General features: G+C 65.7%; 52 protein-coding genes and 2 tRNA genes (2 of these 54 running past the window's edge). 29 read left to right on the top strand and 25 right to left on the bottom strand.

What is annotated here, in order from left to right; all coding sequences use genetic code 11:
* A protein-coding gene (locus tag KYN89_RS10960; RefSeq protein WP_222825105.1) for a DUF2254 domain-containing protein crosses the window boundary here: on the bottom strand, positions 1-236 show its 5' end (the start). Its footprint begins 1081 nt before the window's first position; only the first 236 of its 1317 coding nucleotides appear in the window; it begins with the start codon at positions 234-236; the stop codon falls past the left edge of the window.
* 172 nt (positions 237-408) lie between these two features.
* Here KYN89_RS10960 and KYN89_RS10955 point away from each other — a divergent pair, with 172 nt between their 5' ends.
* The gene (locus tag KYN89_RS10955) at positions 409-1320 is read left to right on the top strand and encodes a bacteriorhodopsin (RefSeq protein WP_222825104.1); all 912 of its coding nucleotides are present in this window, start codon (positions 409-411) and stop codon (positions 1318-1320) included.
* Between the two features lie 81 nt (positions 1321-1401).
* Here KYN89_RS10955 and nadA read toward each other — a convergent pair whose 3' ends face one another.
* Positions 1402-2391, bottom strand: a complete 990-nt coding sequence (gene nadA, locus KYN89_RS10950) for a quinolinate synthase NadA (protein ID WP_010235303.1) — start codon at positions 2389-2391, stop codon at positions 1402-1404.
* 99 nt (positions 2392-2490) lie between these two features.
* Entirely contained in the window at positions 2491-3267 is a 777-nt protein-coding gene (locus KYN89_RS10945; protein WP_248285185.1) for a hypothetical protein, read from the bottom strand.
* 206 nt (positions 3268-3473) lie between these two features.
* Between KYN89_RS10945 and KYN89_RS10940 the strand changes: the two genes are divergently transcribed.
* Positions 3474-5462, top strand: a complete 1989-nt coding sequence (locus KYN89_RS10940; RefSeq protein ID WP_222825103.1) for a BCCT family transporter — start codon at positions 3474-3476, stop codon at positions 5460-5462.
* Between the two features lie 24 nt (positions 5463-5486).
* Here the strand turns inward: KYN89_RS10940 and KYN89_RS10935 are convergent, their stop codons facing one another.
* Complete coding sequence (locus KYN89_RS10935) at positions 5487-6230, bottom strand: DUF4230 domain-containing protein (protein ID WP_248285184.1); 744 nt, start codon at positions 6228-6230, stop codon at positions 5487-5489.
* 9 nt (positions 6231-6239) lie between these two features.
* Positions 6240-7112 (bottom strand): MBL fold metallo-hydrolase, encoded by an 873-nt coding sequence (locus KYN89_RS10930; RefSeq protein ID WP_222825101.1) that lies wholly within the window; start codon positions 7110-7112, stop codon positions 6240-6242.
* Between the two features lie 64 nt (positions 7113-7176).
* On the opposite strand from KYN89_RS10930, the gene glpK reads away from it, so the two are divergent.
* On the top strand, positions 7177-8643 hold the full coding sequence (gene glpK / locus KYN89_RS10925; protein WP_222825100.1) for a glycerol kinase GlpK: 1467 nt from the start codon (positions 7177-7179) through the stop codon (positions 8641-8643).
* Between the two features lie 10 nt (positions 8644-8653).
* On the opposite strand, the gene KYN89_RS10920 is transcribed toward glpK, so the two are convergent.
* Together KYN89_RS10920 and KYN89_RS10915 are read right to left on the bottom strand one after the other, a co-directional pair.
* Complete coding sequence (locus KYN89_RS10920) at positions 8654-9112, bottom strand: DUF1465 family protein (protein ID WP_010235308.1); 459 nt, start codon at positions 9110-9112, stop codon at positions 8654-8656.
* 147 nt (positions 9113-9259) lie between these two features.
* Positions 9260-9457: a YdcH family protein gene (locus tag KYN89_RS10915; protein ID WP_010235310.1), complete on the bottom strand. Its 198-nt coding sequence runs from the start codon at positions 9455-9457 to the stop codon at positions 9260-9262.
* Positions 9458-9685: 228 nt separating this feature from the next.
* On the opposite strand from KYN89_RS10915, the gene KYN89_RS10910 reads away from it, so the two are divergent.
* The 5 genes from KYN89_RS10910 (at position 9686) to tilS (ending at position 15196) form a co-directional block, all read left to right on the top strand.
* Entirely contained in the window at positions 9686-9841 is a 156-nt protein-coding gene (locus KYN89_RS10910; RefSeq protein WP_064506652.1) for a DUF465 domain-containing protein, read from the top strand.
* Between the two features lie 62 nt (positions 9842-9903).
* On the top strand, positions 9904-12177 hold the full coding sequence (ptsP, locus tag KYN89_RS10905; protein ID WP_222825099.1) for a phosphoenolpyruvate--protein phosphotransferase: 2274 nt from the start codon (positions 9904-9906) through the stop codon (positions 12175-12177).
* Positions 12178-12300: 123 nt separating this feature from the next.
* Positions 12301-13146 (top strand): helix-turn-helix domain-containing protein, encoded by an 846-nt coding sequence (locus tag KYN89_RS10900; protein WP_222825098.1) that lies wholly within the window; start codon positions 12301-12303, stop codon positions 13144-13146.
* Positions 13147-13244: 98 nt separating this feature from the next.
* Positions 13245-14192: a tetratricopeptide repeat protein gene (locus KYN89_RS10895; protein WP_222825097.1), complete on the top strand. Its 948-nt coding sequence runs from the start codon at positions 13245-13247 to the stop codon at positions 14190-14192.
* 92 nt (positions 14193-14284) lie between these two features.
* Complete coding sequence (gene tilS / locus KYN89_RS10890) at positions 14285-15196, top strand: tRNA lysidine(34) synthetase TilS (protein WP_222825529.1); 912 nt, start codon at positions 14285-14287, stop codon at positions 15194-15196.
* A gap of 11 nt (positions 15197-15207) precedes the next feature.
* Here tilS and KYN89_RS10885 read toward each other — a convergent pair whose 3' ends face one another.
* The 3 genes from KYN89_RS10885 to rimO form a co-directional block, all read right to left on the bottom strand.
* Positions 15208-16056, bottom strand: a complete 849-nt coding sequence (locus tag KYN89_RS10885) for a L,D-transpeptidase family protein (RefSeq protein ID WP_222825096.1) — start codon at positions 16054-16056, stop codon at positions 15208-15210.
* Between the two features lie 119 nt (positions 16057-16175).
* Positions 16176-16973, bottom strand: coding sequence for a transglutaminase-like domain-containing protein (locus KYN89_RS10880; protein WP_222825095.1), 798 nt, complete (start codon positions 16971-16973; stop codon positions 16176-16178).
* Positions 16974-17019: 46 nt separating this feature from the next.
* Entirely contained in the window at positions 17020-18423 is a 1404-nt protein-coding gene (gene rimO, locus KYN89_RS10875) for a 30S ribosomal protein S12 methylthiotransferase RimO (protein WP_222825094.1), read from the bottom strand.
* A 72-nt stretch (positions 18424-18495) separates the two neighbouring features.
* Here rimO and KYN89_RS10870 point away from each other — a divergent pair, with 72 nt between their 5' ends.
* Positions 18496-18900, top strand: coding sequence for a DUF1761 domain-containing protein (locus KYN89_RS10870; protein ID WP_222825093.1), 405 nt, complete (start codon positions 18496-18498; stop codon positions 18898-18900).
* Between the two features lie 15 nt (positions 18901-18915).
* Here the strand turns inward: KYN89_RS10870 and KYN89_RS10865 are convergent, their stop codons facing one another.
* The 3 genes from KYN89_RS10865 to serS form a co-directional block, all read right to left on the bottom strand.
* On the bottom strand, positions 18916-19977 hold the full coding sequence (locus KYN89_RS10865) for a potassium channel family protein (RefSeq protein WP_222825528.1): 1062 nt from the start codon (positions 19975-19977) through the stop codon (positions 18916-18918).
* Positions 19978-20114: 137 nt separating this feature from the next.
* Positions 20115-20876, bottom strand: a complete 762-nt coding sequence (gene surE, locus KYN89_RS10860; RefSeq protein ID WP_222825092.1) for a 5'/3'-nucleotidase SurE — start codon at positions 20874-20876, stop codon at positions 20115-20117.
* A gap of 117 nt (positions 20877-20993) precedes the next feature.
* Positions 20994-22277 carry a serine--tRNA ligase gene (gene serS / locus KYN89_RS10855; RefSeq protein ID WP_222825091.1) on the bottom strand — a complete coding sequence of 428 codons (1284 nt, stop codon included), beginning with the start codon at positions 22275-22277 and terminating at the stop codon, positions 20994-20996.
* A gap of 316 nt (positions 22278-22593) precedes the next feature.
* On the opposite strand from serS, the gene KYN89_RS10850 reads away from it, so the two are divergent.
* Positions 22594-24174, top strand: coding sequence for a hypothetical protein (locus KYN89_RS10850; protein WP_222825090.1), 1581 nt, complete (start codon positions 22594-22596; stop codon positions 24172-24174).
* 134 nt (positions 24175-24308) lie between these two features.
* Positions 24309-27098, top strand: a complete 2790-nt coding sequence (locus KYN89_RS10845) for a TonB-dependent receptor domain-containing protein (protein ID WP_222825527.1) — start codon at positions 24309-24311, stop codon at positions 27096-27098.
* A 105-nt stretch (positions 27099-27203) separates the two neighbouring features.
* Here KYN89_RS10845 and KYN89_RS10840 read toward each other — a convergent pair whose 3' ends face one another.
* Entirely contained in the window at positions 27204-27917 is a 714-nt protein-coding gene (locus KYN89_RS10840) for a response regulator transcription factor (protein ID WP_231680642.1), read from the bottom strand.
* Between the two features lie 270 nt (positions 27918-28187).
* Between KYN89_RS10840 and KYN89_RS10835 the strand changes: the two genes are divergently transcribed.
* The 6 genes from KYN89_RS10835 to KYN89_RS10810 are packed head-to-tail and all read left to right on the top strand — an operon-like array spanning position 28188 to position 35406.
* The gene (locus KYN89_RS10835; protein ID WP_248285182.1) at positions 28188-29279 is read left to right on the top strand and encodes an efflux RND transporter periplasmic adaptor subunit; all 1092 of its coding nucleotides are present in this window, start codon (positions 28188-28190) and stop codon (positions 29277-29279) included.
* A complete protein-coding gene (locus KYN89_RS10830; RefSeq protein WP_222825089.1) occupies positions 29269-32400 on the top strand; it encodes an efflux RND transporter permease subunit in 3132 nt (1043 codons plus the stop codon). Before KYN89_RS10835 ends, KYN89_RS10830 begins: the two co-directional genes overlap by 11 nt.
* Positions 32397-33758: an efflux transporter outer membrane subunit gene (locus KYN89_RS10825; protein ID WP_222825088.1), complete on the top strand. Its 1362-nt coding sequence runs from the start codon at positions 32397-32399 to the stop codon at positions 33756-33758. Before KYN89_RS10830 ends, KYN89_RS10825 begins: the two co-directional genes overlap by 4 nt.
* A gap of 45 nt (positions 33759-33803) precedes the next feature.
* Positions 33804-34418, top strand: a complete 615-nt coding sequence (locus KYN89_RS10820; RefSeq protein WP_222825087.1) for a hypothetical protein — start codon at positions 33804-33806, stop codon at positions 34416-34418.
* Positions 34419-34470: 52 nt separating this feature from the next.
* Positions 34471-34851: a hypothetical protein gene (locus KYN89_RS10815; RefSeq protein ID WP_222825086.1), complete on the top strand. Its 381-nt coding sequence runs from the start codon at positions 34471-34473 to the stop codon at positions 34849-34851.
* Between the two features lie 3 nt (positions 34852-34854).
* A complete protein-coding gene (locus KYN89_RS10810; protein ID WP_222825085.1) occupies positions 34855-35406 on the top strand; it encodes an OmpA family protein in 552 nt (183 codons plus the stop codon).
* Between the two features lie 264 nt (positions 35407-35670).
* Here KYN89_RS10810 and KYN89_RS10805 read toward each other — a convergent pair.
* A tRNA-Val gene (locus tag KYN89_RS10805) sits at positions 35671-35745 on the bottom strand.
* A 65-nt stretch (positions 35746-35810) separates the two neighbouring features.
* Entirely contained in the window at positions 35811-37697 is a 1887-nt protein-coding gene (gene sppA, locus KYN89_RS10800; protein WP_222825084.1) for a signal peptide peptidase SppA, read from the bottom strand.
* Between the two features lie 112 nt (positions 37698-37809).
* On the opposite strand from sppA, the gene KYN89_RS10795 reads away from it, so the two are divergent.
* Both KYN89_RS10795 and KYN89_RS10790 read left to right on the top strand, forming a co-directional pair.
* Positions 37810-38853, top strand: a complete 1044-nt coding sequence (locus tag KYN89_RS10795) for an aspartate carbamoyltransferase catalytic subunit (protein ID WP_222825083.1) — start codon at positions 37810-37812, stop codon at positions 38851-38853.
* Complete coding sequence (locus tag KYN89_RS10790) at positions 38850-40079, top strand: dihydroorotase (RefSeq protein WP_222825082.1); 1230 nt, start codon at positions 38850-38852, stop codon at positions 40077-40079. Before KYN89_RS10795 ends, KYN89_RS10790 begins: the two co-directional genes overlap by 4 nt.
* A gap of 37 nt (positions 40080-40116) precedes the next feature.
* On the opposite strand, the gene KYN89_RS10785 is transcribed toward KYN89_RS10790, so the two are convergent.
* The 3 genes from KYN89_RS10785 to KYN89_RS10775 are packed head-to-tail and all read right to left on the bottom strand — an operon-like array spanning position 40117 to position 42879.
* Positions 40117-41487 carry a tetratricopeptide repeat protein gene (locus KYN89_RS10785; protein ID WP_222825081.1) on the bottom strand — a complete coding sequence of 457 codons (1371 nt, stop codon included), beginning with the start codon at positions 41485-41487 and terminating at the stop codon, positions 40117-40119.
* Positions 41488-41491: 4 nt separating this feature from the next.
* Positions 41492-42154: a hypothetical protein gene (locus tag KYN89_RS10780; protein WP_222825080.1), complete on the bottom strand. Its 663-nt coding sequence runs from the start codon at positions 42152-42154 to the stop codon at positions 41492-41494.
* An 11-nt stretch (positions 42155-42165) separates the two neighbouring features.
* Complete coding sequence (locus tag KYN89_RS10775; RefSeq protein WP_197636885.1) at positions 42166-42879, bottom strand: AAA family ATPase; 714 nt, start codon at positions 42877-42879, stop codon at positions 42166-42168.
* 291 nt (positions 42880-43170) lie between these two features.
* On the opposite strand from KYN89_RS10775, the gene KYN89_RS10770 reads away from it, so the two are divergent.
* The 5 genes from KYN89_RS10770 to bfr all read left to right on the top strand — a co-directional run bounded on the left by KYN89_RS10770 (position 43171) and on the right by bfr (position 47141).
* On the top strand, positions 43171-44394 hold the full coding sequence (locus KYN89_RS10770) for an SPOR domain-containing protein (protein WP_248285181.1): 1224 nt from the start codon (positions 43171-43173) through the stop codon (positions 44392-44394).
* Positions 44395-44487: 93 nt separating this feature from the next.
* Entirely contained in the window at positions 44488-45843 is a 1356-nt protein-coding gene (locus tag KYN89_RS10765) for a DUF418 domain-containing protein (protein WP_222825079.1), read from the top strand.
* On the top strand, positions 45840-46220 hold the full coding sequence (locus tag KYN89_RS10760) for a hypothetical protein (protein ID WP_222825078.1): 381 nt from the start codon (positions 45840-45842) through the stop codon (positions 46218-46220). Before KYN89_RS10765 ends, KYN89_RS10760 begins: the two co-directional genes overlap by 4 nt.
* Before the next feature lie 87 nt (positions 46221-46307).
* Positions 46308-46496, top strand: coding sequence for a (2Fe-2S)-binding protein (locus KYN89_RS10755; protein ID WP_222825077.1), 189 nt, complete (start codon positions 46308-46310; stop codon positions 46494-46496).
* 141 nt (positions 46497-46637) lie between these two features.
* Complete coding sequence (bfr, locus tag KYN89_RS10750; RefSeq protein ID WP_010235383.1) at positions 46638-47141, top strand: bacterioferritin; 504 nt, start codon at positions 46638-46640, stop codon at positions 47139-47141.
* An 18-nt stretch (positions 47142-47159) separates the two neighbouring features.
* Here the strand turns inward: bfr and KYN89_RS10745 are convergent, their stop codons facing one another.
* Positions 47160-47708, bottom strand: coding sequence for a DUF2721 domain-containing protein (locus KYN89_RS10745; protein ID WP_222825076.1), 549 nt, complete (start codon positions 47706-47708; stop codon positions 47160-47162).
* Positions 47705-49099 (bottom strand): ribosome biogenesis GTPase Der, encoded by a 1395-nt coding sequence (gene der / locus KYN89_RS10740; protein ID WP_222825075.1) that lies wholly within the window; start codon positions 49097-49099, stop codon positions 47705-47707. The genes KYN89_RS10745 and der overlap by 4 nt, the downstream gene beginning before the upstream one ends.
* A 152-nt stretch (positions 49100-49251) precedes the next feature.
* Between der and KYN89_RS10735 the strand changes: the two genes are divergently transcribed.
* Positions 49252-50079: a CHAP domain-containing protein gene (locus KYN89_RS10735; protein ID WP_248285180.1), complete on the top strand. Its 828-nt coding sequence runs from the start codon at positions 49252-49254 to the stop codon at positions 50077-50079.
* A 21-nt stretch (positions 50080-50100) separates the two neighbouring features.
* Here the strand turns inward: KYN89_RS10735 and KYN89_RS10730 are convergent, their stop codons facing one another.
* Positions 50101-50424: a DUF3297 family protein gene (locus KYN89_RS10730; protein WP_222825074.1), complete on the bottom strand. Its 324-nt coding sequence runs from the start codon at positions 50422-50424 to the stop codon at positions 50101-50103.
* 61 nt (positions 50425-50485) lie between these two features.
* A complete protein-coding gene (locus KYN89_RS10725; RefSeq protein WP_248285179.1) occupies positions 50486-50713 on the bottom strand; it encodes a hypothetical protein in 228 nt (75 codons plus the stop codon).
* A 200-nt stretch (positions 50714-50913) separates the two neighbouring features.
* Here KYN89_RS10725 and KYN89_RS10720 point away from each other — a divergent pair.
* Both KYN89_RS10720 and tig read left to right on the top strand, forming a co-directional pair.
* Positions 50914-50998: transfer RNA gene (locus KYN89_RS10720), tRNA-Leu, on the top strand.
* Between the two features lie 55 nt (positions 50999-51053).
* Positions 51054-52670 (top strand): trigger factor, encoded by a 1617-nt coding sequence (gene tig, locus KYN89_RS10715; RefSeq protein WP_222825072.1) that lies wholly within the window; start codon positions 51054-51056, stop codon positions 52668-52670.
* A gap of 46 nt (positions 52671-52716) precedes the next feature.
* On the opposite strand, the gene KYN89_RS10710 is transcribed toward tig, so the two are convergent.
* Both KYN89_RS10710 and KYN89_RS10705 read right to left on the bottom strand, forming a co-directional pair.
* Positions 52717-54303, bottom strand: a complete 1587-nt coding sequence (locus tag KYN89_RS10710; protein ID WP_222825071.1) for an amidase — start codon at positions 54301-54303, stop codon at positions 52717-52719.
* Between the two features lie 50 nt (positions 54304-54353).
* Positions 54354-54977 (bottom strand): ATP-dependent Clp protease proteolytic subunit, encoded by a 624-nt coding sequence (locus KYN89_RS10705; protein WP_222825070.1) that lies wholly within the window; start codon positions 54975-54977, stop codon positions 54354-54356.
* 149 nt (positions 54978-55126) lie between these two features.
* On the opposite strand from KYN89_RS10705, the gene KYN89_RS10700 reads away from it, so the two are divergent.
* Positions 55127-55813, top strand: a complete 687-nt coding sequence (locus KYN89_RS10700) for an ATP-dependent Clp protease proteolytic subunit (protein ID WP_010239071.1) — start codon at positions 55127-55129, stop codon at positions 55811-55813.
* Between the two features lie 198 nt (positions 55814-56011).
* Positions 56012-56478, top strand: partial view of an ATP-dependent Clp protease ATP-binding subunit ClpX gene (gene clpX / locus KYN89_RS10695; RefSeq protein ID WP_054524909.1) — the start only. 808 nt of this gene lie beyond the right edge of the window; the window shows 467 of its 1275 coding nt (coding positions 1-467); the start codon lies at positions 56012-56014; its stop codon lies off the right edge, out of view.

The raw sequence follows: 56478 nt of genomic DNA, 5'->3' as shown, positions 1-56478 counted from the left end.
AAGACGGTGGACGCCACGCCGATCATCGAACTGGCGATCACGGTCAGCATGTTGCTGGCCCCTTGGGGCCGGGCGGGGGGCAACCAGTTGAGATGATCGACCCACTCGGTCAGGCCACGCCGGTCAAGCTCCACCGTCAGCATCGCCAGGAGCAGGGTCGAGGTCGCGAACAGCCCCGGGAAGAACCAGTAGCTGGCGTTGATATCGCTCCATAATTTTTGCAGTCTGGCGATCATCTGGGGTATTTTGCTCCGGTTCCGTGGCAAAGTTAGGGACTTTGCCCGCGTGTGTCTCGCCGCGAAACGGGAGCGCGCAGATTATCCTTACCAGAATTGCGCTGCGGCAGGCTTCCTGCGATTGGACGCGGGCATGGCGGGGCCGGATTTCCCGCCCTCTGAAAGGACACACATGGCTGCCCCGATCGCCGATCCCACTGTTGCAGAGCCGCAGATTGCTCAGGCCGACGCAGCGATCTCGGCCATAGAGAACCTCGTCACCCTGACCAGCCAGCAGTACCATCTGGGTTCGTTAATCCTTATGGTTAGTTACGCGGCGTTCTTCGCGTTCATCCTGTTCTTCCTTATGAGCGTGCAGAACCTCGCACCGCGTTACAGGCTGGTGCCGATTCTCTCGGCGGTGGTGATGGCGAGCGCGGGGCTGACCCTGCTGCAGGAATTCGGCCTGTGGAAGGAAAGCTACGCCTACGTCGACGGCCTGTATCGCCCGCTGGCGCAGAACGACAGCTTCTCCAACGCCTATCGCTACGGCAACTGGACGATTACCGTGCCGATCCTGCTGGCCCAGCTGGCGATCGCGATGGGGCTTCGCCAGGCGGAGGTGCATCGGCGCGCGCTGCGCATGGCGGTGCCCGGCGTACTGATGATCTGGACCGGGCTGTACGGCCAGTTCGGCGCGGTTGGCGATTTCTCGCATCTCAACCTGTGGGGTGTGATTTCGTCGATCTTCTTCCTGTGGCTGATCCTGGAAGTACGCCAGACGCTGATCGCGGGGCTGGCGACCACGCCCGATATCCTGAAATCCTGGCCCAACAACCTGTGGTGGTTCTTCCTCGCCACCTGGGGCCTCTATCCGCTTGCCTATGCCCTGCCGCAGCTGGGTGCGACGGGTGATCTGGTGGTTGCGCGTCAGGCGATCTATTCGCTCGCCGATATTGCCTCCAAGCTGATCTACGGAATCATTCTCGCCCGCTTCGTCCTGCGGCGCAGCGCTTTCGAGGGCTACATGCCCGCCGCCGAAGCGCTCTCCTCCGCGCCGGACAAGCCCAATACTGGCGGGCCCGGATTACGACGCGCTCCCTGACAGCAGCACGTCACATAAGAAGGGCCGGGGAAGTGGATCTCCCCGGCCCTTTTTCGTGTCTCCGATGTTCGGCTGGCGGCGTCAGTCGATCGTGTCGAGATCGCCCTTGCCGATCGTGCCGCTGGCCATTTCCAGCATCTTGTCGAGGCTCTGCTTGGCCTGAAGGCGCAGTCCTTCCTCGATCTCGATCCGCGGCTCGAGGTCGCGCAGCGCGGTGTAGAGCTTTTCCAGCGTGTTGAGCGCCATGTAGGGGCAGATATTGCAGTTGCAGTTGCCGTCTGCACCCGGCGCACCGATGAAGGTTTTCTCCGGCAGCGCCTTTTCCATCTGGTGGATGATGTGCGGCTCGGTCGCGACGATCAGCTTGTCGCCCTCGAATGTCTCGGCGAATTGCAGGATGCCGCTGGTCGAGCCGACATAATCCGCATGCTCGACGATCGCCGCCGGGCACTCGGGATGCGCTGCGATCGGTGCGCCGGGGTGCTGGGCTTTCAGCTTGAGCAGTTCGGTCTCGCTGAAGGCCTCGTGCACGATGCACACGCCCGGCCACAGCAGCATGTCGCGATTGAACTTGCGGTTGAGATAGCCGCCAAGGTGCCGGTCCGGCCCGAAGATGATCGGCTGGTCTTCGGGGATCTGCTGGAGGATCGTTTCGGCCGAAGAGCTGGTCACGATCACGTCCGACAGGGCTTTCACCTCGGTCGAGCAGTTGATGTAGGTCAGCGCGATATGATCGGGATGCGCCTCGCGGAAGGCCTTGAACTTTTCCGGCGGGCAGCTGTCTTCAAGGCTGCAGCCCGCGTCCATGTCGGGCAGGACGACGATCTTTTCGGGGCTGAGGATCTTGGCCGTGTCGGCCATGAACTTGACCCCGCAAAAGGCGATCACGTCCGCATCGGTCTCCGCTGCCATCTGGCTGAGCTGGAGCGAATCGCCGACGAAATCGGCCAGATCCTGAATTTCGGGCCGCTGATAGTAATGCGCCAGGATCACCGCGTTGCGTTCCTTGCGCAGGCGCTCGATCTCGGCAAGCAGGTCGTCGCCGGTCGGCGGGCGGGTCTGGTCGTTCATGGTCTAGTGGGCCCCGGTCGTTCGTGTTGGGTGACGCATATAGGACGAACGGGCCCGCGCGCGAGTGTGTTCCTCGCAAAAGCGCATCCCGGGGCGAGGCTACATCGCGAAGCCGGGCGGAATATAGGCCTCCATCGGGCGCTCTGCCCCCGGCGTACCTGCAACCACCATATCGGTGAGCGCGTAGCCGAGCGGCGAGTAGGCGAGCAGCAACGAGAGGATGAAGACGCTCGCATAGATCCCCGTGCCCCAAAGATAGGCTGGATGAATGCGTCCATCGCGCCGCCAGTCTGCGAACATTCCGATCACCGGGAAAAGGAAGGTGAGCGCGATCGTGATGGTCCACGCGTTGGGGATCATCAGCGGCATGGGCAGCAGTCGCCCGAGCCCGGGCCCGGTCAGCACTGCCATTGCCACGAGCATCAACCTTCGGTGCCAGCCCTTGTAACGCTGCTGCCACAGCGCCCAGTAGGCGAGGCCGCCGAAGCACAGCAGCATCGCGATATTGCTGATCAGGAATTCGTTCAACGCGAAGAAGAACGGTCCGCCATTTCGCCGGGCGACAAGGATCATGACCGTGGAGCCCGCCGCGATCATCGCTGGAATCCAGAAATAGGCCAGCTTGCCGAGCGAGCGGTGCAGCGGCCAGTTCCTGCTCGCGGCGGTCACGTGCTGTGCGAGATAGAGCGCGAGCCAGCCCATGAATATGCCTGCATGTACATGGACTGCCAAAGGAGCGGCGAAGGTCGAACGACCCATCGCGAGGTTGAGGGAGAAGCCCGCGATGATCACGGTCGCCATGACCAGCGCCATGACCATGAAAAAGCGAGAATTGTTCCAGCGCTCTTGGGCCGGAGGTGCAGCCAGAGTTGTCATAAGGAAATGATCCCGAATAACAGGGGCGACCGTCGGGGAGAAATACTTCCGCTTGTACGAAGAGGTCAATGCCGCTCGTCGGGTGGTTCAGGCGGTTGATGGAAGGCCTCGGTACCGCAGATCCGGTGGTCCCGGCCTCGGGCGAAGCCGTATTCTTCGCCCCTCCGCCTTGCCCCGGGGGCGTGGGGATGCGAGAGCGCACCGTCATGACCGATCCCGTATTGCAAGAAGCCGCCGACGATCCTTCCAAGCTGCGCCTGGTCGCCAATCGCCCGGTGTTCTTCGGGTCGGCGATCCTGATCGTCGCCTTTGCGCTGTTCGGGGCGCTTTTTTCGGAGACGGCAGGGCAGGTATTCGATCGCCTGCAGGCGCTGATCGTGGCCGATTTCGGCTGGTTCTACATCCTCACCGTGGCCGGTTTCCTGATCTTCATCGTGTTCCTCACGGTCAGCAAATACGGCGACATCAAGCTGGGCCCGGACTGGAGCGAGCCGGAATACAGCCACCTGTCGTGGTTCGCGATGCTGTTCAGCGCCGGCATGGGGATTGGCCTCGTGTTCTTCGGCGTGGCCGAGCCCATGCTGCATTATGCAGAGCCGCCGCGCGGCGACCCGCTCAGCGTCGATTCCGCGCGGCAGGCGATGGTGCTGACCTTCTTCCACTGGGGCGTGCACGCCTGGGCGATCTATGCGGTGGTCGGGCTGGCGCTGGCCTATTTCGCGTTCCGACGCGGCCTGCCGCTGACCCCGCGCTCCGCGCTCTATCCGCTGCTTGGTTCGCGCATTCACGGCCCGATCGGCCACGCGATCGACATCTTCGCGGTGCTGGGCACCATGTTCGGCGTTGCGACTTCGCTGGGGCTGGGCGTGCTGCAGGTCAATGCCGGGCTCGCCTATATTGCCGGCGTCCCGCAATCGGCTGGCATCCAGATCGCGCTGATTGCCGGGATCACCCTGCTGGCGACGCTGTCGGTCTATCTCGGGCTCGACAAGGGCGTGAAGCGCCTGTCCGAATTCAACATCCTGCTTGCGGTGATCCTGCTCGGCTTCGTGCTGGTGACCGGCTCGACGATCTTCCTGCTGCAGGCCTTCGTCCAGAATACCGGTGCGTACCTTGGCCAGGTGGTGGAGCGGACTTTCCGCCTCTACGCCTACGAGCCGAACGACTGGCTGGCCAACTGGACGCTGTTCTACTGGGGCTGGTGGATCGCGTGGTCGCCCTTCGTCGGCATGTTCATCGCGCGCATTTCGCGCGGGCGCACGATCCGCCAGTTCGTGCTCGGTGTGCTGGTGGTGCCGGTGCTGTTCACCTTCCTCTGGATGACCGCGTTCGGCAACACCGCGATTGCGCTGGACATGGCAGGCGTCGCGCCGCTCGCCCAGGTGGTTCAGGACAACCTGCCCACCGCGCTGTTCGCCACGCTGGCCGAGCTGCCGCTGTCGTCGATCACGTCCGTGGCCGCGACGCTGCTGATCGTGACCTTCTTCGTCACTTCGGCGGATTCGGGCGCGCTGGTGATCGATACGATCACCAATGGCGCGGCAGAGGCGCCGCCGGTCTGGCAGCGCGTGTTCTGGGCGATTTGCGCGGGTGCGGTCGCGGCGGTTCTGCTGGTCGCGGGCGGGCTGCAGGCGTTGCAGACGGCGGCCATCGCGAGCGCGCTGCCCTTTGCGGTGGTGATGATCTTCATCTGTTACGGCCTGCTCAAGGCGCTGGCGATGGAGCAGGCAGGCGGCGTGCCCGATTACGGGATGCTGCCCAGTCAGCCGCTCGACCCCGACATCAGCTGGAAGAAGCGCCTGTCGACCATCACCGGTTCATTCCGCAAGGAGCAGGTTGCCGAATTCCTCGAACAGAAGGCCTTGCCTGCGCTGGAAGACGTGGCGGCGGAAATGCGCCGCCGTAGTCTGGCGCCCGAACTCACCCGCGATGGCGGCGACGTGCTGCTATCGGTCCCGCATGGCGAACACGGCACGTTCAGCTACGAAGTGCGTGCGCGCTCCTTCCGCCCGCCGAGCTTCGCCTGGGCCGAAGCGCATCGCCCGGGTGACGAGAACAAGCACCATTTCCGGGCCATGGCGCGCAGTTCGGAAGGCGGCCATCCGCTCGATGTGACGGGGTACACCACCGAACAGCTGATCGGCGACCTGCTCAACCGCTACGAGCATTTCCGCCACGCGCGGCGGCTGGCCTGATCGCCGCGCGCTGGCAGTTAGCGGTCAGCGGGTGGAGGTCTTTTCGGCAGCCTTGGTCGCCGCCTTGGCGGGCGAACCCGGCTTTCTGGGCGTATCGCCGTCGAAGCTGACCTCCACCGTGATCCCGCGATAACCTGCTGCGGCGAGCGGCACGGCGATGTTCTGCTGCACCGCTGCCCGCGCAGACGCGCGCGCCAGTTCCATCAGCGCGGGACTGCGCGCGCTGTCGAGCGCCTCGCGCTCCGCGATCTGGGTGTTGTTGCGGCTCAGGTCGTCTTCCGCATCGCGGGTGATCCATAGCCCCTCGCGCATGTACTTCGCGCGCGCTTCATCCAGATTGGGCTTGCTCAGCTCGAGCGCGGGCAGCCGCACGTCCATGGTCTGCGTCTCGGCGTTCCATGACAGGCGCGAGCGATCCATCTTGGACAGGTCGACCGAATAGTCGACCCGCGCGGGAATCACCGCGATCTGGCGGCTTTGCAGCGCCCCGAAAAAGCGGCTGTCCTTGCTCGCGACAACCGGCGCGAATTCGGCGGTGAACACCACCAGCCGGTTCTGCTTCTCGAACGAGACCAGCGTGGTGCCGATCGGGTCGCCCATCCGGTTGGGGCCGTAGGTACGCCAGCCGATCCATGCGATCGCGGCGAGCAGCAGGATCACCAGAAACCATGGCAGAAACGGCGGGCGCGCTTTCTTGACCGGTTTTGCGTCCTTCACGGGCGCTTCATGCTCGACGGCGGTCTCGGTCTGATCGTCACTCACAGGCATTCGTCTCCACTAAAGCGCGGTCCATCGCTCTCCAGAACGGTTAACCATGGCGCGGCGTTCCAGATGGATGAGGTGGGCGTGAACCGACATCTGCGCCGCTTTCTCCAGCCGCGGGTCGAGCCCTTTGTACATGATCGGGATGAACTCAGGCAGACTGCGCGGGCCATCGGCCAGCACCTTGAGGATCTGGCGCTCCCGCTGACGGCGATGCCCGAGCATCGAGCGGACCAGTTGCCGGGGCTTTTCGACCGGCGCACCGTGGGCGGGGTAATAGACCCGATCCTCGCGGCTGTAGAGCTTGTCGAGGCTTTCGAGGTAATCCCCCATGTCGCCATCGGGTGGCACGATCACGCTGGTCGACCAGCCCATCACATGGTCGCCGGTGAACAGCGCGCCGCTTTCCTCCAGCGCGAAACACAGGTGGTTGGAGGTGTGGCCGGGGGTGTGGATCGCGCGCAGCGTCCAGCCTTCGCCCGACACAGCCTCACCGTCGGATAGCACCCGTTCGGGCTCGTAAGTGGTGTCGAACGACTCGTCGAGGCGCGGGCCGTTATCCGCGATCACCAGCTTTGCGCAGCCCATTACCGGAGCGCCTGTGCGCTCGGCCAGCGGGGCAGCGCCGGGAGAATGGTCGCGGTGGGTGTGGGTGCACAGGATTGCGGAAATGCGCGCGTCGCCCGCTGCGGCGAGGATCGCGTCGAGATGCTCTGCCTCGTCAGGGCCGGGGTCGATCACCGCTCGATCCGCACCCTCGCCGACCAGATAGGTCTGGGTCCCGGTGAAGGTGTAGGGCGAGGGATTGGGCGCGAGCACGCGGGTGACCAGCGGCTCGGGCTTTTCGGGCGTGCCGGTGGGCCATGGGCGGGGCGGAATCTGAACCATCGCCATTGCATATGGGCACCGCGCTGGCGCATGTCACGCCGCAGATAATCGAGAGAGGTCAGCCTTGAGCGAACATATCCTGGTGATCGACGCCGGAACCACCTCGACCCGCGCGATCCTGTTCGGGCGCGACGGCGCGGTCGCAGGCACTGCGCAGGCTGAGATCACGCAGCACTTTCCGCAGCCCGGCCGGGTCGAGCACGATGCGCAGGAAATCTGGCAGGCGAGCCTCAATTGCGCGCGCCGCGTGCTCGGCAACCGCCCGCCCGAAAGCATCGCCGCGATCGGGATTACCAACCAGCGCGAGACGGTGGTGGCGTGGGACCGCGAGACTCTGAAGCCGCTCGCCCGCGCGATCGTGTGGCAGGACCGGCGCACTGCGGATGTTTGCCGGCGGCTTCGCGACGAGGGCCGCGAAGAGGCGGTCCACAAGGAGACGGGCCTGCTGCTCGACCCCTATTTCTCCGCCACCAAGATGCGCTGGATGCTCGATAACGTGGATGCGGTCGCGCAGGCGCAGGAGGCCGGGCGGCTTGCCTTCGGCACGGTCGAGAGCTGGCTGGTCGCGAAGCTATCGGGCGGGGCACATGTCAGCGATGCGAGCAATGCCAGCCGCACGCTGCTGCTGCCGCTGGGTGAGGCGGGCTTCTCGTCCGATCTGTGCGACCTGTTCGGCGTGCCGCACGAGGCGCTGCCGCAGGTGGTCGACACGCATGGCGAGATCGCCCGCACCGATCCCGAACTGTTCGGCCGCGCGATCCCGATCTGCGGGCTGGTCGGCGATCAGCAGGCGGCGACGATCGGCCAAGGCTGCCTGTCCGAAGGCCAGACCAAGGCGACCTACGGCACGGGCGCTTTCATCCTCGCCAATCACGGGACCCAGATTCCGCATTCCGAGCATCGCCTGCTCTCGACCGTGCTCACGCAGAACGACGGCCAGCGCACCTATGCGATCGAGGGATCGGTATTCGTCGCGGGCAGCCTGATCCAGTGGCTGCGCGATTCACTCGGGCTTATCGACAGTGCGCAGGAAACCGAGGTGCTGGCCCGATCGGTGGAGAATTCGGGCGAGGTGGTGATCGTGCCCGCGCTTGCGGGGCTGGGCGCGCCGCACTGGCGGGCCGAGGCGCGCGGGCTGATCGCGGGCCTCAGCTTCTCCACCGGCAAGGCGCATATCGTGCGCGCCGCGCTCGAATCCATGTCGTGCCAGACTTACGATCTGGCGACCGCCTTCGCTGCCGACGGCGCGCGCTGGGAAAGCCTGCGGATCGACGGGGGGATGAGCGCGAACGACTGGCTGGCGCAGGATATTGCGGACATCCTGAACATCGCGGTCGAGCGGCCGCGGTTCGTCGAGACCACGGCACTGGGCGCGGCGGTGGCGGCAGCGACCGGGGCCGGCTGGTTCGCCGATCTTCAGGGTGCGGTCGAGGCGATGCGCGGCCCGATCGACCGGTTCGAGCCGGAGATGGGCGAGGGGGTGCGCAAAGAACGGCTGGAACGCTGGGCGCAGGCGCTCGCGAACGCCTGAGGGTGCGCGGCTAGCCTTGCGCGAACTGACGCTCCAGCCGCTCGTGCAACTGGCCGCAGGAGGGCTGGCTATTGCTGCGCGCCATGCGATATTCCGCATCGATCCGCGCGACCCGGGCATGCAGACGCTGCGTCTGGGCGACCAGCGCTCTGGTCGACAGGTCGAGCATGTCCATCAGTTCCGCGCTCGGCGCACGGTCGGGCGGCAGCTGGGTGTGCCGTTCCCATTGCAGGTCGCTCATCTGCCCGGCGAGGAAGGCGCGGTGATTGAGCAGCCAGGCAAGCACATGCATGATCCGGGTGGTTGCCTTGAGCCCCTCGCATTCGAGTGCGCGCCGCAGCGGCAGGTCGATCGGCATCAGCTCGGTCGCGGCGGGAACGAAGGCCGTACGCACCTCATCGGCGAGCACATTGGCCTCGCAGTAGAGTTCCTCGATGATCAGAGCGGTGATATCGACCGTGTGCTGCATGAGGGCGTCGCCTAAGCCGTTCGGGCTGCTGCGATAAGTGGCCCGCACCGGCCTGTCCCGCGAAGGGGCGGGTGCGACGTAGATGTGCATATCTCCCGCAGGAATCTTGCGCGCCCGTGCGAACAGGCGTGCGCCGCGAGCAAGCGCTCAGGCGATGATGTCGGGGATAAGCTCGTCCTCGATCGCCGCCATCCGGTCGCGCAGTTGCAGTTTGCGCTTCTTGAGCCGGGCGATCTGCAACTGATCGGGCGATTCCATTGCCGACAGCGCAGCAATCGCCGCGTCGAGGTCGCGATGCTCGATCCGCAGCTGTTCGAGCCGTTTGCGCAATTCCGCTTCGGTCACGCGAGACGTTCCTCATGGTCGACAGGTGGTTGCCAAACGGCGATCCGACGCACGCAACGCCGGTTTAATCGCATTGCCTCATAACACCCCTTCGCAGGAATGCGATTGTGTGGTTTTATCCGATGGCGATGGCGGGCAGGCCCAAGCGATCGCAAGGGCCTTTTTCCCCGCCATTCGCGGATGCTCGTCCCCCGGCGAGCAGCTTCGATGACCAAGGAGAAGAGGCATATGAACGCTTCGCACATCACCGCCCTCAAGACCAAGCATGCCACGCTCGACGAGGCGATTGCCGAGGAAATGCGCAAGGCCGCGCCCGATGATGCGACGATCCGAACCCTCAAGAAACAGAAGCTGCAACTCAAACAGGAGATGGGTGGCAGCTGACCGCGATCTAAAAAACGGTCAACCATTTCCCCTGCGCGCCGCAATAGGCTAGTCGCTTGCATATGAAAGCGACAGCCGCGGCGCGACAGATCCTCACCGGCCTCCATGCGTTGATGGCGACGCGCCTGTCTGCGCAGGAAAAACTCGACCGCACGGTGGAACTGGTGGGCGAGGCGCTCGATAGCGAGGTCTGCTCGATCTACCTCCTGCGCTCGGGCATGCTCGAACTGTTTGCCACCCGCGGGCTCAACCAGTCGGCGGTCCACGTCACCCGGATGACGGTGGGCGAGGGGCTGACCGGCACGCTGGTCGCCAATGGCGAGACGCTCAACCTCGCGCAGGCCAAGGCGCATCCCGACTTCCAGTACCGCCCCGAAACGGGCGAGGAGAAATTCTCCAGCTTTGCAGGCGTGCCGATCGTCTATCGCGAGCGGGCGGTGGGTGCGCTCAACGTCCAGCACGTCGATCCGCGCCGGTACGAGGATGTCGAGATCGAGGCGCTGCAGACCACCGCGATGGTGCTGAGCGAGCTGATCGTGAATGCCGAGCTGATCGACGAACGCTCGGTAGATGAGGCCGCGCCCGAACGCAGCGGCCCGGCGCAGCTTTCCGGGCTGGCGCTCGTCAAGGGACTGGCGAGCGGCACCGCCGTCTATCACCAGCCGCGCATCACGATCGACAAGGTCGTTGCCGAGGATACCGAGTTCGAGCGCCAGCGGGTCTATCGCGCGTTCGAGCGGATGCGCGAACAGATCGACCAGATGGGCCAGCAGGCCGAATTCGGCGCAGGCGGAGAGACCGACGAGGTGCTCGCTGCCTACAAGGCCTTTGCCTATGACGAAGGGTGGAGCCGCCGGATCAACGAAGCGATCGACGCAGGCCTTACCGCCGAGGCCGCGATCGAGCGCGTGCAGCAACGCACCCGGATGCGGATGCGCGAGATCGACGATCCGCTGCTCGCGGACCGGATGCACGATCTGGAGGATCTGTCGAACCGCCTGCTGCGCATCGTCGCGGGCCAGATGGGCACGGCTGCGACCACCGGCCTCAAGAACGATACCATCCTGATCGCCCGCAACCTGGGGCCTGCCGAACTGCTCGAATACGACCGGCGACGGCTCAAGGGCGTGATCCTGGAAGAGGGTTCGCTGACCTCGCATGTGGTGATCGTCGCCCGGGCGATGGGCATCCCTGTGCTGGGCCGCGTGCGCGGCCTTCGCGGCATGATCGGCGAGGGCGACCACGTGCTGCTGGATGCGGACGCGGGGATTGCCCACGTCCGCGCGCAGCCCTCCATCGTCGAGGCGTTCGAGGCGCGTTTCGCAAAGTCCAAGGAACGCCGCGCCGCCTATGCCGAGCTGCGCGATGTCGAGCCGTTTACCCGCTGTGGCACCCGCATTCAGGTGATGATGAATGCCGGCCTGCGCGATGATCTTACCACGCTGTCGCTGGTCGGCGCGGACGGGATCGGGCTGTTTCGCACCGAGTTCCAGTTCCTCGTCGCGGCCACTCTTCCGGGGCGGGAGAAGCAGGCGCGCTTCTACAAGGATGTGCTCGACGCCGCGGGCGACAAGCCGGTGGTCTTCCGCACCGTCGATATCGGGGGCGACAAGGCGGTCCCCTATGTGTCGAGCGACAGCGGTCTGCAGGACGAGAACCCGGCGATGGGCTGGCGCGCGCTGCGGCTCGCGCTGGAACGTGAAGGCCTGTTCAAGGCGCAGGCGCGTGCGCTGATCGAAGCGTCCGGCGGGCGCACGCTCAGGGTGATGTTCCCGATGGTCTCGGAACCGTGGGAGTTCGATGCGGCGCGCAAGGTGTTCGAGGAACAGCGCGAGTTTCTTCGCAAGCACAAGCGGATCAGGCCGCCCGAGGAGATCCAGTACGGCGCGATGATCGAGGTGCCTTCGCTGGTCGAAGTGCTCGACATGCTGGTGCCCAAGGTCTCGTTCCTCTCCGTCGGGACCAACGACCTGACCCAGTTCCTGTTCGCCGCCGATCGCGCGAACCCCAAGCTTGCAGCGCGCTACGACTGGCTGAGCCCGTCGATCCTGCGCTTTCTCAAGCGGATCGTCGATGCGACCACCGGGCACCAGGTGACACTGGGCCTGTGCGGCGAGATGGGCGGCCGCCGGCTGGAGGCGCTCGCGCTGCTGGGGCTGGGCTATCGCCGCCTGTCGATCACGCCGGTCTCCGTCGGCCCGATCAAGGAACTGATCCGCCAGATCGACCTCGCCGAAATCGGGGCTTTCATGGCCCAGCTGATCGCCCAGCCGCCCGCCGATACCCGCGCGGCAATCACGCAGTGGGCGCAGGAGCGCGGGATCGAAACCGACTGACCGTGTCTCGCTTGCGAGAAAAGGCCCGGAAATCATGCCATCCGGGCGTTGGCTTCGCGCACGAAGGCCGCTAGACCGGGCGCGTGGCAACCGGGGGCAGCTGGGGCGCGCCAAGGATGGGATATGGCAGAAGACGAAGCCACTTTTGAAATAGACAATTCGGAGCCGACCGCTCCGGGTGAGCGGCTGCGTGCCGCGCGCGAGGCCAAGGGAATGAGCGTGCAGGACGTCGCGTCCGCCACCCGTATTCCCAAACGGCATCTGGAAACGATCGAGGATGGCGATTTCGCCGTCCTTCCGGGACGGACCTACGCGATCGGTTTTTCGCGCAGCTACGCCAAGGCGGTCGGGCTGAACGACGAGGAAATCGTCAACGACGTGCGCGAGCAGCTGGGGATCGAAGACCCGGCGGAGCGGCTGCGCGACGGCACGATGCAGACGGAGGACCCCACGCGGCTTCCTTCGCGCGGGCTGGTGATCGCATCGATCATCGCCGGGATCGTGCTGCTGATCGGCGTTTTCGCCTTTTCGCGCAGTTTCTTCGCCCCGGAATCCGAGGCGGATTCACTGCTCGCCGCAGAAGAACAACGCACTCTGACCGAGGAGGACGCGCGCGCCGCTGCGACCGAGCGCGCTAGCCAGCGCGCAATTGCAAGTGGACCGGTGGTATTCACCGCCACGCAGGATGTGTGGGTGCGCTTCTACGACGGCGTTGAATCGAATGTCCTGCTGGAAAAGGTGATGAGTGAAGGGGAGCGCTACACGATCCCCGAGACTGCGGAGGATCCGCAGATCCGCACTGGCGCGCCCTATGCGCTTGCGATCACCGTCGGCGGTCAGAGCGTGCCCGTGCTTGGCGAAGGCGACGTAGTTATCAGCGACGTGCCTGTGAGTGCGCAAGCGCTGCTCGCGCGAGGCGAGACCGAGGGCGATGCCGCTTCGAATGGCGGCGGGGACGCGCAGCGCTGAGCGTTGGCGCAACCGGTGGGAAAAATGGGGGGCGGTGGTTCAGGCCCGGTTCGTGCCGTGCCGCGCACCATCGCCCGATGGACACAGAGAGGGATTCGATGATTTTGGCCAAAGCACCCGCAAGGAAACGGCTCGCGATCTACGGCGCGCTGGCAGGGCTGTTGTTGACGAGCGGCGTGCCCGCCATGGCGCAGGACAACGATTCCTCGCGCATCCGCAAACTCGAGGCGGAGATCCGCGCGCTCCAGCGGCGGGTCTTCCCAGGCGGTGATGGCCGCTATTTCGAACCCGAGATTTCCGGCCCGGCGAACAGCGGCCCCAATGCCAGCACCCAGACCACCGCGGTGACCGACATCCTCGCGCGGCTCGACGCGCTCGAGGCGTCGATCCAGTCGCTCACCCGTCAGGTGGAGGTCACGACCAACACGCAAACGGGGATCGAACAGCGGCTCGCCGTGCTCGAAAACGCGACCGCCACCGGTGGCGCGCCCGCCGCGCTGCTGCCTTCCGGGAATGCTGGCGCGTCGAACACGGGCACCGCGGCCACGACCACCAGGCCGGCTGCAACCACGCCGACGCCGACGTCTGCTGCGGCCACCGGGCCGAGCGCCGAGCGACTGGCAGCGGTCCGCGCGATCGCGAAGCCGCAGACCGACGATGCGGGCGACGACGACTATTCCTACGGCTTCCGCCTGTGGGAAGCGGGCTTCTATCCCGAGGCGCAGCAGGCGCTCGCCGCCTTCGTCGAGAAATATCCGGACCACTGGCGGACCACCTATGGTCGCAACCTGCTGGGCCGCGCATTCCTCGACAATGGGCAGGCGCGCGAGGCGGCTCCGTGGTTCCTGAAGAACTACCAGGCCGATAACGACGCGGCACGTGCGCCCGACAGCCTGCTCTATCTCGCCGAGTCGATGATCGAACTGGGCGATACCAACCGCGCCTGCATCGCACTGGCCGAGTTCAGCGAAACCTACCCCGCGCTCGCGACCGGGCGGTTGAGCGATCAGTACCAGGCCAGCCGTCGCAAGGTGAGCTGCTCCTGACAGGCAGGCCGCCCGACCCTGCGCTGATCGAGCGGTTCCGGGCCGACCTCGCGCAGGTCTGGCCCGACGATCCCGAGCTTGCCGATGTCCCGCTGGGGATCGCCGTGTCCGGCGGACCGGACAGTCTTGCGCTGCTGTTGCTCGCCCACGCGGCGATGCCGGGGCGGGTGAGGGCGGCGACGGTCGATCACGGCCTGCGCCCCGAAAGCGCGGACGAAGCGGCGTTCGTCGCCCGCGTCTGCGAGAGGTTGGGAATTCCGCATGCTACGCTGCGGGTGGATGTCGCCCCCGGCAATCTGCAGGCCAACGCGCGCGCCGCGCGCTACGAGGCGCTCGGTTGCCATTTCGAGCAGGTCGGCGCGTCGGTCTTCGCCACCGCGCATCATGCCGACGACCAGGCTGAAACCCTGCTGATGCGCCTCAACCGGGGGAGCGGGCTGGCGGGGCTTGCAGGGGTGCGGCCCTGGTCGGTCTTCTTTCCCGAGGGTATCATCGCGGAAATGGTGCTGGTGCGGCCGCTGCTCGGCTGGCGGCGCGAGGAGCTAGCGGCGGTGGTGCGCGCGGCGGGGATCGAGGCGGTCGACGACCCTTCCAATTCCGACGATGCGTTCGACCGTGCCCGCATGCGCAAGGCGATCGCCGAAGCCGACTGGCTCGATCCGCTGGCGATGGCGCGGTCCGCGCGTCATCTCGCCGAGGCAGAGAACGCGGTCGAGGACTATGTGTCGAGTATCGCGAACCGGCTGATCTGGCGCGATGGCGCCTGCTATTTCTGTATGGGGTATCCCCGACTGGTGGAAATCGGGGTGGTCGAGCGGATTCTCGAGCGGCTTGGCGGGACCGAGGTGCGCAGGTCCGAGATCGCCCGCATGGTGGACCGGCTGCGCACCCGGGAAAATGCGTCTCTCGGCGGTGTGCTCGCCAAGCGGGAATGGGTGAAAACCAGCCCCAACACGACCAGCGACAGCGTCAAATTCGAAAAAGAGCCCCCGCGCAGGGCGTAAGCCGCTGCGTATTAAAGGATCGGCTCGCCCATCTTGAGTGTCTCGCCCCGGGTGATGACGACCTTGTCGCCCTTCTTGGCCACCGCGAACACCTTGGCCGCGAATTCATTGGGCAGGCCGATGCAGCCGTGGCTGGCATAGCCGTTTTCGACCTGCGACCCGTGCAGCGCAACGCCGTCATTGGTCAGGAACATCGAATAGGGCATCGGCGCGTTGTTGTACTTCTCGGACACATTATCGCGCATCTTGTAGCGGATCGGGAAGACGCCGAGCGGCGTGGGGTGCTCCTGCGTGCCGACCAGCACTGCCGCCGCGCCGATCTCGTAACCGCCGCGGAAGACCGAGATGACCCGGGCGTCCAGATCGACCGTGATCACGATCGGGCCTGCGGGCACGCCCTTGGTATCCCAATGCCATTCGCCGTACTTGATCGGGCCCTTGATCGGCAGCACGCGCTTGACCACCATAGGTTCGGAGCGCGAGGCCCGCGACGGGGCTGAGCGGGCGACGCTGCGGCTTGCACCGCTCGCACCGCTGCGCGCGTCGTAGATCACCTCTCCATCATGGTCCTCGGCGTCGAGCCCGGCGTCATCATCCGTTCCGTCGCCTGCGACGGCTTCGTCGCTCAGGCTCGCATCGGTTACGCTTTCGGGATCGAACGGCTCGCTGTCACTAAGCGCGTTCCCGTCCTCGTCGAACTTGGAGGGATCGACGGGAATCGCGTCCTCGATATTCGGCGCGATAGCCGCGGTGTTCGCGGCTGTATCGGCATACATCATGCGCGTGCCGATCGCCGCGCCGCCGAACAGCAGCACGGTTGCGAGCGTTGCTCCGCCGATCCAGAGAAGTGCCTTGGTCATAGTGGTCTTTCCTGCATCGCGCGCGCGGCAAATCCCAGCGGGTTGCGCCACCGCGTATCGGCGAGGGACTCTATAGCGGACAAAAGTTAACGCGCTGCGGAAAATCTCGCCGCCGCCCGCTAGCTGCGGCTTACCTCGACTGTCTTTTCGCACAGTTCGACCATCCCGAAGGTGGTCAGGAAGCTGACATCGGCGGCATCGCGGCCGACGCCGATCTTCACGATGTCTTCCGCCGTCCCCATGCCCGTCGCATCGACCAGCTGCCAGGTCCCGCCTGCATCGCTGCCCGGGTCTTTCAGGAACACCTCGGCCACCGCGTGGAAATCGGGCGGCGTCACGTCGGGCGCGTAACAGGCGACGAACCGCGCGGGGATCACGCTCGCACGGGCCAGCGTGACGACCATGTGCGCATAGTCGCGGCAGATTCCGCGCCGTTCGACGAAGCTGTCGAGCGCGGTGGTCGACGCATCCGAACTGCCCGGAGTATAGGTGAATTTGTCCGCCACCCAGCTGCGGATCGCCTCGACCCGCGCTCCGCCCGAAGTCCTCCCGAACTGGTCTTCGACAAAGCTCTGGAACTTGTCGGCGGGGCAATAGCGGGAATCGAACAGGTATTTGACCGGGGCGGCGGGCATCTCGCTCGGGCGCAGCTGTTCGAGCTGGTCGAGCGCGGCGATCTGGCGGCGGATCTCCACCTCAGCTTCGTGGCGAACCTCGAACCGGCCATCGGCGCGGGCCCACACCCGCTCGCCGATATCCTCCTGTGCCGGGATCCGGGTGCAGCTGTCCGCGTCGGTCAGATCGGTCCGGCAGCTCAGCAGATGCTGCTCCGGAATATCGGCGACCGCGAACTGCATCAGCGCGTCGGTGGGGGCCTGCGTGGTGAAGGCGAAGCTCGATCGGATGGAAATGGCCATACCCGATCAACGCCCCGCCCGCGTAAAGTGCCGGACGGGATCGTCCTTATTCGTTCGGGACGCCGAACAGATCGTGCTCGTCCGCGTCCTCGACCTGCACTTCCACGATATCGCCGGGGGCGAGGCTGGCGGAGACATTGCGCAGGAACACGTTACCGTCGATCTCGGGCGCGTCGGCCTGAGAGCGGCCGGTTGCGCCGATATCGCCGTCTTCGTCAGGCTCGCCGACCTCGTCGATGATCACGGGCAGCGTGCGGCCGATCTTGGCCTGCAGCTTGGCCGCGCTGATCCGCGCGGTCGCTTCCATGATCCGGGCGTAGCGTTCTTCCTTGACCGCTTCGGGCACCGGATCGGGCAGGGCATTGGCCGCCGCGCCTTCCACCGGCTCAAACCGGAACGCGCCAACGCGATCCAGCTGTGCCTCTTCCAGCCATTCGAGCAGGTACTCGAAGTCTTCTTCCGTCTCGCCGGGGAAGCCGACCACGAAGCTGGAGCGCACGGCGATGTCGGGGCAGATTTCGCGCCAGCCCTTCAGGCGTTCGAGCACCTTCGCCTCGTTCGCGGGGCGCTTCATGCGCTTGAGGACAGACGGCGCGGCATGCTGGAACGGGATGTCGAGATAGGGCGTCAGCAGCCCTTCGGCCATCAGCGGGATGACCTGATCGACGTGGGGGTAGGGGTACACATAGTGCAGCCGCACCCACGGCGGGGCGCCCTGATCGGTCCGCAACTGGCCGAGTTCGCGCGCCAGATCGGTCATGTGCGCGCGGACGAGTCTTTTTTCGGAGTCTTCGTGCCCCTTCCACTCGCGCGCCTCGTGCCGGGTATCGACGCCATAGGCCGAGGTGTCCTGGCTGATGACCAGCAGTTCCTTGGTGCCCGCCGCGACCAGCTTTTCCGCCTCGCGCAGCACCGCATCGATCCGCCGGCTGGCGAGTTTTCCGCGCAGGTCGGGGATGATGCAGAAGGCGCAGGAGTGATTGCAGCCCTCGGAAATCTTGAGGTAGCTGTAGTGGCGCGGGGTCAGCTTGATATCCGCCAGATCGGGCTGGGGGATCAGGTCGACATAGGGCCCCTGGCTCGGCGGCGCGTGTTCGTGCACGGCCTCGACCACCTGTTCATACTGATGCGCGCCCGTCACCGCCAAGACCTGCGGATGCGCGGCGCGGATTGCCTCGGCTTCCTCGCCCATGCAGCCGGTCACGATCACGCGGCCATTCTCGGCAATCGCCTCGCCGATCGCCTGCAGGCTCTCTTCCTTGGCGGAATCGAGGAAGCCGCAGGTGTTGACCAGCACGATGTCCGCGCCCGCATAATCGGCGCTCATCGCGTAGCCATCGGCCCGCAGACGGGTGAGAATACGCTCGCTATCCACGAGCGCCTTGGGGCAGCCGAGGCTGACCATGCCGACCTTCTTGGGGTCGGGGATCGAGGTGGTGGTTGTTGCCATGATTGCGCGCGCCTCTACACCCAAGTGACGCTTTGCGCTAGGTGGCGCGTCGAACACCAATGGAGGCTGCAAATGGGCCAGATGGACCTGCTGACTATCGTCCTTGGCGCAGCCGCGTTCTTCTTCGTAGGAATGGTCTGGTACGGCGTGCTGTTCGGGAAGATCTGGAAGCGCGCGATCGGGCGCGGCGAGGACGAGGGTTTCAGCGGTGACCGGCCGCTGTGGCTGGTGTTCGGGCTGACCTTCGCCTTTGCGTTGTTGATTTCGCTGACGCTGGCGCACCAGTTCGCAATGTCGAGCCCGTCGGTGCGCGCGATGATGATGATCTCGGTCGGGTACGGCCTGATGCTGATGGTGCCCGCGGTGGGTATTCGTTACCTCTACCTAAATGCCCCGTGGCGGGTGTTCGCGATCGACGCGGGATTCTTCGTCACCGCGATGGCGGCGATGGGCGCGGTGTTCGTGGTGCTGCGCTGACCACGCTGCGTCACGCTATTGCGGGCGGGCTTCGCCGTTGTGCCCGTCGCCGCGTTTCTCACCCTCGATAGTCGGCACGATCTCGACCACGATGTCGCCCGCCTGCAGGTTCTGGCACTCGTCTTCCCAGAAGCCCAGCGCCTCGCCATTGCGATAGATCCTGAGGCCCCGGCCGCCGGTTTTCAGCGCGGATATCGCGCAGCCGCATTCCTCTGCGGTGACCGGTCGTTCGACCAGCTGGACCCGCCCTGCGACGGAGGCCAGATCGGCGAGATAATCCGCGATATGCGCGCCCTTGACGCTGCCTGCCAGCAGCAGCCCGGTGAAGTGGACCGGGTTGATGACGTTGTTGGCCCCGGCCTGTCGCGCGAGGCTCTCGTTGTCCGACGCGCGCACAACCACGCTGATCGGCACAGCAGGCGCTAGCGCGCGCACGGTCAGCACGATCAGGATCGAGGTGTCGTCGCGCCCGGCAGAGACGAGCACGCTCTGCGCGCGGTCGATCTTGACCGCCTTGAGCGTTTCGTCCCGGGTCGCGTCGGCGGCCATGATGTTGCAGCCCAGCGCTTCGGCATCGGCGAGGCGTTCCTCGCTCGGGTCGATCACGACGATACAGTGGGGCTCGACCCCGCGATCGATCAGCTCGGCGACCGATTCCGACCCGGAGACGCCGTAGCCCAGCACCACGATGTGGTCCGCGAGTTGTTCCTGGATGCGGTTCATGCGGAATTTCTCCCAGCTGCGCTGAATGAGGAAGTTGTAGGCGGTGCCCACGAAAATGAAGAGCACGGCGAAGCGGACCGGGGTCACGATCACCGCCTCCACCAGCCGCGCGCGATCGGTGATCGGCGCGATGTCGCCGAAGCCGGTCGTAGTGATCGAGATCATCGTGAAATAGACGACGTCGAGGAAGCTGACCTCGCCATCGAGGTTGTCGACCAGCCCCTCGCGATCCCACCAGTGGATCATCACCACCAGGAAAATGAGACCAAGCGCCAGCCCCAGCCGGATTGACAGGTCGCCCCATACGGGCACCTTCACCGCGCGTCGCAGCGGCTGGAAACGCGGCCCGCGCACGTCGCGGCTGCCCGGGCCGGTGCCGACCTTTTCGACTTGCTGTCGGCCCCGTTTTTCTGGCTTCCTGCTCAAGGTCGGTCCTCTCCCATCCGCACTGCCGGACTAGACACGTCGGGCACGCGCGGCAACCGATCCTGTCAGCCGTAACGCTCGCCCAGCTCGCCGAGCGAGGCGTGGTGCGTCAGATCGAGTTGCAGCGGGGTGACCGAGACGAAGCCTTCGTTGATCGCTTCCAGATCGGTGCCGTGGTCCAGCGTGTGCTCGATCGCCTGCAGGCCGAACCAGTAATATTTGAACCCGCGCGGGTCGCGCCCTTCGACCACGGTGCCGCGCGAATAGTCGTGGAAGCCCTGACGCACCGCGCGGATGCCCCGGATTCGATCGGCGGGCAGGGCGGGGAAATTGACGTTGACCAGCGTGCGCTTGGGCAGCGGCGTGTCGAGCAGCGGACCCATCACCTTCTCGCCCCAGGCGCGCGCGGCTTCGAACGTGTCGTCGGTCGCCGCGCCTTCCTTGTTGGTCACCTGACTCAGCGCGATCGAACGGATGCCTGCCAGCGCACCCTCGATCGCGGCGGACACGGTCCCCGAATAGGTGATGTCGTCGGCCAGGTTCGCCCCGCGATTGACGCCGGAGAGGATCACATCGGGCGGGCCGTCCATCACCTGCCGCAGACCCATGGTGACCGCGTCGGTCGGCGTGCCGGTGACGGAGAAGCGCCGTTCGCCGTGCTTTCGCAGGCGGACGGGGCGGGTCAGCGTGAGCGCGTGGCCCATCCCCGACTGCTCTTCATCCGGGGCGCAGATCCAGATGTCGTCGGAGAAGGCGCGGGCGATCTCCTCCAGCACTTCGAGGCCGGGGGCGTGGATGCCATCGTCGTTGGTGAGGAGGATTTTCATTCTCGTCCACTTTCTCCCCTCCCATGGGGGAGGGGCTGGGGGTGGGGGTGGAACGGGCAGCGGCGGGTGCACCACCCCCACCCGACCTCCCCCTTTAAAGGGGGAGGAGAAGTTTAGTTACTCCGGGCTGATCCGCGTCAGACCGCCCATGTAGGGATGCAGCGCTTCGGGCACGTCGACGCTGCCGTCTTCGTTCTGGTAGTTCTCCAGCACCGCCACCAGCGTGCGGCCCACGGCGAGGCCCGATCCGTTGAGCGTGTGGACGAACTCGGTCTTCTTGTCGCCGCTTTCCGGGCGGTAGCGCGCGCTCATCCGGCGGGCCTGGAAATCGCCCACGTTGGAGCAGCTGGAAATCTCGCGATAGGCACCCTGGCCGGGCAGCCAGACTTCCAGATCGTAGGTCTTGCGCGCGCCGAAGCCCATGTCGCCGGTGCACAGCAGCATCTTGCGATAGGGCAGGCCGAGCGCCTGCAGCACGCCTTCGGCACACTGCGTCATCCGCTCATGCTCGGCCTCGCTGTCCTCGGGGCGCACGATGCTGACCAGCTCGACCTTTTCGAACTGGTGCTGGCGGATGAAGCCGCGCGTATCCTTGCCCGCCGCGCCCGCTTCGGAACGGAAGCATGGGGTCAGCGCGGTCATCCGCAGCGGCAGATGCGCTTCCTCGATGATATGCCCGCGCACCGCATTGGTCAGGCTGACCTCGGCGGTGGGGATCAGCCAGCGGCCGTCGGTGGTGTGGAACAGGTCGTCGGCGAACTTGGGCAATTGCCCCGTGCCGAACACCGCTTCGTCGCGCACCAGCAGCGGCGGGTTGCATTCCAGATAGCCGTTCTCGGTCGTCTGCCGGTCGAGCATGAACTGGCCGAGCGCGCGGTGCAGCCGGGCGATGCCGCCGCGCAGGAAGGTGAAGCGTGCGCCGGCGATATTGGCCCCGATTTCGAAATCGAGGCCCAGCATCGGGCCGATATCGGCATGTTCGCGCGGCTCGAAGTCGAATTCGCGCTTTTCGCCCCAGATCGACAGCTCGACATTCTCTTCCTCGCCCGCGCCCTCGGGCACGTCGTCGGCGGGGAGGTTGGGGATCGCAGCGAGCATGTCGTCCATCTCGGCGCCGAGCACGCGCGCGTCTTCCTCCAGCCGGGGCAGGGTGGTCGCCTTGAGCTCGGTCACCTCGGCCTTCAGCCGGTCGGCTTCCTCGGTATTGCCGCTGCCCATCGCCTGGCCGATCGCCTTGGAGGCGGCGTTGCGGCGGTTCTGCGCGTCCTGCAATTCGGTCAGGACGGCGCGGCGGCGGGTGTCGAGGTCGAGCAGGCGCGCGGTGACCGGCTCTGCCCCGCGACGGGCGAGCGCGGCGTCGAAAGCTTCGGGTTCGCAGCGGATGGTGGCGATGTCGTGCATGGCTCGCGCCTATACGAGCCTGACCGCGCTTGGCCAGTATCAAGTTGGTGCGCGATCGCTGCTTGAGGGCAGCGGAGCGATTCGGCAGTCGGGTACTGCATCGGCCGACCGCTGCCGGGCAGATCAGGGCGCTCGGGTGCGCTCAGCCGATCGAAACTGTGACAGAAATGGCCCAGGGTGACGCGTATACGCTCTTGAAACCGAACGGTCACAAATGCTCCCCGAAAGTGTCACGTCGCGTCTCTAGCGCCCCTCTCGCGATCACTATTCGCGTCCGCATTTTCGAATCTTCGGTTTTTTGAGGGGACCGCTCGCTGTGAAAAATCTCCATCGCTCGCTCGTAATCGGTTGTAGCGCGCTGGCTCTTGCCGGCTGTGGTGCCGATGAAATCGTCTCGCCCGGCACGGGCGGCAATGTGACGATCAACAACCCGGCCCCCACGCCGGCCCCGGCACCGGCTCCCACGCCGACCAGCACGCTGGCGACCCCGGCGGCCAGCTGTCCGCAGATCGCCAACCCGACTCAGCTGCTCGACCTCGGCACGATCTCCGGCCCGACCGGCACCTATCGCCGTTGCCGCCTGCCCGAGAGCTTCACGGCATCGTCGACCCTGCCGCGCGTCGCCGGCACGCTCTACGAACTCAACGGCCAGACCGACGTCGGCGTCGACCAGGGCTTCGGCTCGACCAACACCGCCGTGACGCTCGACATCGAACCGGGCGTGATCATCTTCGCGTCGGGTAACGACTTCCTCAACGTCAATCGCGGCAACAAGCTGAACGCGGTCGGCACGGCAGCCAAGCCGATCATCTTCACCAGCCGCCAGAACGTTGAAGGCAGCACCAGCACCGACACCTCGGGCCAGTGGGGCGGGATCATCCTGTCGGGCCGCGCGCCGGTGGTCGACTGCTTCGTCGGTTCGGAAGCGGCGGGTACCTGCGAACGCCGCGTCGAAGGCGCGACCAACCAGATCCTGTACGGCGGTGCGCAGAGCAACGACAGCTCGGGCACGCTCAGCTACATCCAGATCCGGTTCTCCGGCTTCGCGCTGTCGAATGGTGACGAACTCCAGTCGCTGACCACCGGCGGCGTCGGCTCGGGCACGGTCATCAACCACATCCAGAGCTACAACAGCTCGGACGACGGCGCTGAATTCTTCGGCGGCGCCGTGCGCGCATCGCAGCTCGCCATCATCGGTGCGGAAGACGACTCGCTCGACACCGATACCGGCCTCAAGGGCCTGTTCGACCAGGTTCTGATCGTGCAGCGTCCGGCCGCCTCGGACACCGTCATCGAACAGGATTCGGACGGTAACGAAGAAGCTTCGCCGCGCACCAACGTGCGCGTGAACAACGCCACCATGATCGCCCAGAGCAGCATCGGCGACCGCGGCATCCGCATCCGCGGCAGCTCGGACTTCTCGCTGTTCAACTCGCTCGTCTGGGATCGCCTGGGCACCAATAACGGCTGCATCAACGTGCAGGGCGTTTCGGTGGATCGCGCCGCGGGTGCCAACGACGAATCCGGCCCGGTCGTGTTCAACTCGGTGGCGCTGCAGTGCGCGACCAACTTCCGTGGCGGCAGCGGCTCGACCGCGGCGCAGGTCGAAGCGCGCTTCGATGCGGGCGCGGCCAACACCAAGGCGTTCACCAACACGCTTGCCCGCCTGACCGGGATCACCACCGGTGCTCCGTTCATCAACGGCAGCGCGGAAAACACCTACAACCCGATCTTCGATGCGAACGCCGTGTCGAGCTTCTTCCCGACCGGCCGCACCTACATCGGCGCCGTGCCGAGCGAAGCGGCGAACTGGGCCGAAGGCTGGACCTGTAACTCGGCGACGGTGACGCTGGGTCTGAACAACACCGGCAGCTGCGACACGCTTCCGCAGATCTGATCGAGCCGACAGGGGGAGGGGCCGGGCGCGGGTGCGCCGGGCTCCTCCCCTGCTCGATTTTTCGATGACGCCCCGGCCATTGCGGCCCGGGTGCACCAGTTTTTCAAGACCTTAGCATGAGGGGGTCTCATACCATGTCCACCGGCAAGCAGTTGGCAGGGCTGCTATTGCTCTCCACCGCGCTCACCTTCCCGGGTGTCGCATTCGCTCAAGACACGGGTACGGCCCAGACCAGCAACGCGGCGGCACAGCCCGCGGTCGAGACGCCCGCTGAGGAGCCCATCAACCCCGACGAAAACGATGCCGCCCAGCAGGACGAGGGCGACATCGACGTCTCGGTTCCCGGCGGCAATGTCATCACGGTAACCGGCCGTCGAGGCCCGCGCGACATCACGCGCGGCTCCAGCCAGGTCGTCTCGGTGCTGAGCACCGAAGACATCGCGCGTACGGGCGAAGGCGATATCGCCGGCGCGCTGAGCCGCGTCACCGGCCTGTCCAACACCGGCAATGGTCGCGTCTTCGTGCGCGGCCTTGGGGATCGCTATTCGCTCGCGCTGCTCAACGGCCTTCCGCTGCCGTCGCCCGAGCCGCTGAGCCGCGTCGTCCCGCTCGACATCTTTCCGACCGACATCGTCGCCTCCTCGCTGGTCCAGAAGACCTACTCGGCCAACTTCCCCGGCGAATTCGGTGGCGGCGTGATCAACCTGACCACGCAGGCGATCCCAGACGAAAGTTTCCTCAAGGTCAGCCTCGGTGTCAGCGGCGATACCGAAACCACCTTCGAGAATGGGTTGCTGTACTACGGCAGCGACATGGACTGGTACGGGTTCGCGAGTGGTCGCCGCGACCCGCAGCCTGCATTGCAGGCCTATCTCGACGGAACGGTCGAGCTTGAAGAGCTGCCGCTGGAACAGCGCCAGGCGATCGCCAGCACGCTCTCCGTGCCCAACCTGATCGTGCTCCAGAAGGCCGACAAGCTGCGCCCCAACATGTCGGGCGGCCTTACCGGCGGAACCAGCTTCTTCGTCGGCGACGACGCGGAGCTGGGCATCATCGCCACCGCCAACCTGAGCAACTCGCTGCGCAACCGCAACGTCCTCAGCCAGACGCCGGTGCGTCAGGAAACCGTTACCCCGGCCGACGACTTCCGCCGCTTCGTCACCGACAACCGCATCCTGCTGAACGGGCTGCTCGGCTTCGGGCTCGAGTATGGCGATCAGAAGATTCGCTGGACCAATGTGTTCATCCGCGACGTTCTCAAGCAGGCGTCGCTCAGCCAGGGGCGGATCATCGTCGGTTCGGGCGATGACGGGTTCGACAAGCTGATCCAGCAGAACGGCTGGTTCGAACGCCAGCTGTTCGACTCGCAGGTGGTCGGCGAATTCCAGCTCGGCAACGACATCTCGCTCGACCTGCGCGGCGGCTATGCCCAGACTGATCGCGAGAGCCCGTACGAATATCGCTTCGATTACGTGCGGACCAACAATCCGAACGATCCCTACGGCGATTACTTCGTCAACCCGCTCGACAACAACCTGCCCGGCGGACAGGCGGCCGTCGCCTTCTCCGATCTGACCGAGAAGGTCTATTATGGCGGCGGCGATCTGACCGTGCCGGTGATGCCCGACGTGCTGTCGCTGACCGCCGGCGCCGCCTACACCGATACGCAGCGCTATTCGGAACGCCGCGCGTTCCAGTTCACCGCGCCGAGCAACTTCCCCAACGGCATCGCCTTGCTGCGCCCGGACCTGCTGATCGCACCCGCGATCATCGAGGCCTCGAACGTGCCCGGCTTCGCCGCGCCGGGCGTGTCGGCTCCGGTGGACCTGCGTGAGCTGACCGAGGATACGCCTGCGTTCGACGCTCAGCTGAAAGTGATTGCCGGCTACCTGAAGGGCAATCTGACGCCGGTCGACGGGCTGACCATCGATGCGGGCGTGCGCTACGAAGACGGCAAGCAGACCGTCGCCCCGGCGCAGGTCTTCACCAACCAGCCCAATCTGGGCGCGGTGACCGCGATCGAGAACGGCTACTGGCTGCCTTCGGCCACGATCACCTACCAGTTCGACAACGGGCTGCAGCTGCGTGCGAGCGCATCGAAAACGATCGCCCGTCCCCAGTTCCGCGAACTGCTGCTGCAGGAATATACCGATCCGGAAAGCCTGCGCTCCTTCGTGGGTAACCCGGCCTTGCAGGACAGCACGCTGTTCAACGCCGAAGTGCGCGGCGAATACTATTTCGGGCAGGGCAGCCGCGTCTCGCTGGCGGGCTTCTACAAGTCGATCGACAACCCGATCGAGGCGTTCTCACAGTTCACCGACAACTCGCAGTCGACCAGTTTCGCCAACGCTCCCAAGGCAGAGCTCTACGGGGCCGAGGCCGAGCTGGTGTGGAACTACGACCTCTACGATCTGGGTGGCTTCTTCGAGAGCAAGCGCGCGCTGCTGATCGCGAACTACACCTACACCCAGTCGCAGATCCAGGTGCAACCGGGCGACCAGACCTTCATCTTCATCACCGGTGTAGGGGCGAGCCCGCGCGATGCGACCTCGCTGTTCCGCGATGGCGATCCGCTGACAGGCCAGTCCGATCACCTTGCCAATATCCAGGTCGGGTTCGAGGATATCGACCGGCTGAGCCAGGTGACGCTGCTGTTCTCCTACGCCAGCGAGCGCGTGACCAGCCGTCTCGGCCAGAACGCGGGCGGCCTGCCCGACGTGATCGAGAAGCCGGGCGCCAGGCTCGACCTCGTGATCCGGCAGGGCGTCGAGCTGGGCGGCGTGCCGCTGGAACTGAAGTTCGAGGCCCGCAACCTCACGGGGACGGACAATTACGAATACGTCGCCAATGACAGCGGCCGGGTCGATGTGAACAGCTATGAGGTCGGCCAGAGCTTCGCGCTGTCGCTGTCCGCCGAGTTCTGACGCGCCTCCCCCACGCATCAGGACTGGAAAGGCCCGCGGTGATCCCGCGGGCCTTTTCTTTTCAAGTGCTGGAGTGAAAGCGGGCGGCCCTGCGACGATCCGGCCTCAGCCTTCCAGATCGAAGGCGTAGCCCTGCTTGCGCACCGTGCGGATCGCCTCTGGCCCATCCGCTGCCCGGAATGCCCGCCGCAGCCGCCCGATCCACACATCGACCGTGCGTTCGTCGATCGGCGGCTCCAGCTTGCCGAGCCCTTCGATGATCCGTTGGCGCGAGAGTACCTCGTCGCGATGTTCGACGAGGAAGCGCAGCAGGCGGAACTCGTTCGGGCTCAGCTTCAGCGGCGTGCCATCCCACCGCGCCTGCTGCGCGGCGGGAACGACTTCGAGCAGGCCGACCCGCTTGCGCGGCGGCGAGCGCTGGATTCCATGCTGCGACTGAAGCGTCAGGATGCGGTCGAGCACGCCGTTGCGATCGAGCGGGCCGACCACGTAATCATCCGCACCCGCCTTGATCGCGCGACGGCGATCCTCGTCGTCGTCCTGCTCCAGCACGATGGTGATGTGGGCATCGGCCAGCCGATCGTCGGCGCGCAGGCGGCGGACCATTTCCAGCCCGGAGATTTCGGGCATGATCCAGTCGACAAATATCCAGGTCGGCCCGTCGACCAGCGCGGACGGGCCGCCGGGGCCGATCTTCTGGAAATCGAACATCTCCCCCGCCGCGCTCTGCGGGCTGGGGCCGGGCAGTTCCCCGGTCAGCAGGATATTGACCTTGCGCATGGCTGGATCGACCTCTTTGCCGCGCAGCCGTGCCGTCATCGTGTGACCGGTTCGTGACGGTTTCAGACCCGTGCGAAAAGGAGCCGATCGATCTTCGCGAGCGATCGCGACCCGCCACATCTGCAAGCTTGCGGGCAGCGCGGCAAGGGCGCCGGAACGTGCTTACCAACCGGGCGCAAAGAACCACGTTCAATTCGAGCCGTTTCGAATCGGCTCTTTCGCACCCTGTGCCGTGTCCGGCGTTGGAAGCAGGGCAGCGAACCCGAAAAGCCTTTCGCCGACACACCTACTCCCATAGACAGGAAGGCGATGCCCCGGCTTGATCTCAGAATATTCGTGCTCGTCAGCATCGGCCTGCTGCTCGCTGCCTGCGCCGGTGCGGAGGACGAGCGAACGGCCGAGGAAGTGCCGGTCGTTGCGCAGGAGGTGCGCTTTGTTCCCGAGATGTCGCAGGTGGAAGCCATCGGCACGGCCCGCGCGGCAACTTCTGCCGAGCTTTTTCCTGAGACCGCAGGCCGCGTCACCCGCGTGCTGTTCAGCGCCGGCGACTACGTGCGGCAAGGCACGCCGCTGCTGCAGCTGGACGACCGGGCGGAACGGCTGGATGTCGAAGCGGCGCAGGTCTCGGTGCGCGAGGCGAGCCAGCTGCTGGGCCGCTATCGCCGGATCGAGGATACAGGGGCGATTTCCGAGAGCCAGATCGAAGCGGGTGAGACCGCGCTTGCCGCCGCGCGGGTGCAATTGCGGCAGGCACAGACGGCGCTGGCCGACCGCACGGTGCGCGCGCCGTTCTCCGGCCATGTTGGGCTGACCGACGTCGATGCGGGTGACCGCGTCAACGACTCTACGCCGATCACGCAGATCGATCAGCGCGGCACGCTCTATGTCGATTTTTCCGCGCCAGAGGAGGTCTTCGCGAAGCTGAGCCCAGGCGACACGGTGGAGGTGACGCCATTCTCCGAACCCGGACGCACAATCGAGGCAGAGGTGGTCGCGACCGACAACCGCGTTTCGCAGGACAGCCGCGATTTCATCGTGCGCACCGCCATCCCCAACCGCGATGACAGGCTGCGCCCCGGCATGAGCTTCCGCGTCCAGTTCACCCAGCGCGGCACGATGCGCGCCGCCGTGCCCGAAGAGGCGATCGTCTGGGGCGGGGAGGGATCGCACCTGTTCCTCGTTCGTGATGGCAAGGCGGTGCGCGTGCCCGTCACCATCACCTCGCGCCGTGATGGCCGGGTGTTCGTCGACGGGCAGATTACCCGCAACGACCGGGTGATCGTGGAAGGCGTGCAGAAGGTCCGCGACGGGCAGGACATTCGCCTCGTCCGCCAGGCGCGCCAGACCGAACAGGATGTCCGCGTCGAGCAGCGCCCGGTACGCGGCGGCGATGGCGACTAGCTTCGATCTGCCCATGCTGGCGGTCAAGCGACCGCTGCTGATCGGCGTGCTCAACCTGCTGATCGTGATCGCGGGGATCGCCGCGCTGATCGGCGTGGAGGTTCGCGAGCTGCCCAATGTCGACCGGCCGATCGTCTCGGTCACCGCCAGCCTGCCCGGTGCCGCGCCGGAAACGATGGATGCGGAGGTCACCAGTATCCTCGAAGATGCGGTCGCGCGCGTTTCGGGCGTGCGCCAGATCAGCTCGTCGAGCGAGGAGAACAATTCGCGCATCCGGGTCGAGTTCAACCCCGGCGTCGACCTCGACACCGCGGCAACCGACGTGCGCGAGGCGGTCAGCCGGACGCAGCGCGACCTGCCCGAGCGGGTCGAGCAGGTAACGGTGGTGAAGGCCGATCAGGACGCGCAGCCGATCATGACGCTCGCCGTTCTGAGCGATGCCTACGACCAGGCGGAGCTGACCCGGCTGGTCGACAACGACATCATTCCCGAACTTCTGACTGCGGAGGGCGTAGCCAGCATCGATCCGTTCGGCGCGCGCGAACGGCAGATGCGCGTCGCGGTCGATCCGCTGCGCCTCAACCGCTTCGGCCTGACGCTGACAGATGTCGCCGATGCGTTGGAGAATGCCCCGTTCGATGTGCCGGTCGGCTCGTTCCGCTCCGACGCGCAGAGCCTCGTCGTGCGCGCCGATGCGAGCGCGACCGAGCCGGAGCGGATCGAGAATGTGATCGTCAGCGGCAACGTGCGGGTGGGTGATGTCGCGCAAGCGGACTTGGCACCCGCCAATGCCAGCAACTTCGTGCGCCTCGACGGGCGGCCGATCATCGGGCTGGGCGTGGTGCGACAGGCCAGTTCCAACACGATCGAGATTTCGGACTCGATCCGGCAGGCGGTGGAACGGGTCAACCGGCGGTTCGACGACGTTGAGGTCCAGATCGTATCCGACGATGCCGAGTTCATCCGCATCTCGGTGCGCGAGGTGCTGATCACGCTCGGCTTTACGATCCTCGTGGTGGTTGCGACCATGCTGATCTTCTTCCGCGCGTGGCGGCCCACGATGGTCCCCAGCACCACCATTCCCGTCGCGCTGGTCGGCGTGATCGCGGGCATCTGGCTGATGGGCTTCTCGATCAACCTGCTGACCCTGCTGGCACTGGTGCTGGCAACGGGGCTGATCGTCGACGACGCGATCGTGGTGCTGGAGAACTGCCAGCGGTTGCAGAACAAGGGACTGGGCAGGCGCGCGGCGGCGGTCGTCGGTACGCGGCAGGTGTTCTTTGCCGTCGTTGCGACCACCGCCGTGCTCGTCTCGGTCTTCGTGCCGATCAGCTTTCTGCCGTCGGAGACCGGGCGGCTGTTCCGTGAATTCGGCTTCGTGCTGGCAGTTGCGGTGATCCTGTCCAGCTTCGTCGCGCTGTCGCTGGTGCCCGCGCTCGCCGCGAAGTTCGATCTGACCAGTGATGAAGCGGACGGCGATGAAGCGAGCAAGAGCCGCCTGTCGCGCTTCGGCACCGCCGTCACCGGGCGCTATGACCGCCTGTTGAAGTGCGCGCTTGACGCGCCGCGTGCGACGATCATCGGCTCGGTGCTGATCGCGGGGCTCGCGGGGTTCCTCTACACCCAGCTCGATAACGAACTGGTGCCGGACGAGGATCGCGGGGTCGTCACGGTCGACGCGACCGGCCCCGACGGCGTCGGCCTCGCCTTTATGGACCGCGAGCTGGACGAGATCGAACAGGTGCTCCAGCCCTATCTCGACAGTGGCGAGATCGAGAGCACCTTTTCCATTGTCGGCCGCTACGATCCCAACCGGGTACGCGTGACCGCGCAGCTGGCCGATTGGGGCGAGCGGGATCGCAGCCAGACCGAGATCGTGGAAGAATTGAATGGCCCGCTGGCGGAGATCCCCGGATCGCGCACCAGCGCCCGCGGCCGAGGTACGCTCAGCTTCGGCGGCGGGGGCGAAGGGCTGGAGGTTGCGCTGACCGGCGCGGAGTACGACCGGATTTACGCAAGTGCGGATGCGCTGGCGACCGCGATCGACACGCAGTCGGACATCCTCTCGAACGCGGAAATTTCCTACCAGCCGACCCAGCCGCAGCTGTCCGTCCTGATCGACCGTCAGCGCGCGTCGGACCTCGGCGTCGATCTCGACGATCTTTCGCAGACGTTGCGGGCGATGGTGGGCGGTGAAGAACTGGTCGATCTCAACGTAGGCGATCAGGCGGTGCCGATCTTCCTTACCGCGCAGGCGGTCAGCGTGACCAACCCCAACGACCTGCGCAATCTCTATGTCCGCGGATCGGGCGGTGCGGCGGGCGGCAATACTCTGGTGCCGCTTTCGGCGCTTACCACGATCGTCGAAGAGGGGATTGCCGCCGAACTCGACCGGACCGAACAGCGCCGTGCGATCGAGGTCGATGCCGACATCGCGGCGGGCACGCCGCTGCGCGACGCGGTCGACGAGATCGAGCGACTGGCCGAGGAGACAGTGGCCGAGGATGTCGACATGCTGCTGCAGGGCGATGCGGAAAGCCTTGAGGAAAGCTCCAACGCGCTGGCGCTAACCTATGGCTTTGCCCTTGCCATCGTGTTCCTGGTGCTGGTCGCGCAGTTCGAAAGCCTCACGAGCGCGCTGGTGGTGCTGCTCACCGTGCCCTTCGCGCTGGCTGCAGCTGTGTTCGCGCTGTTCCTGTCGGGCGTATCGCTCAACATCTATTCGCAGATCGGGCTGGTGATGCTGATCGGTCTTATGGCCAAGAACGGGGTGCTGATCGTCGAGTTCGCCGACCAGCTGCGCCATCAGGGCCGCGGCGTGCGCGAAGCGGTGGAGGAGGCGGCCGCGATCCGCCTGCGTCCGATCACCATGACGCTGATCTCGACGGTAATCGGCGCACTCCCCCTGATCCTTGCCAGCGGAGCAGGGGCCGAGGCACGCCAGTCGATCGGCTGGGTGATCTTCGGCGGGCTCGGCATTGCCAGCGTCTTCACGCTTTTCCTGACCCCGGTGCTCTATCTCGCCATCGCCCGTTTCGGGCAGCCGCGCAGCGTCGACCTCGCCAAGCTGCGCGAGGAGATCGACTCTCTGGACGAGGACATGACGGTGGCGCCCGCATGATCCGCAGTCTCGCCCTCCTGTCGGCGACCACGGCGCTGTCGGCCTGCGCCTCGCTCGATCCCTATCCGGTCGATCGTCCGGTCATCGCGCCGCAGGCCTATGCGGGCGATCTCCCGCCCAGCGGGGTGGCGGAGACCTGGTGGCAGGGGTTCGGGGATTCTGTGCTCGACGATCTGGTCGAGCAGGGCCTCGCCGCCAATCTCGACATCGCGATCGCGCGCGACCGGCTGCGCGCGGCGGATGCGCTGCTGCAGGCGGAGCGTGCGGATCGCTTGCCGCGCCTCGACGGCGCAGCGGATGCGGCGATCGGCATCGGCACCTCGGACAGCGATTCCGCAAGCATCGGCCTGCTGGGCACGTTCGATCCGGATATTTCGGGGCGTCTCTCGGCGCAGATCCGCGCCGCCGCCGCCGACTATGCGCAGGCGGAGTATATCCTCGCCGATCAGCGCAGGCTGGTCGCCGCTGCGATCGCCGCGCAATATATCGAATATCGTCGCACCGGCGCGCAGCTGGAGCTGCTGGCGCAATCGACCGAGTTGCAGGAACGCACGCTCAGGATTGTGACCCTGCGGTTCGAGGCGGGGCTGGCCGCCAATCTCGATGTGCGCCGCGCGGCAGCCGACCTCGCGCAGACGCGCGCGCGGCGCGGCCTGATCGAGATCGCCCGCGCGGGCGCCGCCAACCGTCTGGCGATCCTGCTGGGGCAGTCACCCGGGCTGTTCACCCCGCCGCCTGCCCCGGGCGAACAGACGATCCCCGATTATGCCGGCGGGCCGCCTGCGGGCACGCCTGCGGACCTGCTCCGTCGGCGGGCCGACGTGCTCGCCGCCGAGGCAGCGCTGCTGCGCGCCTCGGCAATCGTCGGGGCGGAGCAGGCGGACCTGCGCCCCTCGCTGACCATTCCAGCCAGCGTGACACTGGGCGACGGCAGTATTGGCGGCATCCTCGACGAATTCATCGCCAGCATCGGCGCCGCGCTCGATCTGCCGCTGTTCGACGGAGGCCGCAGGCGCGCCGAGGTGGATGCGGCGCGGGCCGAGGCCGACGCGCGCTTCGGCGAATACCGCCTGACCTTCCTCGAAGCGCTCGGCGAGGTCGAGAACGCGCTCGTCGCCCTAGACGCCAACGGCCAGCGGATCGACGCCCTGCGCGAGGCGATCGAGCAGAGCGAAGCCGCGCTGGAACAGTCGGACGCGCTTTACCGCGAAGGGCTTGCGACCCTGTTCGACGTGCTCGATGCCCAGCGCCAGCTGATCGCGAGCCGCCAGTCGCTTATTGACAGCGAGGCTGCGCTGGCAACGTCCTTCATATCGTTCCACGCGGCGATTGGCGCGCCGGATGGTGTGCTGCGTTAGGCACTGAGACCCTATCTGGACACGATCGACAGCTACTTCTGCCACTTGAGGGATGAATGGGCGGCCGATCCGGTAAAACTGCAGAATCTCGAGGACAAGCGAATCGAGCTGGAATTCCTCATCCAGGACTGGTTCGATCCCAATGTCTGGCAGATCGAGAACCGTAGCGAACGACAGCGCGTCAGAAGCGAAATCTTGGCGGCGGAGAGAGGCGCGGCGTTCAACTCGAGCGAGGTGAGCGCGGCGCTGCCCGAGTATAACTTCGATACTGTGGTGTTGACCGAACTCGTCGCGTCGGTCGACATTCCCAACATTGTCGGGATCGATGCCTGCGCGGGCATGCTAAGAGCGTCCGTGAGGGCGGTAGAGCCGGAACTGCTCGTTTCCCTCCAAGGCGTTCGGGGAGCGCTCGTGCAGTATCTCGGAAGAAGCGAGCGGACCGGACAGCTTTATATGTGGCGAGCGATAACAAGCCACATGAGCGATCAGTTGAGCCGCGCGTCCGGACGACGCGAACAGCGCGTATCGCGCGACCAGGTGGTCTGCGTGCAGAAGGCAGCGGCGGATGCTGCCGTTCTGGCAGCGCAATCAACGCAGCAATCAACGCAGACGCAGCCTGCGCTAGATATCGACATTTCCAATGTCGGCGGCAGGGAGTAGCGGCCCGACCGAATTTCGCAGACTCGCTCAATCTGTCAGTTGGAGGACGAGAATGTATCGGCTCTTCACGCTCATTGCCGCCTGCCTGTCTTGCGCGGCTTGCGATACGCCCTCGCTGTACGAGACCAAATTGGCCGCTCTGCCAGAGCTCCAGCAGGAGGAAGGGAAGCTTCGCCTAACGGAGTGCGATCGTCTGGAGGAGACGATCGCCAGTTCGCAGGATTTCTCGGTTGGCGGACGGGGAGCCGGTTTCGGCTTCCAGCTACGCAGCGCGGAATTCAAGAACTCGTCGGCGAAAGATCAGTACCTTCTGTCCCTTCTGAACACCGTCAAGGTGTGTCGCGAGTGGGCGATATTCGAAGCATCTCAAGAAGAGTTCGATAACGCATTCCTCGCAATGGTGGATGTGGCCGCGAACAGTTTCGATGCCTAAGTCGTGTCGATAGACGAAAAGATCAGCGGCCTGATCGCCGCCTACCGATCGAATGAGTCGGTGGGTCGGAATGAGCGAATCCGGGCGGGCGAAGTCGAATCCTTGCGCAAGGTGGCCGCCCAGCAGCGCACGGTCGAGCAGAGACAGGCAACCATCGAAGGTCTTCTGACAAATCCGCGACCGCCGTCGAACGGGATGTCCGTTATCGATACGGGCTCCCTTCTTGGAGGCGAATGGCGAATAATGTTCGATCGAGGGTCAGACCGGGTGAACCCGGATCAGATCGAAAGGGTGCGCGGTGAGGTGGCCGCCATGCGGGAGCGGTGCGAGTTATGGCGCGCAAGCGTGATCGGTTACTCCAGCATAGTTGGGGGAGAAGAGATCAACGATGCCCTTGCCACCCGACGCGCTAGGAACGTTCATCGATCGCTCGCCATAAATCCGGACGACGACTGGACTATCGGTGGGGCAGGGGAGACGCAAATGTTCGGCTCGGAAGAAGCTCTGAATCGAGCGGTTCGAATCCGGGCGTGGTGCAAGGTCCGCGTCGAGTAGAGGCGCAAACCAAGGCCTTTCCCGAGCGCTGCTAGTTCGTATCGGAGCGTCGGCCAATTGGTTGCTGAGTCCGGGCCAGAGAACGAGGAGAGACCGCTCAAACTACCGACTGGCGCAGTCTATGACGGCGCCATCGCGCTTTGGGAAAGGGCGGAAAGCTGAGCGGGTTCGTCAAAAACGCAGAAAGTCGTCAGGGCTTGGCCGGAGATGCCTGCCCGCCTTTTCACGGACCAGCTTCGCGGTCTGCGTAAATCGTCGAAAAGATGGTGGGCGCGGCAAGGATTGAACTTGCGACCCCACCCGTGTGAAGGGTGTGCTCTACCACTGAGCTACGCGCCCGGACGGCCCCTCGGGGCCATGCCGAGGGGCGCATTTGCCAATCCTCTCGCTTCAGCGCAAGCGCTTTAATCGCCGAAAAGACGGACAAGCACGTTCAGCCAATCGCCATTGCGTGCGTTCGGCCGGTTGCGGACCGCGCCCGAAGGCTCCGGACAGGCGAGGCAATAGGCGCGCATTCCGGGCGTTTCGATGATTTTTTGCAGATCCTGCGCGATCCGTGACGGGGTCTGTGCCTCGCGCTGGGCGGTCATCGCGAACAGGTCGCCGCCGCGTGCCTTGGCATCGCCGCCGCCGACCAGCTGACGCAGCAGCGTCTGGTATTCGCTGGATTCGCTGCCGAGGAAGCGCGCGTGATAGGCGTCGTCTTCCAGCCCGGCCTTGCCTGCGACCCATGCCAGCGCATCGTCGAGATCGCCGAACTGGTCGACCAGCCCGTTCTGGCGGGCGGTGCCACCGTCCCAGACGCGGCCCTGGCCGATCGCATCGATCTGCGCGGGCGTCTTGCCGCGCGACTTTGCGACGATACCGAGGAAGCGGTCGTAGCCATTCTCGATCGAGGCCTGCAGGATCTGCTCGGTCTCCGGATTGAAGCCGCCGACGAAATCGGGCTGGCCGGACAGCGGCGTGGTGCTGACACCATCCGCGCTCACACCGACCTTGCTGGCCAGCTTCTCGAAGGTGGGGAGGACCGCGAAGATGCCGATCGAGCCGGTGATCGTCTCGGGTTCGGCAAAGATGCGGTCGGCGGGGGTCGAAACCCAGTAGCCGCCGCTGGCCGCGACATTGGCCATGCTGACCGCGACGGGGATGCCCTGGGCCTTGTGCCGCAGGATCGCCTCGCGGATCGCTTCGGAGGCGAGCACGGAGCCGCCCGGCGAATCGACCCGCACGACCAGACCCTTCAGATTGTCGTTGAGCGCATCGTCGAGCAGGTCGGCGATCCGGTCGCCGCCCGCGGTGCCGGGGCCGGCATCGCCATCGACGATCTCGCCCGCGATGGTGACGACGCCGATGGCATCGCCGCTATCGTCGAACGGATTGTCCGCCAGCCAGGTGGCAAGGTCGGTATGGGCGAAGGAGCCGGGCTTGCTGTCGCCCTTGTCCTTGCCCGCGATTTCCGCAACGCGCTCGCCGAAGGCGGTCCAGCTGCCAAGCTTGTCGACCATGCCTGCGGCCACGGCTGCCTTGGCGATATCGCCATTGGCCGATGCGACCCATTCGGCTGGGGTCTGCGCGACACGTTCGATGTCGATCTTGGGGCGGGCCTTCTTCACGCTCGCCTGCCATTCGCTCCACAGTTCGCCGTACAGCTCGCGTGCGTTTTCGCGCGCCGGTTCGGACATGGAATTGCCCAGATAGGGTTCCACCGCCGACTTGTAGGTGCCGACTTTGAACACGCGCGCATTGACGCCGAGCTTGTCGAGCAGGTCGCCGTAATACAGGCGCTTGCCGCCCGGCCCGGCGATCATCGCGCCGCCGAGCGGATCGAGCCAGACTTCGCTGGCATGCGCGGCAAGGCGCAGGCCGTCGTCCGAATAGGCCATGCCATAGGCGAGCACGGGCTTGTCCGCCGCGCGCACCCGGTCCAGCGCAGCGCCGACTTCGCGCAGGTGCACCGCGCCCGCGCCGAGGAACGTGCGCATGTCGAGCACGACCGCTTTGACCCGGTCATCTTCCGCAGCGGTGTCCAGCGCGTGGACCAGATCCTGCACGTCGTGCTCTCCGGTCGGGGCTTCGCCGGACAGGAGGACGGAGAACGGGTCGATCGGGGCCTTCTCCTCGACGATGTAGCCATCGAGGTCGACCAGCAGGGCACCATCCTTGACGCTGGCCGGGTTGGGCCGCGCGGTCAGGATTGCGAACAGCAGCGCGAAGAACAGCAGGAGGAACAGCAGCGAGAGGCCGTCCTTGATCCCAACCAGCAGTTTCCAGACGTTCTTCGCAAATTCCATGGTATCGAGAGCCCCGTAGCTTTTAGCTTCCCATACCTAAGGGGCGTTAACACGAACCTCCAGCCGAATGTGCTTGAGCGACATACATGCCTCGACTAGTGGCATTGCTTTAATGGCATCCGCAGGTTCCCCCCCGAATTCCGACCGCTTCCCCGCGGGCGGACAAGCATTCCCGCATCCCAGCCTGACTGGCATCGCGCAGCTGGAGCGGCACGAGATCCTCTATCTGCTCGCCGAGGCGGAGCAGTGGGTCGAGTTCAACCGCCAGCCGGACAAGCATTGTGACCTGCTGGCCGGGATGACGATCATCAACGCCTTCTTCGAAAACAGCACGCGCACGCTGCTCAGCTTCGAGATTGCGGGCAAGCGATTGGGTGCGGATGTGGTCAACATGCATGCCGCGCAGTCGAGCGTGAAGAAGGGCGAGACGCTGCTCGACACGGCGATCACGCTCAACGCGATGCGCGCCGACGCGATCGTCATCCGGCACGCGTCGAGCGGCGCAGTCGATCTGATCGATGGCAAGGTCGATTGCCCCGTATTGAACGCCGGCGACGGCAGCCACGAACATCCCACGCAGGCGCTGCTCGATGCGCTGGCGCTGCGCCATGCGCTGGACGAGCGGGGCGAGGGTGCGGACGACTTTACCGGGCTCGTGGTGACGATCTGCGGCGACATCGCGCATAGCCGCGTGGCGCGGTCCAACATCCTGTGCCTGCAGGCACTCGGCGCAAGCGTGCGCGTGTGTGCGCCGCCCGCGCTGATGCCGGCGGGGATCGAGATGATGGGCGCGAAGCCCTTCGTCGATTTCGATGCCGCGCTGGAAGGGGCGGATGTCGTGATGATGCTGCGTCTTCAGGCGGAGCGGATGAGCGGGCAGTTCATCCCCTCGACCCGCGAATACCACCACCTTTACGGATTGACGCAGGAGCGCCTGCGCCGCGCAGCACCCGATGCGCTGGTGATGCATCCCGGCCCGATGAATCGCGGGGTGGAAATCGACAGCGACGTGGCCGACATGCTCGACCGGTCGATCATCACCCGGCAGGTGGAGATGGGCGTGGCGGTGCGGATGGCCTGCCTCGACGTCCTGACCCGCCGCGCGCGAGGGGTTCCCGGATGGGAACGTCCGCTGGGTCAGGGGCAGTGGAAATGAAGCAGACGCGCCCCATCGCCATCGTGAATGGCAAGCTGATCACACCCGAGGGGGTCGTCGACGGCACCCTGCGGATCGCCGAGGGCATGATCGCCTCTGTCGGGCCGGGCGATGCGCAGCCCGACGACGAGGTTGTCGACGCGAAAGGCAAGCTGGTCGTGCCGGGCCTCGTCGACCTTGGCGTGTTCGCGATCGACAAGCCCGCGTTCCATTTCGGCGGGATCAGCCGCGCCGCGCTTATGCCCGACCAGTCGCCGCCGCTCGATCTGCCGAGCCGGGTCAACTACATCGCCAAGAGCGGCAAGCCCGACTTCTGGGTCCACCCGCTGGCCGCCGCGACGCGCGGGCTGGCCGGGGAGGAACTGGGCGAGGTCGCGCTGATGCGCGAGGCGGGCGCTCGCGGGATCGCCACCGGCAGGCGCTGGATCGCCGATAGCGGCGTGATGCTGCGCGTGCTGAGCTATGCCGCGATGCTCGACATGGTCGTGGTCGCGCATGCCGAGGACGGCGGGCTGGCGGTCGATGCCGTGGCGAGCGCGGGCGAAATGGCGACCCGACTGGGCCTGCCGAGCGCGCCGCCGCAGGCCGAAGCACTGGCGGTCGCCCGAGACATCGCGCTGGCCGAAATGGCGGGTGCGCGCATTCATTTCCGGCAGGTCACGACCGCCGCCGCGCTCGATCTGGTGCGCAGCGCCAAGGCGCGCGGCGTTGCGGTCACGGCGGGCGTCACACCGGCGCATTTCATGCTGTCCGACCTAGCGATCGGGGACTTCCGCACCTTCGGCAGGCTCTCGCCGCCCTTGCGTAGCGAGGAAGACCGGCACGCGGTGATCGCCGCGATTGCGGATGGAACGATCGATGTGATTTCCAGCGGGCACGATCCGCGCGGGCCGGAGGACAAGCGGCTGCCCTTTGCCGACGCGGAGCCCGGGATGGCAGGGGCGGAAACGCTGCTGTCGACCACGCTCACGCTGGTGCGCGACGGGGTGATCGACCTGCCGCGAGCGTTCGATCTGCTGGCGGGTGCGCCCGCGCGGCTGCTTGGCGTCGATGCGGGCCTGCTGCGCGAGGGCCACGAAGGCGACATCGCGCTGGTCGACCCGGAGAAGCCGTGGGTCGTGGACCGGCGCAAGATGGCCGCGACTGCCGACAACACGCCGTTCGACGGTCAGCCGATGCAGGGCCGAGTGCTGGGCCTGTGGAAGGGCGGCGTCAGGGTCGACTAGTCAGTCGACCGACGCGCCCGTTCAACCAGAGAACCGCTTAACGGGTCGCGACCCGGCGGCCCGCGTCGAGCGTGCCGGGCAGCGGCCTGCTCTGTTCCCAAGCGATGCAACCGTGTCCTGCGGCCTTGACCGTGCGGCACAGCGACTGCGCGCTCGATGCGGCAAGATTGCCGGCCGACAGGCGGTAATAGATCCGCCCGTTGACCTTGGCGCGGGTGATCACCTGCTCACGGCTTGCGACCTGCGGGTGGCGCTTGACGAAGATCGCCCAGCCACGCTTGGCATCCGCTTCGCTGGCATAGCTGCCCAGCTGCACCAAGTGCGTGCCGCCTGCGAGGTCTTCGCGCGCTGCGGAGGCCGAGGCCTGGGCGGGCTTGGCTGCCGCAACCGGCGCGGGCGCAGGCGCGGCTCGCGCAGGGATCGGCTGGACCACCGGCGCGCTGGCGAAACTTGCGGCGGGCGCAGGTTTGGGCGCGGGCTTCGGCGTGGCGGAGGCCTTCGCATCCGCCTTGGCGAAGGTGCTATCGAATTCGGTCGAGACCGTATCGCGTGCGCCAACCGCAGCGTCGAGCGGGGCGAGCGAGCGAGCCGCTCCGCTGGAGGCGAGCAGGTCGACCGGCGGAAGCTCGCCCGTGACAGGGCCGGCGGCAGCGGTTGCTGCGGCAGCCTGTGCGAGCATCTGATCCGCATTCGGGGCACCGCCCAGCGCCAGTCGCGCGGGCATGCCGGAATCGGCCTGCGGCTGCACGCCGAGCAGGTTGGCGATCCGGGCAGTGTAGTCTTCCGGCCGGGCGACGCGCGCCCATTCGGAAATGCGCGCATCCAGCTCACCCGGGGCAACGTCTTCTGCGGCGATGATCCGCGCGGCGGCCCAGTTGCCGCCCAGCGCGTAGGCATAGGCGAGGTTCTGGCGCATCGTCGGAGTATTCTCCCCGCCACGCAGCGCATTCTGCATGATCTGTGCGCCCAGTTCGGGATTGCCCGCCAGCGCATAGGCGAGGCCCAGATCCGCCGGAGCGATCGCATCGCGCCATTCGCCCAGCGTCTCGATCGCGGCGCGGTTGTCGCCCAGTGCGATCGAGGCGAGTGCATAGCGCAGCGCAGTGCGCGGGCTCACATCGCCGAGCACCAGCGCCTCTTCGAGCGCCTGCTGCGCGGACGCGAAACGGCCCGCCGCGAGGTAGGACGAGCCGAGATCTGCCTTTGCCGCCGGATCATTCGGCGCGGCGAGCACGGCTTGTTCGGCCAGGGTGATCGCCCTGTCGGTATTGCCGTCGGCGCGGGCCGTGGCGGCGTCGCTGGCCGATGCGGTTTTCGAACCGCCGAGGCCGCCTGCGCAGCCGGTCAGGCCGAGCGTGGCCAGCGCGGTGGCGAGCATCAGGGTTTTGGAAAAGTTCTGGCGGATCATCGGTTCATCCCTCCTTATGGGGGCGCGATTGGACGCGGGCGACAAGCTGTTCGAGTTCGGGTGTGGCGGCGAACATGGCGTCCACCGCTTCTGTGACGAGCGCTTGCGCGCTCCGGTTGGCGAGCGTGCAGGCCAGCCGCAGCTTGAGATGACGCTCGTGATCCAGGCGCAGCGTGAAGGCGGTGCGCTTGCCCTTCGTTGCTGCCTTTGCTTCGCCTGTGACTTTAGGCGCGCTGGCGACCGCGAGACTGGGACGCGGGAGGCGCGGGGCCTTGGTGCGAATGGCCGCGACCGGTTGGGCTACGTCCGGCTCGCTGGCGGCTTCATCCGCGCGATCCTGCTCGGATGCGGTCTCGTACATGGGCGCAGCGGTGCTGCGCGCGTGCTTGCCAAGCGGGGCGAACGCGCTATCCGGCGCGTCCTCGGCGGCATCGTGATAGTCGGCTGGCTGAGCGGTCTCTCGCGCGACCGGCTGCGTATCGTCGGGTTCGCCCAGATCGTTCCAGCCCAGATCCTCCAGCGCATTCTCCACCGGTTGCGGGTGGTGCAGGTGTGCCCCCGCGACCGCGCCATCGACCATCGGCGACTGACGGCGCATGGCCGGTTTCGCGCCGCCCTTGCGGGCAAGCAGGCCGGGGGAAAGAGAGGCAAAGCTCATGTCGGTCATGCCCGGTGCACCTACTGCGCGACCCGGCGGCCGAACACGCCCTGACGCGGGGCCTGCGGCAGATGGACCGCCGCGCCGGGTGCGGCAAAGACCGTCCTGCGGAAGTTCTTCTCCAGCCGGTCGGACACGTAGTTCCACAGCGCGGCGATTTCGGTCGCGCTGCGGCAATCGGGATCGATCTCCATGACCGTGCGGCCGTCGATCATCGACGCGGCGAAATCGGTCCGGTGATGGACGGTCACCGGAGCGACGGTGCCGTGCTGGCTCAGCGCGACCGCCGCTTCCGAAGTGATCCGCGCCTTGGGTGTCGCGCCGTTGACCACGAAGACCAGCGGCTTGCCCGCGCGTTCGCACAGGTCGACCGTCGCGCCGACCGCCCGCAGGTCGTGCGGGCTGGGACGGGTCGGCACGACGATCAGTTCTGCAACCGAAATGACCGACTGGATCGCCATCGTGATGGCGGGCGGGGTGTCGATGACGGCAAGCTTGAAGCCCTGTTCGCGCAAGGTGTGAAGGTCGTGCGCGAGCCGGGCGACCGTGGTCTGCGCGAAGGCCGGATAATCCGCCTCGCGCTCGTTCCACCAGTCCGCGAGTGAGCCCTGCGGATCGATATCGATCAGCACCACCGGCCCCGCGCCTGCACGCTGGGCCTGGACCGAAAGATGGCCGGACAAGGTGGTCTTGCCAGATCCGCCCTTCTGTGAAGCCAATGCCAATACCCGCACCGGGACTGTTCCCCCAATTGTTGCACGTCCCGCATCGTTCACCCGCAAACGGGTTCGATGCACGCGTATGGCTTCGCAGGATGTCCTTTATTTAGGGTTAAGGCGGGGAAGGCCGATCGCTCCGCATATCGAGACACACCGACGGTAAAGTCGGGCTGCGAAAGCGTCGCACAACGGGGCGGGGCGTTGCTACGGCGTGGCGAGTGGTTCGCAAGGGTGGTAATGGCGGGTTAACCATCTCCCGCTAGCGCGGAGGGTGAACACGTGCGATCGGCAATGACGGGGAACACCATGACGACGCGAAACGGTCGCAAATTCGGCCTCCGGGCGTGCCTTGCAGGCGCACTGCTGACCCTGCCGGGGCTCGCGCTGGCGGACGTCAACGATGGCGTCGCCGCGTGGGAGCGCGGGGATTACGAGACCGCTGTGGCCGAATGGCGCGGACCTGCCGGGCAGGGCGACGCCGATGCACAATTCAACCTGGGGCAAGCCTATCGCCTCGGTCGCGGGGTCGAACAGAACACTCGCCAGGCCGAAGTCTACTACGCCAAGGCTGCGGCGCAGGGTCACCTGAAGGCGGCGGACAATCTGGGCCTGCTGCTGTTCCAGAACGGTCGCCGCGAAGAGGCGATGCCCTACGTCGTCGATGCCGCCGAGCGCGGCGATCCGCGCGCGCAATATCTGCTGGGCATCGCGCATTTCAACGGCGACCTGGTCGCGCGCGACTGGGTGCGCGCCTACGCGCTGATCACGCTCGCCAATGCGGCGGGCCTGCCGCAGGCTGCCAGCGCGATGCAGCAGATGGATACGCATATCCCGCTCGATCAGCGCCAGCAGGCGCAGGCGCTGGTGCCGCAGCTCAAGCGCAATGCCGACGCGCAGCGTGCGAGCCGTTTTGCCGCCGCCGATCTTGGTACGAGCGATGCCGCACCCTCGCGCTCGGCTCCGGTTCCTGCCGCAGCCCCGCCTGTCGCGACCAGCGCGCCGGGTGTCCCGCCCCCGGGCCGCCCGGACCGTATCCCGCGCCCCATCACTCAGACCCGCGTGGCGCCCTCCGTGGCCGCCGCACAGTCCGCGATTGCCGAGGCGAGCCGCGTGACCGGAACCGAAAGCCCGGCGGATGCGGGTGCGACCTTCGCGCGTCGCAGCACGCCCGCAGCAGCCGATCCGCGCGCGGTCGAGCCGCAGCCGACCACGTCGGTCGTCGCGCGCGCCGCCCCGCAACCTCGACCCGAGCCGCGTGTCTCACCGCGCCCCGAACCGCAGCCCGTGCGGGCGGCTACGGGCAGCGGGCCCTGGAAAATCCAGCTTGGTGCCTTTGCCGTCAATGGCAATGCGGAGCGTCTATGGGCGCGCCTTTCGGGCCGCAGCGAGCTTGCCGGGGCGACCCGCGTGCTCGAACCTGCGGGCCGCGTGACCAAGCTGCTCGCGGGCGGCTATGCCAGCCGCGATGCGGCGCAGAGCGCGTGCAATGCGCTCAAGCGCAGCGGGCAGGACTGTCTCGTCACCCGCTAGGTCTTTCATCGGGCGAGATCGCGCGCCCGTCGAAGGCAATTCCCCTGTGCCCACCCCGCTGTTAGGTGTCGGACCACAGGGGGAATCTTTTCAATGACCGAAGCGACAGCGGCGGCAACGCCGGATCAGGATACGCGGGGCACACCCGCTCCCGAAAAGGCAGCGCCGATTTCGGCCACCGGCGCCTCGCGTCTGCTAAGCCTCGATTTTACCCGCGGGATAGCGGTGATGGGCATTCTGGCGGCCAATATTGTCGCCTTTGGCCAACCGATGATCGCCTATATGTGGCCTGAAGGCTTCCTGACCCCGCATGATGCGACGTCGGACTGGATGTGGGTCGCGCAGTTCGTGCTGATCGACGGCAAGATGCGCGGGCTGTTCACCCTGCTGTTCGGGGCGGGGATGTATCTCTTCCTGGAGAAGGCGTGGGCGCGCAAGCAGGGGCGCTGGCTTCAGGCGCGGCGGCTGTTCTGGCTGCTGGCATTCGGCATGATCCATTTCTTCTTCATCTGGCGCGGCGACATCCTGACGCTGTACGCGACCTGCGGGTTCATCTGCCTGCTGTTCGTGAAGTGGGGCCCAAGGACCCAGCTGGGGGTGGGCGTATTTTTCTATCTGGTCGGTGCAGCGATCTACAGCGCGCTGGCGGGTTTCTTCTACTGGGTGATGGAACTGGGCGGCGCGCAGGTGATGGCAGAGGCCGGTATGCAGAGCGGCGGCCCGTCCACTCCGGCAGAGGTGCGCGAAAGCTTCGGGGTGATGAAGACGCAGGGCCTCGATATCGCTCAGGTCGATACCTCGCTGATCCAGTCGGGCGACTATTCCGGCTGGGTCCACTACAACCTGACCGAACACTGGGCCGAACCGCTGACCGGTTTCCTGTTCTTCGGGCTGGAGACCATCCCGCTGATCCTGATCGGCATGGCGCTTTATCGCCTTGGCCTGTTCGACGGGCGTCTGAATGCGAAGAAGCAGGCGATCTGGGGCACAATCGGCGTAGCCGTCGGCCTCGCCGGATCGCTTGCCATCGGGCTGTGGACGCTGGAGCGGGGGCTGAGCTTCCATTCGACCTTCCTCAGCTTCGTCGGCACCAGCGCCTTCGTCCGCCTGCCCTTCGTGATCGGGCTCGCCGCGCTGCTCGCGCTGTGGGGGCCCAAGGCGACCGGCTGGCTGGGTTCGCGGATCAGCGCGGCGGGGCGGATGGCGTTCTCCAACTATCTGGGCACGTCTATCCTGATGCTGTTCGTGTTCCACGGCTTCGCGCTCGGCCTCTATGGCGAGCTTACGCGGCCGCAGCTCTACATCGTGATGCTGGCTGCGTGGGCGATCATGCTGGCGTGGTCGAAGGCGTGGCTGTCTGTCTATCGCTTCGGCCCGCTGGAATGGCTGTGGCGCTGCCTGACCTATGGCAAGCTGTTCCCGATCCGGCGGACGCGCGAGGCAGGGTGATCAGAGCGGCACTCGCGATTGGCCTTGCAGCCGTGCTGGGCGGGTGTTCCGAGCCGATCGAGACGCGCGATATCCCGGGCGTCTATACCGGCACCCTGGGCGAGGGCGCGACCTATCGCCTCGAGATGGGCGAGGACATGCGCTACCGCTTCTGCCGGGCGGAGGATGCAGACTGCACCCCGCCCGAAGATCGCGGAGCCTATCAGGTGGTGCGCCTCGGCTCGACCTCCATCGTCCGCTTCAGCCTGCTATGTGCGCCGTTCGGAGGCGATTGCAGGAATTACGAGGCAGATGCGAGGCTGCGCCGCCCCGGCTCGGTCGAGATCGCCTTCGTCGATGAGGCGGGGAAGGAGCATGTGTTCGTGAAGCAGCATTAGGGTGTCGGATCAGATTTGCTCTTGTTTGTGAGAACAAGTCGCATTAACAATGTCCTTGCGAGTCGTTTGCAGGAGACTGTTCCGCCAATGTACGTTTGCATCTGCAATGCCATCCGCGAGACGGATCTGCGCCGCGCCGCCGTGCACTGCTCGGGCGATGCAGAGGCGTGCTACGCGATGCTCGGCAAGCGTCCGCAATGCGGCTCGTGCCTGTGCGATGCCGATGCGATCGTGTTCGAGGAACGCGAACTCGGGTGCTGCAAGGCTGCGGCCTAGGCGCATTCGCAATAGCGCGCCTGCCACTGCGAGGCGCTCTCAAAGCCCGGAAATCTGCGATTTTTTGCGCCTTCGCCCTTGCGGAGTTGCCTGACCGACGCCTAAGCGTGGGGCAATTCACATTTACAGGAGCATGCGGCCATGAAGGGCGACGACAAGGTCATCGAATATCTCAACAAGGCGCTCACCAACGAGTTGACCGCGATCAACCAGTACTGGCTGCACTACCGCGTGCTGGCCGACTGGGGCGTCACCAAGCTTGCCGAATACGAACGGCATGAGTCGATCGACGAGATGAAGCACGCCGACTGGCTGGCGGAGCGGATCCTGTTCCTCGAAGCGCTCCCGAACTTCCAGGCGATCCACAAGCTGAAGGTGGGCGAGACGGTCGAGGAAATCCTCAAGGCCGATCTGGCGCTGGAGATGGAAGCGATCCCGCTGCTGCGCGATGCCGCAGAATATGCCAAGAGCGTGAAGGACTACACGTCCGAACAGCTGTTCGAGAACATCCTCGCGAGCGAGGAAGAGCATGTCGACTTCCTCGAAACGCAGTTCGACATGATCGAGCGGATGGGTCTGCAGAACTACGTCCAGCTGCAAAGCCACCCGGCGGGCGAGGGCGAGACTGGCGCGGGCGCGCCCTAGGTTCTCTGGTGGCGCCTGCTAGAGCGACGCGCCGGAGTTATCGTCCTCTGCCACGCGCTCGGCCCTTCGGCGCATGATTTCGCGACTGCGACGGCGGCGATCTTTTGCGCTGCCTGTCGCCAGTCGCGTTTCCAGCAGGAACAGCACCAACCCGGCGACCATCAGCCCCATGGTGGTGATCCACGCGACTGCGGTCAGCGTGCCGATCTGCGGCTCGATGAAGGCGCTGACGAACAGCAGGCCGATGACGATGCAGATCGCCAGCGCGCTGGCCGTGCAGAACATCACCGCGCCCTGCGCATAGACCCTGCGCCGCTCCAGGATCGGCAATTCTTCGGGCCTGCGCCCCGCTTCGCCAAGCTCAGCCGCTTCTTCGATCGCCTCGATGCGGGTGGCGATCCAGATCAACCGCTGAGTCATCGTGTTCATCACCGCGCCGATCGCGGCGAGCAGGAACACCGGCGTCAGGCTGAGTTGCAGCACCTGCTGCACGCGCATCGTATTGCTGGTGCGGTTGACCAGATCGCTTGCAAAATCGGCGCCGGAAGCAGCCAGCAGGTCGATCATTGCTCGCTCGCGTAGGGGTTCTTCGATGTCTTCAGCACCACCCGCACGGGCACTGCGTCGAAGCCCAGTTCGCGACGGATGCCGTTGACCAGATAGCGTTCGTAAGAGGTCGGCAGCATGTCCAGCCGGGTGCCGAACACCACGAAGCGGGGCGGGCGGGTGCCGGCCTGGGTGATATAGCGCAGCTTGATCCGCTTGCCGCCCGGGGCGGGGGGCGGATTGGCCTCCAGCGCGTCGTCGAACCAGCGATTGAGCGCAGAGGTAGACACGCGCTTGCTCCAGGTCTCGCGCAGCTGGAACGCGGCGGCGATCAACTGGTCGAGCCCCTTGCCGGTCTTCGCGCTGACCGCGATCAGCGGCAGTCCGCGCACCTGCGCCAGCCCTTCGTCGAGCGCGAAGCGGATGCCGTTGAACAGCTTGCTCGGCTCGGCCGCCACATCCCACTTGTTGATCGCGATCATCAGCGCGCGGCCTTCCTCGATCGCGAGGCTGGCGATCTTGAGGTCCTGATGTTCCAGACCCTTGGTCGCATCGAGCATCAGCACCACCACCTCCGCGAAATCGACCGCGCGGCGCGCGTCCGCGACCGAGAGCTTTTCCAGCTTTTCGACCACGTTGCGCTTCTTGCGCATCCCGGCGGTGTCGATCAGGCGCACTTCGCGCGTGTCGCCGCTGTCGGGATCGGTCCATTCCCAGTCGATCGCGATTGAATCGCGGGTGATGCCCGCTTCGGGACCGGTGAGCAGGCGATCCTCGCCCAGCAGCCGGTTGATGAGGGTCGATTTGCCCGCATTGGGCCGCCCGACGATCGCCAGTTTCAGCGGGCCGGTGGGGACCCCGTCTTCGTCCTCTTCGCCCTCGTCCATCGCCTCCAGCGCGTCGCCCGCTTCGGACTTCTCGCCGATGATCGGCCACAGCGCCTCGAACAGGTCGGCAGTGCCTTCGCCGTGTTCGGCGGAAATGCCGATCGGTTCGCCAAGGCCGAGCGAGTAGGCTTCGAAAATCCCTGCGTCGCCGCTGCGCCCTTCGGCCTTGTTGGCGACCACGATGACAGGGACGTCCGCGGTGCGCAGCCAGTTGCCGATCTCGTTGTCGAGCGGGGTGAGACCGGCGCGCGCATCGACCACGAACAGCACCGCGTCGGCATCGGCGATGCTGACTTCGGTCTGCATCCGCATCCGGCCCGGCAGCGTGCTGGGGTCTTCGTCTTCCCACCCGGCGGTATCGACGATGGTGAAGCGCATCCCTGCGAGGGTTACGTCACCGAATCGCCGGTCGCGTGTAACGCCGGGCTGATCGTCGACCAGCGCGAGCTTTTTGCCCACCAGCCGGTTGAACAGGGTGGATTTGCCCACATTGGGGCGCCCGATAATGATTACACGAGGCAGCATAGGGACGGCAGTTGGGCCTTGGCCGCGCCATTGGCAAGCACCCTCGCGTCAGGCGGGCAAGAAAGGCCCCGCAACAGGGCTCCAAAGGTAAACGCGCTGTTAACCAATCTTCTGAGGTTCATGGAAAGGCACGACCGGCAAATCTTTGCCGTATGAATTGCCGCCCCCATTTCTTCGTCCTGCCGCTCGCTGCAGTTGCTGCAAGTCTTGCAGTTCCGCCACTTGTCGCCGCTCAGGCACAGGTCACCGCAGGTGCGACAGCAGCGTCGAGCGGCAGCGAATTGCCGCCGTACCTGCAATGCGTGCCTTATGCGCGTGAAGTGAGCGGGATCGATATTTACGGCGACGCGCTCACCTGGTGGGATCAGGCCGAAGGCCGCTTCGAACGCGGCCACACGCCGCGCGAAGGTGCGGTGATGGCATTCATTCCGACCGGAAACATGCAGCTGGGCCATGTCGCGGCGGTCGCCAAGGTGATCGATTCGCGCACCGTGCTGCTCGACCATGCCAACTGGTCGCCTATCAATGGACGGCGCGGGCAGATCGAGCGCAATGTAAAGGCGGTTGACGTCTCGCCGAACAACGACTGGAGCCAGGTGCGGGTGTGGTACTATCCGCTGCAGGCGCTCGGCACCACGCCGTGGCCAGTGCAGGGCTTCATCTATCCCGATGGCAAGGCGAAGCCCCGGACCCAGCAGCGGTTTGCGCAGGCCGCCCCCGCGCCGGTTCGGCCGCAGCCGACCCGCGAAGAGCCTTCGCGCGCCTTCCTCGCCGCCTTTGCCGATGCGCCCCCGGCGCGCGCACCGCAGGCGCGGACAAGCCAGCCGCGCGTGACGCAGGCGGCATACAGGCCCGCACCAGCCGCGTCCCAGGCGAGCTACGCGACCGCGCGACCGCTCACTCCGCGCCGCGTACAGGCGAGCGCAGGACGGTCAGGCGGCGATGCTGTGGTAGAGCGCGCGGTCGCGCTCTACGATTAAAGGCTTGGAGCGGGGAAGGGCTCAGTCGTCCAGCCGGGCGACCGGCGCATCCTCGCCGAGATCTTCGAACCAGGCCTCGACGGGGCCCTTCAGCTTGAGTGTGAGCGGCTGGCCCTTGCGGTCCATCGTCCGACCGGCCTGCACGCGTACCCAGCCTTCGCTAATCGAATATTCCTCGATATCCGTGCGCTGACGGCCTTTGAAGCGGATGCCCACTCCGCGCTGCAGCACCGCCTGGTCGAAATGCGGACTGCGCGGATTGACCGACAAGTGCATCGGCGGGACGTCCGCACCCTGGGTTTCGGGGGGCTGCGCGGGGGTGTTTTCGGGGCTTTCTTCGGTCATGGCGCTGGCCGATAGACAGACCGGCGGGGCCTGACAATACGGCTCGCGTACAGTGCGCGTATCAATCGGGCGTCAGGCTCGACCCGTAGAGCGAGAAACGGCGCACATGCGCGATCCGCAATCCCGCGTCGAGACGCTCGCGATCGATCTCGCTGGTCCACGAACTGCGCTCGAGCAGCGGATTGCCGCCGGGGCCGTCCTTTTCCAGTTCCTTGGACGAGAGGCGACCATTGGCCGGATTGACGGGCGGAACGATCAGCCTCCCGAGCGCCTTCGCGCGCTTTTTCATCTTCGATTTCATTTTTCGACCCATCCAAATTTGACATATTTGTTACAGAACTAAGTATGTACGTAACCTAAATGTCATAATCAACCGGGCGGCATCGCATCGCGTGCGCTGGCGGGGTGCTTGCCCTTTGCGCGCAGACGCTCTAGACGCGCCGGTCTGTCGTGGATGGCTCCCGCCATTCGCGCGTCCTCGTTCGGATTGCGGGCGTGGCGGAACTGGTAGACGCGCTTGGTTTAGGTCCAAGTATCGCAAGATGTGGGGGTTCGAGTCCCTTCGCCCGCACCAGCCTCGCCCCGCGATGCAATCAGCACTCTTTGTCGGAAAGCACGTAAGACCACTCATGCAGATCACCGAGACCGCCAACGAAGGCCTCAAGCGCGCCTATCTCATTACGATCCCCGCGAGCGAGATCGACGACCGGATCAAGGCCGAGGTGAAACGCATCGCGCCTCAGGTGCGCATGCCGGGCTTCCGCCCGGGCAAGGTGCCCGCCAACCTCGTGCGCAAGATGCACGGCGAGCAGCTGCACGCGCAGGTCGTCAATGACACGATCCAGTCCTCGGTCGACGAGTTGATGAAGGACAAGGGCCTTCGCCCGGCGATGCAGCCGACCGTCGCGCTCAAGGACGGCTACGATCAGGGTAAGGATGCCGAGATCGACGTCAGCCTCGAAATCCTGCCTGAAATCGACACGCCCGACGTCGACGGGATCAAGCTGGAACGGCTGGTCGTGCCGGTGGACGAAAGCGCGATCGACGAGACGCTGCAGCGCATCGCCGACCAGAACAAGACCTTCAAGGACGCCGCAAAAACCAAGAAGGCCGCCGAAGGCGACCAGGTCATCATCGATTTCGTCGGCTCGATCGACGGTGTCGAATTCGAAGGCGGCAAGGCCGAAGACGCCCCGCTGGTGCTCGGTTCGGGCACTTTCATTCCGGGCTTCGAAGACCAGCTGACGGGTGTGAAGACGGGCGACGAGAAGGTCGTGAAGGTCACCTTCCCCGAAGACTATCAGGCCGAACACCTCGCCGGTAAGGACGCGGAATTCGCGGTCACCGTGAAGGCGGTGAAGACCGCCGAAGACAGCAAGATCGACGACGAGTTCGCCAAGTCGCTCGGCCTCGAAAGCGCGGACAAGCTGCGCGAGCTCGTCAAGGCGCAGATGGAGCAGGAAACTGCCGGCCTGACCCGCACGCAGATGAAGCGCCAGCTGCTCGACGCGCTGGCCGCCGGTCACGACTTCGCCGTGCCCGAAGGCATGGTCGATGCCGAGTTCGAGCAGATCTGGCAGCAGCTGATGCAGGAAGCCTCGCGCGAGGAAGATTCCGAGGCGGCCGTCAAGGAAATCGAGAGCGAGCGCGACGATTACCGCCGCATCGCCGAGCGCCGCGTGCGTCTGGGCCTGCTCCTGTCCGAAATCGGTCAGGCCAATGGCGTCCAGATCAGCAACCAGGAAATGTCGATGCTGATGCAGCAGGCCGCGCAGCAGTATCGCCCGGAAGACCGCGAGCGGTTCATGCAGTTCATCCAGAACGAGCCGATGGCTGCCGCCCAGCTGCGCGCTCCGCTGTATGAAGACAAGGTCGTCGACTTCCTGTTCGACAAGGCCGAAATCGAAGAACGCGAAGTGACCCGCGAAGAGCTGGAAGCCGCGATCGAAGCGGAAGAAAGCACCGAGGCCGAAGCCGCCAAGGCGAAGAAGGCACCTGCCAAGAAGGCGGCTGCGAAGAAGGCACCTGCCAAGAAGGCTGCTGCCAAGTCCGACGACAAGGCTGACGAGAAGCCGGCTGCAAAGAAGGCCCCGGCCAAGAAGGCCGCTGCTTCGGACGAGAAAAAGCCCGCCGCCAAGAAGGCTCCGGCGAAGAAGGCTGCCGCTTCGGACGAGAAGAAGGCCCCCGCCAAGAAGCCTGCGGCCAAGAAGGCCCCGGCGAAGAAGCCTGCTGCCAAGAAGGACTAAGCGCGCAGACGCTCGGTCTTGAGAGACAAACGCGCGGGGCGGTCGGCTAGTTGCCGGTCGCCCCGCTCGCGTTTTCGGCTGCCGGATTTCCCGCCTCTGGCATCCAGCGGGCGAAATCGGGCGTTGGAATGCTCGCACTGCGCGCCCGCTCGTAGGCAGCGCCTGCCTTCAGCACCTCCCAGTCCTGCCATTTGCCACCGATGATGGAGAGGCCCACCGGCAAGTCCTCGATCGCGCCCATCGGCACGGTCAGGTGCGGATAGCCCGCGATCGCAGCCGGGCTGCCGAAGCCGATGCTGCCGTTGAAATTGTCGCCATTGACCAGATCGCTGACCCAGGCCGGGCCCCGCGTCGGCGCGACCAGGAATTGCACGTCGTACTCGGCCAGCAGCCGGTCGATGGTCTGCTCGCCTGCCAGGTGGACCGCGTTCTCGCGCGCCGCCTCATAAGCTTTGCGGTCGGTCGCGGTCTCCGCCAGTTCGAAGATGCCCTGGCCGAACCAGCGCATCTCGGCGTGCTGGTGCCGCTCGTTGAAGGCGATCAGATCGGCGAGGCTGCGCGGTGTCATCTTCTCGCGTCCACCGATCGGCGGGATCGAGGCGAGGTATTGGCCCATCCCCTCGCGCAGCTCGAACAGCAGCACCTGAAAACTGTCGCGCGACAGTTCCTCGTTCGGCTCGAACTCGATATCGACCAGCGTTGCGCCTGCCGCCTCCAGATCGGCCAGCGCGGTGTCGAACACTGCGCGCAGGTCGGCCCGGTCGCCTGCCTGCTTACGCATCACTCCGATCCGCACGCCATTCAGGGAGGCATCGGGCAGCCCTGCGGCAAAATCGCGCTTGTAGCGGTCCGCCTCCGCAGTCGCAGGATCTGCCGGATCGCTGCCCGCGATTGCGGTCAGCAGCATGGCGGCATCGGTCACGCTGCGCGCCATCGGCCCCGCAGTGTCCTGCGTGCTGGAGATTGGCACCACATAGGTCCGGCTGACCAGCCCTACGGTCGGCTTGAACCCGACTACGCCATTGATGCTGGCAGGGCAGGTGATCGACCCGTTGGTCTCTGTCCCGATTGCGGCCCATGCGAAGCCTGCGGCAACCGCTGCTGCGCTGCCCGAGGATGATCCGCAGGTATTGCGATCGATCGCGTGGGGATTGCGGGTGAGACCGCCCACCGCGCTCCACCCGCTGGTGGAGTTGAAATCGCGGATATTGGCCCATTCGGAAAGGTTGGTCTTGCCCAGCACCACTCCGCCTGCGTCGCGCAGGTTTGCGATCAGCGGCGCGTCGCGGCGGGTCATGTTGCCCGCGAGCGCAAGGCTGCCGGCGGTGGTCGCAAATTCGCGGGTCTCGATATTGTCCTTCACCAGCACGGTGCGGCCTTCGAGAGGGCGTTCGGTCATCGTAACGGCAACTGCGGCAGCGTCGGGATTGAAGGCGATGACGGCGTTGAGCATCGGCCCCGCATCATCCAGCGTCCTGATTCGGGCAATCTGCGCGTTTGTGTCGACAATCGCGCTGGGCGGCATTTCCTGGACGACGATCACGTCGTCGGCGCTCTCTGCCTCATGTGCGAACGACGGCGATGCAGCGACAATGGCGAGCGCGAGTACCGCGAGCGAGGTGTATGTCTTCATGGGGCGCGATGCTGCGTCAGCACCGCGCGCCCGTCAATTGTCTGTGCGGATTACCCGAAGGTCACTTCCTTGGCATTGTTGATCACCGTGCCGAGAATCCCGTAATCCTTCGCCTCTTCGGTGTTCATCCAGAAATCGCGGTCGATATCCTTGAGCACCTTTTCGAAGGGCTGGCCGGTCGCATCCGAGATCTTGTGCGCGATACGCTCGCGCATCTTGACGATTTCCTTGGCCTGGATCGCGATGTCGCTGGCCATGCCGCGCGCACCGCCCGAGGGCTGGTGGATCAGGAAGCGGGTGTTGGGCAGGCAGAAACGGCGCTCTGCCGGAACGCTCAAGAAGATGTGCGTCGCGATGCTGGCGACCCATCCGGTGCCGATCATGGCGACGGGGGAGGCGATGAAGCTGATCAGATCGTGGATCGTGTCGCCCGATTCGACGTGGCCGCCCGGCGAATTGACGATCACGCGGATCGGTTCGTGGCTGACATGGTCGAGATAGAGCAGCTGCATCGAAATGCGCTCCGCCATCTTCTGGTCGACGCCGCCGAAGATCAGCACGGTACGCGCATCGAGGAACTTGTTCATCATCGCCGCGCCGGCGTTGGAGATGTCCTTGTCCGTCTCTTCCTCGTCATCGGCGCGGAAGGGGATGGGGTTGCTGGGCATCGTCATAAATCAGGCTCCTTGGGCGCATCGCCATCAAGAATTGGGCACTGCGCATGTTGTTGCGGCACAACTGGCGCGCGCGGGCTTTCCATTCAAGCCTTGATGATGAAAGGATGAGACCAGATATAGGCGGCCAAGACAGATAAGGACCCTTCATGCAATTCGACGAATCCGGCTATTTCCGCGACCCCGCAACCGGCGCGCTGGTGCCCGTGGTGGTCGAACAGACCAGTCGCGGCGAACGCAGCTTCGATATTTTCAGCCGCCTGCTGCGCGAACGGATCGTGTTCCTCACCGGCCCGGTGGAAGATGGCATGGCCAGCCTCGCAGTGGCGCAGCTGCTGTTTCTCGAGAGTGAGAACCCGTCCAAGCCGATCAGCATGTACATCAACTCGCCCGGCGGGGTGGTGACGGCCGGGATGGCGATCCACGACACCATGCAGTACATCCAGCCGCGCATTTCCACGGTGTGCGTGGGCCAGGCCGCGTCAATGGGCAGCTTCCTGCTGGCCGCTGGGGAGCCCGGCATGCGGATCGCGCTGCCCAATGCGCGGATCATGATTCACCAGCCTTCGGGCGGCGCGCAGGGCATGGCCTCGGACATCGAGATCCAGGCGCGCGAGATCCTGCGCATTCGCAAGAACATGAACGAGCTCTACGCCAAGTACACCGGCCAGCCGCTGGAGAAGATCGAGGAAGCGATGGATCGCGATACCTTCCTCGATGCGCAGGAAGCCATGAAGTTCGGCCTCGTCGACAAGGTCTTCGAAAGCCGTCCGCAGGGCGATTCGGGCGACGACTCGAGCAGCGAACCCGAAGGATCGGGCGGGGCACCGGCCTGACGGTCCACTTGCCATCCCGGCGCTTGCGTGGCCCCAAGGCCACAAGGCTCTGAAAATGAGGGCGTAAATTTACGCGGGGGCTGTCTTCAGCCCTTCGCAAGGCGATTCGTGCGACACATGCCTAGGTTGCATTGGCGTGCGCGAAAGTTACATTCGTAAGGTTCTCCGCAGCTGCGGGGATTCGAGGATACCAGGATTATGAGTAAATTGAGCGGAACGGATAGCAAAAGCACGCTGTACTGCAGCTTCTGCGGCAAATCGCAGCATGAGGTGCGCAAGCTGATCGCCGGGCCGACCGTTTTCATCTGCGATGAGTGTGTCGAGCTGTGCAACGACATCATTCGCGAGGAAACCAAGGCCGGGCTGACCGGGCGCAAGGAAGGCGAAGTGCCGACCCCGTCCGAGATCTGCGCCACGCTCAACGATTACGTGATCGGTCAGGAACGCGCCAAGCGCGTGCTCTCGGTCGCGGTGCACAACCACTACAAGCGGCTGAAGCACGCAGGGAAACAGGGCGACGTCGAACTAGCGAAGTCCAACATCCTGCTGGTCGGGCCGACCGGTTCGGGCAAGACGCTGCTCGCGCAGACGCTGGCGCGCACCTTCGACGTGCCCTTCACCATGGCCGACGCCACCACGCTGACCGAAGCGGGCTACGTGGGCGA

Source organism: Alteriqipengyuania abyssalis (genome assembly GCF_019857185.1).
GTDB lineage: Bacteria > Pseudomonadota > Alphaproteobacteria > Sphingomonadales > Sphingomonadaceae > Alteriqipengyuania > Alteriqipengyuania abyssalis.
The sequence above is the reverse complement of the archived record's forward strand: the minus strand, read 5'-3'. Positions and strand labels throughout refer to the sequence as shown.

Excerpts from the sequence above, each read along its gene's own strand:
- KYN89_RS10955 (WP_222825104.1), top strand. The coding sequence starts at position 409 with ATGGCTGCCCCGATCGCCGATCCCACTGTTGCAGAGCCGCAGATTGCT.
- nadA (WP_010235303.1), bottom strand. The coding sequence starts at position 2,391 with ATGAACGACCAGACCCGCCCGCCGACCGGCGACGACCTGCTTGCCGAG.
- KYN89_RS10945 (WP_248285185.1), bottom strand. The coding sequence starts at position 3,267 with ATGACAACTCTGGCTGCACCTCCGGCCCAAGAGCGCTGGAACAATTCT.
- KYN89_RS10940 (WP_222825103.1), top strand. The coding sequence starts at position 3,474 with ATGACCGATCCCGTATTGCAAGAAGCCGCCGACGATCCTTCCAAGCTG.
- KYN89_RS10935 (WP_248285184.1), bottom strand. The coding sequence starts at position 6,230 with ATGCCTGTGAGTGACGATCAGACCGAGACCGCCGTCGAGCATGAAGCG.
- KYN89_RS10930 (WP_222825101.1), bottom strand. The coding sequence starts at position 7,112 with ATGGTTCAGATTCCGCCCCGCCCATGGCCCACCGGCACGCCCGAAAAG.
- KYN89_RS10920 (WP_010235308.1), bottom strand. The coding sequence starts at position 9,112 with ATGCAGCACACGGTCGATATCACCGCTCTGATCATCGAGGAACTCTAC.
- KYN89_RS10910 (WP_064506652.1), top strand. The coding sequence starts at position 9,686 with ATGAACGCTTCGCACATCACCGCCCTCAAGACCAAGCATGCCACGCTC.
- ptsP (WP_222825099.1), top strand. The coding sequence starts at position 9,904 with ATGAAAGCGACAGCCGCGGCGCGACAGATCCTCACCGGCCTCCATGCG.
- KYN89_RS10900 (WP_222825098.1), top strand. The coding sequence starts at position 12,301 with ATGGCAGAAGACGAAGCCACTTTTGAAATAGACAATTCGGAGCCGACC.
- KYN89_RS10895 (WP_222825097.1), top strand. The coding sequence starts at position 13,245 with ATGATTTTGGCCAAAGCACCCGCAAGGAAACGGCTCGCGATCTACGGC.
- KYN89_RS10885 (WP_222825096.1), bottom strand. The coding sequence starts at position 16,056 with ATGACCAAGGCACTTCTCTGGATCGGCGGAGCAACGCTCGCAACCGTG.
- KYN89_RS10880 (WP_222825095.1), bottom strand. The coding sequence starts at position 16,973 with ATGGCCATTTCCATCCGATCGAGCTTCGCCTTCACCACGCAGGCCCCC.
- rimO (WP_222825094.1), bottom strand. The coding sequence starts at position 18,423 with ATGGCAACAACCACCACCTCGATCCCCGACCCCAAGAAGGTCGGCATG.
- KYN89_RS10870 (WP_222825093.1), top strand. The coding sequence starts at position 18,496 with ATGGGCCAGATGGACCTGCTGACTATCGTCCTTGGCGCAGCCGCGTTC.
- surE (WP_222825092.1), bottom strand. The coding sequence starts at position 20,876 with ATGAAAATCCTCCTCACCAACGACGATGGCATCCACGCCCCCGGCCTC.
- serS (WP_222825091.1), bottom strand. The coding sequence starts at position 22,277 with ATGCACGACATCGCCACCATCCGCTGCGAACCCGAAGCTTTCGACGCC.
- KYN89_RS10845 (WP_222825527.1), top strand. The coding sequence starts at position 24,309 with ATGTCCACCGGCAAGCAGTTGGCAGGGCTGCTATTGCTCTCCACCGCG.
- KYN89_RS10840 (WP_231680642.1), bottom strand. The coding sequence starts at position 27,917 with ATGACGGCACGGCTGCGCGGCAAAGAGGTCGATCCAGCCATGCGCAAG.
- KYN89_RS10835 (WP_248285182.1), top strand. The coding sequence starts at position 28,188 with ATGCCCCGGCTTGATCTCAGAATATTCGTGCTCGTCAGCATCGGCCTG.
- KYN89_RS10830 (WP_222825089.1), top strand. The coding sequence starts at position 29,269 with ATGGCGACTAGCTTCGATCTGCCCATGCTGGCGGTCAAGCGACCGCTG.
- KYN89_RS10825 (WP_222825088.1), top strand. The coding sequence starts at position 32,397 with ATGATCCGCAGTCTCGCCCTCCTGTCGGCGACCACGGCGCTGTCGGCC.
- KYN89_RS10815 (WP_222825086.1), top strand. The coding sequence starts at position 34,471 with ATGTATCGGCTCTTCACGCTCATTGCCGCCTGCCTGTCTTGCGCGGCT.
- sppA (WP_222825084.1), bottom strand. The coding sequence starts at position 37,697 with ATGGAATTTGCGAAGAACGTCTGGAAACTGCTGGTTGGGATCAAGGAC.
- KYN89_RS10795 (WP_222825083.1), top strand. The coding sequence starts at position 37,810 with ATGGCATCCGCAGGTTCCCCCCCGAATTCCGACCGCTTCCCCGCGGGC.
- KYN89_RS10790 (WP_222825082.1), top strand. The coding sequence starts at position 38,850 with ATGAAGCAGACGCGCCCCATCGCCATCGTGAATGGCAAGCTGATCACA.
- KYN89_RS10785 (WP_222825081.1), bottom strand. The coding sequence starts at position 41,487 with ATGATCCGCCAGAACTTTTCCAAAACCCTGATGCTCGCCACCGCGCTG.
- KYN89_RS10780 (WP_222825080.1), bottom strand. The coding sequence starts at position 42,154 with ATGACCGACATGAGCTTTGCCTCTCTTTCCCCCGGCCTGCTTGCCCGC.
- KYN89_RS10770 (WP_248285181.1), top strand. The coding sequence starts at position 43,171 with ATGACGACGCGAAACGGTCGCAAATTCGGCCTCCGGGCGTGCCTTGCA.
- KYN89_RS10765 (WP_222825079.1), top strand. The coding sequence starts at position 44,488 with ATGACCGAAGCGACAGCGGCGGCAACGCCGGATCAGGATACGCGGGGC.
- KYN89_RS10755 (WP_222825077.1), top strand. The coding sequence starts at position 46,308 with ATGTACGTTTGCATCTGCAATGCCATCCGCGAGACGGATCTGCGCCGC.
- bfr (WP_010235383.1), top strand. The coding sequence starts at position 46,638 with ATGAAGGGCGACGACAAGGTCATCGAATATCTCAACAAGGCGCTCACC.
- KYN89_RS10745 (WP_222825076.1), bottom strand. The coding sequence starts at position 47,708 with ATGATCGACCTGCTGGCTGCTTCCGGCGCCGATTTTGCAAGCGATCTG.
- der (WP_222825075.1), bottom strand. The coding sequence starts at position 49,099 with ATGCTGCCTCGTGTAATCATTATCGGGCGCCCCAATGTGGGCAAATCC.
- KYN89_RS10735 (WP_248285180.1), top strand. The coding sequence starts at position 49,252 with ATGAATTGCCGCCCCCATTTCTTCGTCCTGCCGCTCGCTGCAGTTGCT.
- KYN89_RS10730 (WP_222825074.1), bottom strand. The coding sequence starts at position 50,424 with ATGACCGAAGAAAGCCCCGAAAACACCCCCGCGCAGCCCCCCGAAACC.
- KYN89_RS10725 (WP_248285179.1), bottom strand. The coding sequence starts at position 50,713 with ATGAAAAAGCGCGCGAAGGCGCTCGGGAGGCTGATCGTTCCGCCCGTC.
- tig (WP_222825072.1), top strand. The coding sequence starts at position 51,054 with ATGCAGATCACCGAGACCGCCAACGAAGGCCTCAAGCGCGCCTATCTC.
- KYN89_RS10710 (WP_222825071.1), bottom strand. The coding sequence starts at position 54,303 with ATGAAGACATACACCTCGCTCGCGGTACTCGCGCTCGCCATTGTCGCT.
- KYN89_RS10705 (WP_222825070.1), bottom strand. The coding sequence starts at position 54,977 with ATGACGATGCCCAGCAACCCCATCCCCTTCCGCGCCGATGACGAGGAA.
- KYN89_RS10700 (WP_010239071.1), top strand. The coding sequence starts at position 55,127 with ATGCAATTCGACGAATCCGGCTATTTCCGCGACCCCGCAACCGGCGCG.